Raw genomic sequence first — 44,065 nt, forward strand, 5'->3', positions numbered from 1 at the left:
TGGTGGTGTGGGCTTCTCGTGTGGGGGGGGCGGGGGGGGCGGGGTCTTTGCGTGAGTGTTTGTGTTAGATCGCTCCCCCTCCCCACCCCCCCCCCCCCGGGGCCCCCGCCCCGCCCCCCGGCCACTTCGTGACCGGCCCCTCCCTAAGGGTCGGGGGTGTGGGCTGGGAGTGCGGGATGTTGCTGACTAGGCGTCTACGGTGACCGTTGCGTCGGACGCGGTGGCTTCCGCGGGCTTGCGGCGGCGCCTGCGGCGGGCGGGCTTGGCTGCGTCGTCGCCCTCGGCCGGAGCCGATTCGGACGCGTCGGTGGCTTCGCTGGTGCTCGACTCGACGGTCCCCGGTTCGCCTGCCTCGGCGGGCTTGCGGCGGCGGCGCCTGCGGCGGGCGGGCTTGTCGCCGTCGGTGGTGTCGTCCGGGGAATCGGAGCTCGACTCGGCGGTCGTGGTCGACTCCGTGCCCTCGGCGTCGGCCTTGCCACCGCGGGTGCGGCGACGGCTGCGCGAGGACTTGGGGCGCTCGGTGCGCTCCTCGACTACGGCGTCGTCGTCACGGGCGGGGGCCGCGGGCTTGCGGATCACGCCGGTGATGCCCTCGGGGATGCCGAGGTCGCTGTAGAGGTGCGGCGAACGGGAGTACGTCTCGGCGGGGTCGGCCATGTTCAGGCCGAGCGCCTTGTTGATCGACTCCCAGCGGTGCAGCTCGTCCCAGTCGATGAGGGTGATCGCGACACCGGTGCGCCCGGCGCGGCCGGTGCGGCCGATCCGGTGCACGTAGGTCTTCTCGTCCTCGGGGCACTGGTAGTTGATGACGTGGGTGACATCGTCGATGTCGATACCGCGCGCGGCGACATCGGTGGCGACGAGCACGTCGATGGTGCCCTTGCGGAACTTGGTCAGCGCCTTCTCACGGGCGATCTGACCGAGGTCGCCGTGCACGGCGCCGACATTGAAACCACGCTCGGCGAGATCGTCGGCCACCTTCTGCGCGGTGCGCTTGGTGCGGGTGAAGATCATCGTCGCGCCGCGCGATTCCGCCTGCAGCACGCGCGCGACCAGCTCGGCCTTGTCCATCGCGTGAGCCCGGTAGACGAACTGCGCGGTGCGATCGTGCACCGCGGAATCGTTGGCCAGCTCGGCGCGGATGTGCGTCGGCCTGGTCAGGAAGGTGCGGGCGAGGGTGATGATCGGGCCCGGCATGGTGGCCGAGAACAGCATCGTCTGACGCTTGTCGGGCACCATCGACAGGATGCGCTCGATATCGGGCAGGAAGCCCAGGTCGAGCATCTCGTCGGCCTCGTCGAGGACGAGCACGCCGATCTTGCCGAGGATCAGGTGGTTCTGGTTCGCCAGGTCGAGCAGCCGGCCGGGGGTACCGACGACCACGTCGACGCCGTCGCGCAGTGCGGCGATCTGGGTGTCGTAGGGGCGGCCACCGTAGATGGCGGCGACCTTCAGCGAACCCTGGTGGTTGGTCAGGTACTTGCCCGCGTTCTCCAGGTCCTTGGTGACCTGGATGCACAGCTCGCGCGTCGGCACGATGACCAGCGCGCGCGGGGTGCCGTCGAGCGGGGTGGTGCCGGTGTCGGCGGTGGCGATGCGGTGCAGCAGCGGCACGCCGAAACCGAAGGTCTTGCCCATGCCGGTGCGGGCCTGGCCGATGAGATCCTCGCCGGACAGTGCCAGCGGCAGGGTCAGTTCCTGAATCGCGAAAGTGCGCTCGATCCCGATCTCACCGAGTGCGCGCACGATTTCTTCGCGCACGCCCAATTCGGCAAAACTCGGCGGGATGTGGGTGTTGTCCAGTTCGGCCGTCAGGAGTGTGTCGGCCAAACCGGGTTCCTGTTCGACAGTGATCTTGCTCAGTGTTCGTGCCTTCCTCGTCATTGCATCTCGCACGCACGAGGTGGGGCGGGCCGGTCGGCCCGCGACGACCACATACCCGCCTGTGATATTCACCGGGCCGCCGCCGGATAACCATCGCCGACCAGGCATTATGCGTGGCCGTCGAGACGGTGTCATCGGCGCGGCGCTGCGGTGATGCGGATTCGTTGCGCGCACATTTTCTCGACATTGCTGTCTGTGGACATCGCCGCTGTCCGCCCGCGCTGTGCGCCGGTGGAGTGCCGCGCCGCGGAGTGTGTCCGGGCGTCGAAACTAGCGTTGTCCACGGAGATTGTAGCGTGATATTCTGCGCAATCCGAATTTCGACGTGGTTGAATGCCGCGCGAATACGGGCTCGCCACCGGATTGCCTCGGCACGGGTGGTGTGTCGCAGCGCAATTCATGCGCGCGGGATTTCGCGCGTGTCCACGGGTGTAATCGAGCTCACTGGTACCGGCGGTACCGTGTGTGAGACATTTCTAGTCGTGAGTATCACCGACATCGTCACCACTGCCGCGCGCAACGCGTGGGCGCTGAGCTTCGGCGCAGGAATCGAGCCCGTCGACCCGGCGCCCTCGACCGTGCTGTGGGACGAGCCGCACCGCCTGCTGCGTCGCTACGATACCGAATTCCAGTCTGCGGCAAGCGATTCCGCGGTGCTGCTGGTGCCGCCACTGGCCGCGCCCGCCACCTGCTTCGACCTGCGCCGCGATCAGAGCCTCGCCCGCTACCTGGTGGAGACCGGCCGCGCGCCCTACCTGGTCGACTACGGCGACATCTCCTTCGCCGATCGCCGGATGGGCTTCGAGGACTGGGTCACCGACATCCTGCCCGAGGCGATCCTGCGCGTGAGCGCCGATCGCGGCGGTGCGCCTGTCGACCTGATCGGCTGGTCCGTCGGTGGCATGTTCTCGCTGCTCACCGCGGCCGCGAACCCGGAACTGCCGATCCGCTCGGTCACCGGAGTCGGCCCGCCGCTCGACTACGACAAGATGCTCGGTATTCCGCAGCTGCGTGCTGTCGCCGGCCTCACCGGCGGCTGGGGGACCACCGCGTTCGTCCGGGCCGCGGGCGGCATTCCGGCACCGCTGACCAAACTGGGCTACCGGCTCGCCGCCTACGACCGTGAACTGGCGCGTCCGAGATTCATCGCCAGCAATATCGCGAACACCGAGACCCTGGCCAAGATGGAATCCATCGACCGTTTCCAGGCCGCCATGCCCGGCTACCCCGGCCGCTTCTACAACCAGCTGTGGGGCCGGATGATGCTGGCCAACGACATCGGCAACGGCAAGCTCGAATTGCGCGACCGGACCATCGAACTCGCCGACGTGCGCGTGCCCGTGCTGCTGATCGGCGGCAAGTCCGACGTGATCACCCCCAAGGCCGCCGTCGAGGCCGGTTTGCGCACCCTGTCGGGTTCGCCGTCGGTCACCTACGAGGTCGTGCCGGGCAGCCATCTCGGCATTCTCACCGGACCGGAAGCCCGCGAAACCACCTGGGCTCACCTGGACAAATTCCTGGCCGAACGCGACTGACCACCGATCGGGACTATTGTTGATTGCCATGGGAGCCCAGACCTCTGCCGCGCCGGAATTCTTCTCGACCGAACCGCTCGCCGCGGACCACGCGGGGGTGACCGAACTGTTCGCGGTCCTCGCCTACGGTGAGCTCTCCGCGTTCTATCGCCTCGCCGAAGAGGCGAAGCAGGCGCCGTCGCTGCGGGGCCGGATCGGCGTCGCCAAGATGGCGGCCGCCGAACTCGCGCACTTCGAGACCCTGGAGGCGGCGCTCACCGGGCGCGGTGCCGACGCCGAAGCCGCGATGGCGCAGTACCAGGGCGCGCTGGACTCCTACCACGCCTCCACGGACCCGTCGACCTGGCTCGAGTCGATGGTGAAGTTCTACGTCGCCGACGGCCTGGCCGCCGACTTCTACACCGAGATCGCGGGCGCGCTGCCCGTCGAGGTCGCCGATGTGGTGCGCGATGTACTCGCCGAGACCGGACACTCGCAGTTCGTGGTCGACGAGGTCCGCAGCGCGGTAGCGGCCAGCCGCTCCGAGCGCGACCGCCTCACCCTGTGGGGCCGCAGGCTCCTCGGCGAGGCGATCACCCAGGCGCAGTTCGTGATGGCCCAGCGCGACGAACTTGCCGAACTGGTCCTTGCCGCGACGGGCGACCTCAACGGCATCGCGACGTTGTTCGACCGCATGCAGCAGCGGCACGCCGCCCGCATGGCCGAACTCGGCTTGTAGGTAGTTATCCGCCGACCGCGTGGCCCGGCACCAAGCGCAATTCCGGTGCGCGGGCGGCTGTTTCGCGAGGAAGCCAGATGACTACCTGTTGATCTTTATCGGCGGACAGCGTCTGCACCGTGTAGGTGAGGGTGCCTCGGGTCGGGTGTTCGAAGCCGAGGAGGGTGGGGATGTCTTCGGCCAGGCGGTGGGGTTGCCAGCGGCGGGCGAATTCGGGTTCCTCGCACAGGGTGGCGATGACGCCCGCTATGCGTTCGTCGTCGGGGCGGCGCAGGCGTGTTCTGGCGAGCTGGTCGGCGAGCAGATCGGCGAACTGGGGCCAATCGGTGACCGTGGTGCGGGCCAGGGGATGACGGAAGGTCCAGACGGCGAGGTTGACCATGTCCGGGTTGTCGAGCAGGCCGAGGGGTGCGGCGAGGTCGGCCCACGCGCTGTTCCAGGCGAGCACGTTGGCGCGGGGGCCGAGGGCGAAGGCCGGGGTGGGGGCGAGCGCGTCGAGCACGCTGCGCAGCGCGGCGGGCACCTGATCGAGGGCCGGGTCGAAAGCAGTACTGGGGCAGCGGGATTCGCTGCCTGTGGTGAGCGCGAGCCAGCCGAAATGGGCCCGCTCGGTGTCGTTGAACCGCAGCGCGGTGGCGAGCGCGTCGACCACGGCCATCGACGGGTTGGTATCGCGGCCCTGTTCGAGCCGGGCCAGATAATCCGCGCTCACACCGGCCAGCACCGCGACTTCCTCGCGGCGCAGGCCGGGGGTGCGGCGCCTGCCGCCGCCGGAAAGGCCGACGTCTTCCGGGCGCAATTCGGCTCGACGCGCGATGAGAAGCTCCGCGAACGCCGACCGAGCGCCCGGATGATCCCTGATACCCGCGCCAACCATGTCTCGATCCTCCCTGGTCATGGAATTTTCAGCCACGCCCTGCGGGGACCAGGATAACCGCGGTCTGGTTAACGGACCGCAGTCCGGTCACTGTGGAGACATGACCTCCTCGACACAGACCCAGCAGCTGAAGACCGGATCCTGGGCCCTCGACACCGCCCACTCCTCGGTCGCGTTCACCATTCGCCACCTCGGGATCGCCAAGGTACGCGGCGGCTTCACCCGCTTCGAGACCGAGTTCGCCGTCGACGAAAACGGCGCGGCCACCCTCGGCGCCACCATCGAACTCGACTCCTTCGACACCGGCAACGCCGACCGCGACGCCCACATCCGCCAGGCCGACTTCCTCGACGTCGCCAACCGCCCGACCCTGAGCTTCCGCGCCAGCCAGCCGGTTCAGGTCGCCGAAACCTTCACCGTCACCGGCGAGGCCACCCTCGGCGCGATCACCCAGCCGCTCACCCTCGACGTCGAATGGGGCGGCATCGCCGACTTCCCCGACGGCACCCGCCACGCGGGCTTCTCCGCCACCGGCGCCATCAAGCGCACCGACTTCGGCGTCGGCGTCGCCATGCCGGGCATGCTCTCCGACACCGTGAAGATCGAACTCGAGATCGAACTGATCGAACCCGCCTGATCCGTTCGCTCAGAGCGCAGGCGGCTGTGACACCACTGTCGGTCGCCTGCATTAGCCTGGAGTCGACAACACAGGACTCTTACGTTCGGAGGTTGGCCGTGGAGGTCAAGATCGGTATTTCGGATAGCCCGCGAGAGCTCGTCATCAACAGTGCGCAGAGCCCTGACGAGATCGAGGCGCTGGTGTCCGATGCGCTGAGCGGCTCCGCAGGCGTCGTGTCGCTCACCGACGAGAAGGGCCGCAAGTTCCTGATCCAGGCCGCGAAGGTCGCCTACGTGGAAATCGGTTCCCCCGCCGCGGGCCGGGTCGGCTTCGCGACGGTCTGATCCGCGAGCACAAAAATGCCCCGTCATCTTAGAGATGGCGGGGCATTCTTTGTCGAATCGGGCTTACAGGTCCGGCGAGTACGCGCGCTGGGCGGCGGTCAGCGGGACGTGCTTGAGGCCACCCCAGGCCAGTGACACCGTGGTGTCGACGGCTTCGTCCTTGGGGACCGGGCGATCGGCTTCGAGCCAGTAGCGCGCCGAGAACTGGCTCGCACCGACGAGGCCGACGGCCAGGATCCGGGCACGGTACGGGTCGAGACCCGAGTCGTGGGCGACCAGATCGAACACCGCGTCGACACACGCCTCGGTGGCCTGCTCGACCCGGCGCTGCACCTGCGGTTCGCTGGTGAGGTCGGATTCGAAGACCAGGCGGAAGCCCTGCATCTCGTTGTCGACGAAATCGAAGTACGCGGCGACCGCGGCCCGCACGCGCTGTTTGTTGTCGGTGGTGGAGCGCAGCGCCTGGCGCACGCTCGACACCAGGATGTCGACGTAGTTCTGCAGCACCGCCAGGTACAGCTCGAGCTTGCTGGCGAAGTGCTGGTACAGCACCGGCTTGCTGACCCCGGCCACCTGGGAGATCTCGTCCATGCCCGCCGCGTGATAGCCGCGCTGGACGAAGACCTCGCTGGCGGCGAGCAGCAACTGCTGGCGGCGCTCGTCACGAGGCAGGCGGGTGCCGCGCTTGGCCGGGACCGTCTCCGGCACCGATCGGCGCGAGGGCATGCGGTCCACGAGGTCAGTCATCTCGGCTCTCTATAGTCGATTCCCCTGACCATCGGGTGTGCGGTCCGGGTATCCCACGAACGATACTCGCACGGTGTTCGCCCTGCGTCTCGCCCTGGAAATGTAGTACCAGTCCACAGCGTTCGCCGGGCCGTAACCGTGCGATCTCCTCCGGGCGCCCGCACGGCGGATTTGCCCACTGTGAGAATCTGATGGGGTGACCGACCGGATGGATGACCATGCCGACGGCGGGCGCGATGTCGCTCGCTCCACGCAACCCTCCGAGTCCGGTGCTGTCACGTCGGCGTCAGAGGGGCGGGAACTGCAGGTCTACGACCCGCTCGGGCTCAGTCAGCCCGCCGATCGATCCCGGCAGCCGCTGCGGGCCCGCTGGGATCCCACCGACCACGACAACGGCCGCCCCCGCAGCCCGCAGCGCGAGGCGAAGAAGCAGAGCGCGCTCGGCCGATTCGTCTCCGCCTACGGGTGGCGTGCCTACGCGTTGCCGGTGCTGCTCGCCATCACCGTGCTGGTTGTCGTCGACGCGGTGCGCACCGGCCCGATCCCGCCGCCGAGCGACCCCGGCTTCGGTGCGCTGAGTCCCAAGGTGGCGCAGTCCGGCATCATCGGCGCACCTCCCGGCGACGGCAAGTTCCCCGCCGATCTACCACTCGGTGCGCTGCCGGAGGGCGGCGAATACGTCGACCGCGCGGCGGGCACCTGGCATATCGTGCCGGGCACCAGCGCCCAGGTCGGCGTCGGCACCGAGCGCGTGTTCCGCTACACCGTCGAAGTCGAGGACGGCATCGATACCTCACCGTTCGGTGGCGACGCCGCCGTGGCGAAAATGGTGGAGACCACCCTGGCCAACCCGAAGAGCTGGACCAACGACCCCAAGTTCGGCTTCCAGCGCATCGACGCGGGCCCGGCCGATTTCCGCCTCTCGCTCACCTCGCGCGAGAGCACCCGCGCCGCGTGCGGTTTCGAGATCCCGATCGACTCGTCGTGCTACAACGCCGACCTCGACCGCGTCGTGCTGTCGGAGGTCCGCTGGGTGCGCGGCGCCCTTGCCTTCGACGGCGATATCGGGTCCTACCGTCAGTACCAGATCAACCACGAGGTCGGCCACGCCATCGGCTACCACGGCCATCAGCCGTGCGAGACCGACGGCGGCCTCGCGCCGATCATGATGCAGCAGACCTTCGGCACCAAGAACAACGACATCGCCCTACTCGACCCCCACGGCGTCGTCCCCGCCGACGGCAAAACCTGCCGGTTCAACCCCTGGCCGTACCCGCGCGGATAGTGGTCCCGCCCATGCGGGAACATGAACAGGGAAGAACAGCGCGGCAGGTCTTGTTGTAGTCAGCAGAGCGGCCACCGGTAAACGGGCCGCGCCCGCCGCCATAGATACAGGAGTTCTCACGTGTCTCTCAATGGGACGTTGCCGCCGCTCGTCGAGTCGGCCGCGGAACTGACCAAGGACGAAATCGCTCGCTACAGCAGGCACCTGATCATCCCCGATCTCGGTGTCGACGGGCAGAAGCGGTTGAAGAACGCCAAGGTCCTCGTGATCGGCGCGGGCGGCCTCGGCTCGCCCGCCCTGCTGTACCTGGCCGCCGCCGGTGTCGGCACCCTCGGCATCGTCGAGTTCGACGAGGTCGACGCGTCCAACCTGCAGCGCCAGATCATCCACGGCGAATCCGATATCGGCCGCCCCAAGGCCGACAGCGCCCGCGATTCCATCCTGGAGATCAACTCCGGGATCGACGTGCGGCTGCACAAGATCCGCCTCGAGCCCGAGAACGCGGTCGAACTGTTCGCCGAGTACGACCTGATCGTCGACGGCACCGACAACTTCGCCACCCGCTACCTCGTCAACGACGCCGCCGTCCTCGCGGGCAAGCCCTACGTGTGGGGCTCGATCTACCGCTTCGAGGGCCAGGTCTCGGTGTTCTGGGAAGACGCCCCCGACGGCCGCGGCATCAACTACCGCGACCTGTACCCGGAGGCCCCGCCGCCGGGAATGGTCCCGTCCTGCGCCGAGGGTGGCGTGCTCGGCGTGCTGTGCGCGTCGATCGGATCGGTGATGGTGACCGAGGCGATCAAGCTGATCACCGGCATCGGTGAGACGCTGCTCGGGCGCCTGATGGTCTACGACGCACTGGACATGAACTACCGCACCATCAAGCTGCGCCGCGATCCGCAGCGTGAGCCGATCACCGAACTGATCGACTACGACGCGTTCTGCGGTGTGGTGTCGGAGGAAGGCACCGCGGCCGCGGCCGGGTCGACCATCACCGCCGCCGAGCTCAAGGATCTGCTCGACGCCGACAAGGTCGAGCTGATCGATGTGCGCGAGCCGGTGGAATGGGACATCGTCCACATCGCGGGCGCGACCCTGATCCCCAAGGACCGCATCCTGTCCGGCGAGGCACTGTCCGAGCTGCCACAGAACAAGCCGATCGTGCTGCACTGCAAGACCGGTATCCGTTCCGCGGAGGCGCTGGCGGCATTGAAGCGCGCCGGTTTCGCCGACGCGACACATCTGCAGGGCGGCGTGGTGGCGTGGGCCAAGCAGGTCGATCCGTCGCTGCCGGTCTACTGATTCGATAGCTGCCGGTTTGCGACCTCGCCGCTTGTTGCGGTGAGGTCGCGAAGTGGAGTATCACAGCGTGCCTTGGGACGACTCCGGTGATTGCGGGGTTACGGTACGGCCGTGACCTCAGTCGAACCTCCCGAGCATGTGCGAGCCACATTCGGGCTTCGCGAAGTGACACCGGTTGCCCTAGGGGACTGGGACGGTGGCTGGCGGATGGGTGAGGTGGTGCTCAGCCCCGTCGCCGATCACGCGCGGGCCGCCTGGTCGGCGAAAGTACGCGAACATCTCGCGGTCGACGGACTGCGGGTGGCCCGCCCCGTCCGTGCCACCGACGGTCGCTATGTGGTCTCGGGTTGGCGCGCCGACACCTACGTCGACGGTGCCCCCGAGCCCCGCCATGACGAGGTCGTCTCGGTCTCGCTGCGCTTGCACAAGGCGACAGCGGAATTGGAACGCCCCCGCTTCCTGGTCCAGCCGCCCGTCGCGCCCTGGGTCGACGTGGACGTGTTCGTCGCCGCCGACCGCGCCGCCTGGGAATCGATCCCGCTGCGCACCCTGCGCGCGGGCGGTGTCCCCATCGCCGCCACCCCCGACGGCCAGCGTTCCCTCGAACTGATCGGCCAGCTCTCCACCCTGCGCAAACCCGTCCGCAGCCCCGACCAGCTCGTCCACGGCGACCTCTTCGGCACCGTCCTGTTCACCGGCGCCCACACCCCCGGCCTCACCGACATCACCCCCTACTGGCGCCCCGCCACCTGGGCCGCCGGCGTCGTAGTCGTCGACGCACTGGCCTGGGGTGGTGGCGACGACGGCCTACTCGACCGCTGGGCAACCCTGCCCGAATGGCCCCAAATGCTGTTACGGGCGTTGATGTTCCGCCTGGCAGTCCATGCTCTGCACCCGCGTTCTACCCCAGAAGCCTTCCCCGGGCTCGCCCGCACCGCGGACATGGTCCGTTTGGCGCTGTAAGGGCGAATTGCGCGCATCGTGACCGATGGGTCGGATGTGATCTCAAATCCGTTGAGACCCAACGTTTCCTGCGGCCCCGCATGCTATCTTCATCGAGCATCGCCGCCATGTGTCCTGCCCTGGACCCGGGGGACTCACCGCGGCCCGTCACGAGCGGTGAGGATTGCTGCGGGTGAGAATCCAGCCCAGACAACAGATTCTGGACATTTGGAGCGCCATGCTCTCGGCCTGCTATCGGGACGAGAAATGGCATTGGGACGGCGTCCTCGACGCCAATTCGATCAGCGATTCCGAACAGCTACTGTGCCTGCTCTACCCGGCGACGGAGATCGAGAGTTTCGCGCTGGATCGGCCGGATGCGATGTCCGACGACGTCAAAGTGGCGTTGGAGGCATTCGGCGGGCAGGCCAGAATCGGCATCACGGTGCTCGGGCTCGCCGAGGAGTACCTGGCCCGCAACACTGATGAAGACGGGCTACCCCGCTTCGATGCGGGTAGTTATCTCCGCGCGTCCGAAGACGGCGAACCGACGCAGGCGCAGCACACACTGGAAGTGGTGGACGGATACTCGTTGTCGGTCACCGTGTGTATCGCGGCGCTCGGCTTCGCGCGCGTCTTCGATCGATGGGCGCGCACCGAGCGGCGCAAGGACATCAGCACTCGGCTCACCGAGCTGAGCGCGGGTTTGAGCACGCGGCTGACCGCGGCGATGACCGGCCTTGTGCGTAGCTTCGTGGTCAACACCGCCTCACCCCGCTCGCCTTCGGGCAAAGCGATGCTCGGGATGCTCAATCAGTCGGGACAGCCCGAGAAGGCGGTGATCGATGCCGTCGCCCGCAGCCTCGAGCGCGTGCGTGCCCGTCTGCGCAGCGATGTCACGCTCGGCCGGGCGCCGGAATCGGAACTCGATGACGAGGATCTGCTCTTCGAATGTGGCTGGAGCTGGGGCATTGTGCAGGGTGCCGACCCCGTCGATTTCGTGCCGACAGCGATCGGCTCCGGCGTGGGATTCGCCGATCCCCGGCCCTATCTCTACTTCACCATCACCGCCCTCGACGGTATCAACGACGTGCTGTCGCAACGAACCAGAGAGCTCGACCTGCTCGACGAAACCCAGTACCGCCTGGCCGAGGCGCTGCGACTGCGCTGGGATATCACCCAGCGCTACTGGTCGACCGTCGCCCGTTTCGGCACCGGTACCTGGCCGCTGGAAGACATTCCGTGGCGCACCTCCGACGGCGAGGAATCGGACTATTTCAGTCTCATCGTTTCGGCGGTGCTGATCCAGGAACTGGTGGCCCGCACCGCCTCCGATGACGATCTGACCAGAGCGATCGGCATTTTCGACGAGTTGGCCAGGCGCGGCCGAATCATCCGCAGACCGACCCAAGCCGATCCGTCTGTCGCCCTGCACTATCCGGGCGTCCGGATGAAGCTGCGCGGGAGCGAACTCGTCGAAGGCGGTGGGCCACGGCTGGAATGGATCGCCTCGGATTTCGCGCCGGTGCTGCTCAAGCGCTCGCTGCAGGCGGCTCGCCTGTCCGGCAACATCACCGCGCGCGACCGGTTGATGGAATTGGCGAAGCAGGTGATGGATCACCTCGATCTGCGAATGATCTCCGACGGTGACGCGGCGGGCCTGTGGGACGACCCCGGCGCGGCATTCGGTGCGGTGGCCCGATCGGGTCAGACCCTGCCCTCGTGGTACATGACCGAGCGCGTCATCGAATGCTTGGTGGCCGCCGACCGTACCTACCGGGAGGCGCCGTTGCGATCGCCCGCGATGGTGGTCCGGGCGGTCGAGCTGCTCAACGAGGCCGAGCACCTGCTGAATCAGGAAATGCTCAATGTCAGCGTCGAGGACACCTCGGCCAATCGCATCGCGCTCGACGGTGTCGAGCAGCAGTTGGCCAGGGCGAGAGATGTAGTGAATCTGCAACCGGGAACGGCGTTCACGCTCGCCTCGGCAGCGCTGATCGAACTCGATCGGCTCGCCTACGCACGCCTCGACGCGATGAGGAGCACCTGATCAGATGATCGTCTTCGCCACCTCCGACAAGGGCGGAACGGGCCGGTCTGTGACCAGTTGCAACCTGGCCTACCGGCTCAGTCTGCGCGGAATCAGTACGGCCTATCTCGACTTCGACTTCGGCTCACCCACCGCGGGCGCCCTCTTCGAGATCGGCTCGGTCGAACGCGGCACGCAGACAGGCAACGGACTGCACTCGTATCTGCGCGGCCACAACAGCCTGCACCAGCGCATCGACGTGCGGACGAGCACCAATCGGGATGCGTTGCGCAGCCAGCGCTCCCGCGGTGGCAAGTTGGTCCTGCTGCCGGGTGACGAGGGCGGCGGCGAAGCCATGTCGGCCAATGATTCCAAGGTGGTACGGCGCTGCCGCGAGCTGCTGCTCGACCTGGACAGCACCTTCAAAGTGGTGATCGTCGACCTCAGCGCGGGCCGATCGGTGGCGATGCAGATCGCGCTGGAGGCCACACGGCCACTGGACATGCCGGACAAAGAAGTGTGCTGGCTCGTCTATCACCGTTGGACCCGGCAGCACTTGATGGCCGCGCAGGGTTTGGTGCACGGGCCGAAGGGCTTGCTGAAGACGGGGGTCGAGCTCGGTTACGTGCCAGACGACCTGTTGGCCCGAATCCGTTTCGTGCGCACCGCTGTTCCCCGGGTCACCGATGAGCATGCCGCCAGCGGTGGTCCCCAAGCGGCGTGGTTGCTCAAACAGAACGACGCGCTGCGTTCCCTCGCTGCGGAGTATCGGCTCGGTGCGGGCGCGCTGCTGGGGGAGACACCGGTGGAACCGGTACTGCAATGGCGCGAACAGATCGTGCTCGATGCCGATGTCAATGCGGGTATCGCCAATCGGGCGACGGTGGAAGCTTTCGAAGAGCTGGCGCGCAGATTGTGGGATAGGGCGACCTGGGTTCGGGTGTAGTCGAGTCACCGCAAGCGTCGATCAGGGGCAAATGGACAAAAGTTGCGAAAGGGACTGGGGGAGGCGAAAATTCGTATGCACGACATGTACAGCCAGGGCTGGCGTGGCGTGTTGAAATCGAATTCGCCGCCATCCCGTGGCTAGAATCACACGCGGTTCTGTCCGGGAATGGTTGACAAAGGGGCTGTTGTTGTGGGTGGCGCCGTCTACGCCGAGTCGACGGCGTCTGTGCGTGTCGAAGCTGTTCCGCTGGCGCATGTATCCATCGAAGTCGGTCATTTCTACATGTCCGACCTGATCAACGGTGAAGCGGCGATCACGGCTCAATTCCGCCGGGTAGCGCCCTTGATAGAGATGTTCACCGAGGTCGCGAGGCAGGAGTTCGCGGCCGCCGCCGGTGGACCCTCCCGTGTTCGGGTGAGTACCTGCTTCCTGCTCGACGACTACTTTCAGACCGACGCCGACCCGCGGGTGATCGTGCCGAACCTTTTGCGCATCGCCGCGGAATCCGGGGTACGGATCGACTACCTGGGCAGCGAAGCGGGCTGCAACAAGTACTTACGTCGGCAGAACGAGGAATCCCGGATTCCGTTGGCGCAGATGGTCGCTGACTCGATCATCGCCGAACCCGCACCGGACAGCGCCGGTCGGCGGCCGCCGACCGCGGAGTCCGGATGGCTCTGCAATGGTCAGCGATCCAGTGACCGCGAGCTGGAGCAGGCGATGGAAGTGACCTACCGGCCGTCGGCGGAATTCGCCGCGCGCAATCATTCGCTCTTCCTCGATGTCGAGATGTGGCGCGACCGTGGCGGGACACAGGAGGTGCTGTGGTCATGCCCCTTCTTGGCGTCGGTCTGGCAGCTCCTGCGACTCGGCATGCTTCGCTATGAGGGAAAAGCCGTGGTGGATGCCGAACAGTGGGATCAGGACCGAGAGTGGCCTGCGCGCTGGGAGGAATTCCCGAGTGTGATCAAGCTGCAGGAACACGCGCCGCCGTTCGCGGCGTTCAGGTCGTTGTCGATCCTGCCGCAGCGTTATGTGGGCATCGAGCATGCGGTGCGGATGATTCTCGGCCACGTCGAGCCCGATCCCGCTGTCGTTCAACTGCTCAACCGGCGGGCCCGCGAGCAGCACATCGAGCTGACCGGCGACGTCACCGACCGGCTCTCCCACTTCTTTCTGAGCACCGTCTGATCCCATGCCACCGTCCACCGATACCGGTTACGCTGCGGCGATGCATCTCAGCGACGGTGCGCTGGCCCTTCTGGGTGAAGTGCGCACGGGCCTGCTTCCCGAGTCGAGAGCGCTGAGCCGGGCATCGGCGGCAGACCTGCTCACCCTGGTCCGTGGTCGCCGCGTGCAATCGCGGGAGCGGCCGGTCACCTGGGCGCAATCGCCGATCATCCACGAAGGTGTCGACTGCAGGCTGGCGACGCCGAACCGAAGTAAGGTGCGCGCGGTCGGCACCGTCGCCACGCACGCGACAGTGCGCGGCGGTCGTATCCTGCAGAGTTCGGCGATGGCGACTGTGGTCGCCGGTGTAGGCACGCACCGCCGCAGCTGGGGCCACTACCTCGGACGGATCGGCACCGTCGAAACCCTCACGCGGCTCGCGCCCGGGATCAGCGGTCAACTGGTCGACGGATTTCTCGGCCCGGCCGATCCGGTGACGGCGACGCTCGACCCAGGTGCCATCGCGGCCCGGCTGTTCACGCGGGTGCGTACCGACCTGATGCTGAACCAGAAGCCGCCCATTCAGACCAGCGCAGCCCGGCTGCGATGGGCGGCCCATGTCCGGCCGGGCGAAGCGCCGAGTCTGTCGTTCGTCCTGCTCGACGACGAGACGCGGCTCGTCTCGGTCGTCGTCGGCGACGGCGCGGAACTCGCTGCGGTGCAGCGCTTTTGCGAAGATCTGGCAGTGCACGACTGGCTGTTGACGGTGCTCACCGAGGTTATCGACGAGGCCGAGATGGCCGAATTGTCGGGCAGTTCGCCGGCTCAGGTTCTCGCTCCGCTGCTGGAACACCTCGTCCACCTTTGGCTTCCCGGCGCGCTCACGCCCGGACCGCTGCGTGGGTTGTGGACCGCTGTCGAGGTCGATCCCGGGTTCACCGTCCAGTGGAATTCGAGGATCGGCCAGCTGCGCGACCGCGTCGCGGTGGCCACGCTGGGGGCGCTGAGTCGATCCCAGTCCCGGTGGTGATCACAGCCGGAACAATTGCCGGACGAGCAGCGCGAAGAACACCGACGTCGACACGATGCCCGCGTACGACTCGACGATCAATGTCGCTTTCGCGAGCAAGCTGTGCACGCCGACGCTCTCGGGGTCGACCGGATTGAGGAAGTTGACCAATCCGATCCGTACCGCGGTGGGGAACTCGATGTCAGGGGCGGTCAAGTAGAAGGCTGTGACGAAGACCGCGATCTCCGCGGCGATCCACCCCAGCAGGAGAAACGGTCGATAACCGTAGCCACACAGCAGGTCCGAGACCGCGCCGGGTAATCGCCGTATGCGTCGACGACGCGCTTTCGTACGGGCACGCGCCATCTTCAGGCCACAACGATCCTGTCCGCGTGGATTCTCGGTGATGGTGTGCAGGCGGTAGGCCTGTCGGTAGGCGAGTGCGGCATGCGCGGGCAAGCGGTGCGCCGAAAGTTGTGCGCCGAGTTCCTCGTAGACATCGGCGAGCAGCGTGGACTGCGTGCGACTCAGGCGCAATGGTCCGCGGAACTCGATCTCGGCGGCGAACAGGGCGGTCAACACCGTTTCGCAGGAATGCTCGCGGCCGGTGGATTCGAGAGTGACGGGGTCGGCATCGCGATAGAGGTGCGCGAAGACGAGGCTGTCGCCGACCCTGCGGGTCGATGGTGGAACGTAATCGGCGAGGAACTGTTCGACCCGATGATTGAGGTCGTCGAGCAGCGCGTACTCATCGGGTCTGTGCACGGATCGGAGGAAGTCGGCGACGACGTCGGTGAAAGCGCTGGCATGTCTGCGGATGAGTGTGGTCTTGGATGCGACGAAATCGCCGGGCCGATCGAATCCGATGTGCTCGGTCATCGGTCGTCTACTGGTCCGCGGTCTTTGAACCACCGTCGGTCGGTGGGGTCGGCGGTGGTCCAGTCGTAGACGAGACGGTGTACCAACAGATCTCGCGGTTCGCCGACGCCGAAGTATTGGTCTTCGTAATCGGCCCACGTGAAGCCGGAATCCTTGTACAGATTCGAGGCGGGCACATTCGACGGACGCACGGTGATGAAGACCGCATCGACCTCCGATGACCGGCAGTGCGCCATCGCCCGCTCGAGCAACAACCGGCCGAGCCCTCGGCCCTGATGCCCGGACGACACCGCCAGACCGAGCAGCCACGCGCTGTGCGGGCCGATCGCCACCATCGCGTACCCGCACAGCGAACCAGCCAGATCCACTACCACCCAATGGGATCCGTGTATGTCGAACAGTTGGCGCAGGGCGAAGTAGGGGTAGGCGAGCGGCATGAACTCGTTGGATTCGAGCTCGGCTATCGCGACCAGATCATCGACGGAGGCGGCTCGAAACCGTGGCTCTGCCACCTCGTTCGAGATGTCCAACAGCACTCACCTCTGCCCGCCCCGGTGCCAGTCTGAACTCCAGAGTAAGGGCAATTCGGGCGCGGCGGCCACAACACGGTTCGAAATGTGTTGTCACACAGCAGAAAGCCACGTTCGGGAGGGGGACCGAACGTGGCTTTCCGTGGTGCGGGGTGGGTGGATCAGACGCTGGCGTGGGCCAGGGAGGGGGCCTTGTCGGTGGCGAAGGAGGTGCGCAGGTAGCACCACCAGGTGACGGCGGCCATGACGAGGAAGACGGCGGCGTAGGCCCAGAAGGCGGGGGCCATGGTCTTCAGGTGGACGTTGGACAGGCGAAGGGCCTGCTGGACGACGAAGCCGCCCGCGGCACCGACCGCGCCGATGACACCGATCGCGGCACCGGCTTGACGCTTGGCGGAGGTGGCCGCCTCGGTCAGGTCCATGCCGTGCTCGGAGGCGTACTTCTTGGCGGTGGCGTTGAAGATCGACGGGATCATCCGGTAGGTGGAGCCGTTACCGATACCGGCCATGATGAACAGGCCGAGGAAGGCGGTCAGGTAGAGCGGGAAGCTCTTCAGGTCGACAGCGGCCACGATGCACGCCACCGCGATCGACATACCACCGAAGACGAACACAGTGATCTTGGCGCCGCCGCCGATCTTGTCGGAGACCCAACCACCGAACGGGCGGCTGAACGAACCGACCAGGGCGCCGAGGAAGGCCAGGTTACCGACCATGCTGATCCAGCCGATCGAGGCCAGATGCGGGAAGTTGGCCTTGATCAGGGTCGGGAACGCGAACGAGAAGCCGATGAACGAACCGAACGTGCCGATGTAGAGGAACGACATGATCCAGGTGTGTGGGTTGGTCAGCGCCAGCTTGTAGGACTTGCCGTCGGCCTTGGCGGAGACGACCGAGTCCATGTAGCGGAGCGCACCGAACGCGGCGATCAGGATGAACGGCACCCACACCAGGATCGCGAGGGTGATGCCGAACCGGTAGCCCGCGGCGTCCTTGGCCAGCAGATGCGTGCCGAAGGTGATCAGCAGCGGCGCGACCAGCTGGGTCTGCGCCACACCGAGGTTGCCACCGGCGGCGTTGATGCCGAGCGCGGCACCCTTCTTGCCCTCGGGGAAGAAGAACGAGATGTTGGCCATCGAGGAGGAGAAGTTGCCACCACCGACGCCGGCGAGCGCGGCCAACAGCAGGAAGACCCACATCGGGGTACCAGGCTGGTTGATGAAGTACGCCAGACCGAGGGTGGGGATCAGCAGCATTGCCGCACTGAAGGCGGTGAAGGCTCGCCCGCCGAACTTGGGGACTGCGAAGGTGTAGGGGATGCGCAGTGTGGCGCCGACCAGAGTGGGGACCGAGGTCAGCAGCAGCGCGTTGGCGACGGCAGTGGGGTTACCTTTGCCGAGGCCTTCCAGGAAGGTGAAGCCTGCGGCGCCCATGGCGGTGACGATAGAGCCGAAAAGGACCCAGACGCTGAAGCCCAGATTCTCGGCGAACACGGAGAACCACAGGTTCTTCTTGGCGGTCTTCTCGCCGCCCGATTCCCAGAATTTCTGATTGTCGGGTTCCCACTGGGAGAGCCAGCGACCCTTCTTCTCATATTCGAACGACGGAGATTCCGTCGCCTGGCCGGTGGCGGCGATTGCGGTCATCGGCTTCCTCTCGATCGAGCGCTTGTGCGGTGTCGAGATAAAGGTAGGAGCCGGTTGTTGCGTGACAATGGCCTCAGGTGACGTTCCCGGCAACTCGGGCTCACCGCGTGAATTCGCTGGTGGTGACAGCCCGGTTACCTGGATTCAGTAATCGGTTCTCCGCGCTGCTCAGCGATCCGGGTATTCGGCGATGAGTGACCCGAGGAAGCAGTTGGCGGCCTGCACGGCTCGCTCGGAGTCACCGTCGATGACGGCCTGCACGAGCTCGGCGTGCTCGGTGTCGTAGGCGTCGTCGGATTTCGCGGTCCGCGCGTGGATCACCTGTTCGATGATCGGCAGCAGCGAATCGTAGAACTCCAGATATACCGCGTTGTGGCTGGCGACGACGATCGCGCGGTGCAATTCGACGTCGGCGGCGATGGCCACCGGGTCGGCTTCGGCCCAGTTCCGGTTGCTGCGTTCGGCGAGCAGGCGCTGCAGGTTCGCGATATCGGCGTCGTCGCGGCGGCGCGCGGCCAGGCCTGCCGCGGTGGTGTCGAGGGCTTGGCGCAGCTCGAGGATGTCGCGTTCGTGCGCGTCGGCGAAGTACTTGCCAAGGGTGCCGCCGACCTCGGAGGTGGCGATCACATAGGTGCCCGAGCCCTGGCGGCGTTCGAGCATGCCCGCGTGCACGAGCGCCTGGACGGCTTCGCGGACGGTATTACGGCCGGTCCCGGTGAGCTCGGTGAGCTCCGGTTCGGTGGGGATCCGCTGGCCTACCGGCCAACGGCCGGAACGGATCTCGGCCCGAAGCTGTTCGGTTACCTGGGCGATGAGGCTGGTTCGCCGGACGGGTTGCACGTTGGTAAGGGTACTGGTCCGCCGGGAGATCGCTCACAATCGCTTGTAGGAGTCATCGGGTCATCCTATGATTCTTGGGTGCCGCCGCTCCGTGATTTCCAGCCAGCTTCCGGCGCCGGGTCGACCCATGTGGACGACCGGCGTGGTCGCGTCGACCCGTCTCCCGAGATCACCGAGCGGTCGCTGATCGAAGGTCGACTGCTCGTTCTGGCGGCCATCATCATGTCGGCGCTGACCTTGCGCGCCGCTGTCACGGCATTCAGTCCGCTTGCCGAGCGGATCGGGGCCGAGGTGGGGTACGGGGCGGGGATCATCGGGGTGTTCGGCATGTTGCCGACCGCCATGTTCGGGCTCGCGGGGCTCATCGCGCCGCTGGTCGTGCGCCGATTCGGGCTCGAACGGACCGTGTTGGTGGCGATGCTGCTGGCCGGTGCGGGGTCGCTGGTTCGGGTGTTCTCCACCGGGACCGTCGAACTGCTGGGGTTCTCCGGGGTCGCGCTGCTCGGCATGGGCATCGGCAATGTGGTGATTCCGCCGCTGGTGAAGCGGTATTTCGGTGATCACCTGGCGGTGATCAGTTCGCTCTACATCGTGATGGTGCAGCTCAGTACTGTTGTTCCGGCGTTCATCGCGGTGCCGGTGGCCGAGGCGCACGGCTGGCGGATTTCGATGGGTGTGTGGGCGCTGATCGGCTTCGCGGCCGCGATCCCGTGGTTGGTGGTGCTGCGCGATCGGCGTGGTCGCGACACGGTCGACACCACCGCGCTGCCCGCCGAAGCGCCCGAGACCGGCAAGGTCTGGCGTTCGCCGGTGGCATGGGGGATGGCCGGCATGTTCGGTATGACCTCGCTGACCACCTACGCGATGTTCGCTTGGCTGCCCAAGATCCTGTCCGACGCGGGCGCGAGCGCCGGTTTCGGCGGCAGCATGGTCGGCTTGTTCGCGCTGATCGGGCTGGTCCCGGCACTGGGCGCGCCCACCGTTGTCTCGCGGATGCGCAACCCGTTCCCTGTTGTCGTCGGCTGCATGGTGCTGTTCGCGACCGCTTTCGTCGGCCTGCTGGTGGCGCCGATGCACGCACCCTTGCTGTGGGTCGTGCTGCTGGGTCTCGGCCCATCCACCTTCCCGATGGCGCTGACGCTGATCAACCTGCGCACCCGCACACCCCAGGGCTCCGCGGCGCTGTCGGGCTTCACACAGGGCGTCGGCTACGCGATCGCCTGCCTCGGCCCGCTGCTGTTCGGCCTACTGCACACCTGGACCAGCGGCTGGCTGGTCCCCTTCGCGATGCTGTTCCTCGCCCTCGGTGTGCTCCTCGCGGGCGCCTGGCAGGCCTGCAAACCGCGCATGCTCGAAGATTCTTGGTAGCTGCCGACTGATTTCGCTGATACATCGGTAACTCGCCGGGAACGGGCTAACTCGATGAACTTCTCACCGCCGGCCGCCCGCCGAAGTGCGGTGCGCGTGAATCTGGCCTAAAGTCGCTGAGAGGAGGCGCAGCTCACACCCTCACGGGTGATTGTGCCGATTTCTTGCCGCTTCCTTACGTGCGGAAATCGTTGCGTCACATGCACGAAACAAAAGGGCTGATCTCACCTCCCTGATCGGGCGATGGTGAGAAACCGTTGATTCGCGCGACATTTCCCGCAGCATTTCGGCAATACCCATTTCCTACCGTTGGGCCATCGCACTTTTGGGAGGCCCAATCTTGAGCACGCTGAAGCGGAACCACGACATCGACAACTGGGATGCCGAGGACGTCGCGGCCTGGGAAGCCGGTGGCAAGGACGTCGCCAAGCGCAACCTGATCTGGTCGGTGATCGCCGAGCACATCGGATTCTCGGTGTGGTCGATCTGGTCGGTGATGGTGCTGTTCATGCCCACCGACAAGTACGGCATCGACGCGGCGGGCAAGTTCTTCCTGGTCGCCATGCCCACCCTGGTCGGCGCGTTCCTGCGCATTCCCTACACCGTCGCCACCGCCCGCTTCGGCGGTCGCAACTGGACGATCTTCTCCGCGTTCATGCTGCTCATCCCGCTGGCGCTGACCGCGTACTTCGTCAACCAGCCCGGCACGTCCTACACCACGTTCCTGATCGTGGCCGCGTTCGCCGGCTTCGGTGGCGGCAACTTCGCGTCGTCGATGACCAACATCAACGCCTTCTACCCGCAGCGCCTCAAGGGCTGGGCGCTGGGCATGAACGCCGGTGGCGGCAACATCGGTGTCCCGGTGATCCAGCTGCTCGGCCTGCTGGTGCTGGTCACCCTCGGCGGCGACTACGCCACGGTGATCTGTGCCGTCTACCTCGTCCTGGTCGGTGTCACCGCAGTGGGCGCCGCGTTCTACATGGACAACCTGACCAACCAGAAGGCCGACCTTTCCTACATGGTCAAGGCCCTCCGGGTGCCGCAGTCCTGGGCGATCGCCTTCCTCTACATCGGCACCTTCGGTTCGTTCATCGGCTACAGCTTCGCCTTCGCCCAGATCCTGCAGATCAGCTTCAAGGCCGGTGGCGACACCGCCGCCCAGGCCGCCATCCACGCCGCGTCGATCGCCTTCATCGGCCCGCTGCTCGGTTCGCTGGCCCGCCCCTACGGCGGCAAGATGGCCGACCGGATCGGTGGCAGCAAGGTCACCATCGCCACCTTCAGCGCCATGATGCTCGCGGCGCTGCTCGTGATCACCGCCTCGACGATGGCCGACGGCAACAAGGGCGTTGCCACCGGTGCCACCATGACCATGCTGGTCGCGGGCTTCATCGCCCTGTTCGTCCTTTCCGGTTTCGGCAACGGTGCCGTCACCAAGATCATCCCGTCGGTGTTCGAGGCCAAGTCCAAGAGCCTGCCGGTCTCGCGGGTCGAGCAGGCTGCCTGGTCGCAGAACACCTCCGGCGCCCTGATCGGCTTCGTCGGCGCCATCGGTGCCCTCGGCGGCGTCGGCATCAACATGGTGCTGCGCAGCTCCTACGCCAGCACCGCCTCGGCCACCACCGCGTTCTGGGTGTTCCTCGCCTTCTACGTGGTCTGCGCCGCCGTTACCTGGACGGTGTTCCTGCGCCGTCCCCGTCTCACCTCCGACTCCGCAGTCGTGGTCGAGGCCGAGCACATGGTCCTCGAGGCCGAAACCAACGCTTCGTCGTCCAATTCGTCGGCACGCTGACAACCGACCACTACCAAGGAGGTCACTCTCATGAACAGCAGCACTCGCAAGACAGTGGTCGTGGTCGGCCACGGCATGGTCGGACACCGCTTCGTCGAAGCCCTTCGCTCGCGCGACGAGGCAGGCCAGTGGCAGGTCATCATCCTCTCGGAGGAGAAGCTGCCCGCGTACGACCGCGTCGGCCTGTCCTACTACGTCGGCAACTGGAACGCCGATGACCTGGCCCTGCCCGGCAACATGTACGACGGCGACGCACTGGTCGACCTGCGACTCGGCCAGCGTGGCGAGTCCATCGACCTCGAAGCCAAGACCGTCACCAGCACCAGCGGCGACGTCATCGCCTACGACGCCCTGGTCATGGCGACCGGCTCCTACCCGTTCGTGCCGCCGGTGCCCGGCCACGATCTGCCCGAGTGCTTCGTCTACCGCACCATCGACGACCTCGACGGCATCCGCGCCGCTGCCGAAGCGGCCGGTCCCGGCGCGCACGGTGTGGTCGTCGGCGGCGGTCTGCTCGGGCTGGAGGCGGCCAACGCGCTGCGTCTGCTCGGGATGACCCCGCACGTCATCGAGTACAACGGCCGCCTGATGCCCGCCCAGGTCGACGCCGGTGGTGGCGCGATCCTGGAGAAGCTCGTCTCCGATATCGGCCTCAATGTGCACACCGGGGTCGGCACCGCCAAGATCGTCTCGATCGAGGAGGAAGGCGCCGACAACGTCACCGTGCACCTGTCCGACGACGCCGAGATCAAGGCCTCGCTGGTGGTGTTCTCCGCCGGTGTTCGCCCGCAGGACGCCCTCGCCAAGGCTTCGGGCCTCGAGATCGGCGCCCGCGGTGGCATCCAGACCGACCTCACCCTGCAGACCTCGGACCCGAACGTCTACGCGATCGGTGAATGCGCCGCGATCGAGGGTGTCTGCTACGGCCTGGTCGCCCCCGGTTACACCACCGCCGAGATCGTCGCCGACCGCCTGCTGGGCGGCGCGGGCGAGTTCCCCGGTGCCGATATGTCCACCAAGCTGAAGCTGATGGGCGTCGACGTGGCGTCCTTCGGTGACGCGCACGGCACCACCGAGGGCGCCCTCGAGGTCGTGCTGCACGACGCGGCCAAGGGCACCTACGCCAAGCTGGTCGTCTCCGACGACGCCCAGACCCTGCTCGGCGGCATCCTGGTCGGTGACGCCAGCCAGTACGCGGCCCTTCGCCCGCTGGTCGGGCGCCCGCTGCCCGCCGACGCCGCCGCGCTGATCTCCCCGGCCGGCGCCGAGCTCGGTGCCGACGCGCTGCCCGACGACGCCCAGATCTGCTCCTGCAACAACGTCAGCAAGGGCGATATCTGCGGCGCGATCGCCGAGGGCGCCTGCGACATCCCTGCCGTCAAGAGCTGCACCAACGCGGGTACCTCCTGCGGTGGCTGTGTGCCGATGATCAAGAAGCTGCTCGAGCAGTCCGGCGTCGCGGTGTCGAAGTCGCTGTGTGAGCACTTCTCGCAGTCGCGCGCCGAGCTGTACGACGTGGTCGCCGTCACCGGCATCCGCACCTTCTCCGAGCTCATCGCCAAGCACGGCAAGGGCTCGGGCTGCGATATCTGCAAGCCGACCGTCGCCTCGATCCTGGCCTCGACCTCGAGCGAGCACATCCTCGACGGCGAGATGGCGGCGCTGCAGGACACCAACGACCACTTCCTGGCCAACCTGCAGAAGAACGGCACCTACTCGGTCGTCCCGCGGATGCCCGGTGGTGAGGTGACCGCCGACCAGCTGATCGTGATCGGCGAGGTCGCCAAGGAGTTCGACCTCTACGTCAAGGTCACCGGTGGTCAGCGCATCGACCTGTTCGGCGCCACCGTGGATCAGCTGCCGCTGATCTGGAAGCGACTGGTCGACGTCGGCATGGAGTCCGGCCACGCCTACGGCAAGTCGCTGCGCACCGTGAAGAGCTGCGTCGGTTCCACCTGGTGCCGCTACGGCCAGCAGGACTCGGTCGGCATGGCCGTGCTGCTGGAGAAGCGCTACCGCGGTCTCCGTTCGCCGCACAAGATCAAGCTGGCCGTCTCGGGTTGCGCGCGTGAGTGCGCCGAGGCCCGCGGCAAGGACGTCGGCGTGATCGCCACCGAGAACGGCTGGAACCTCTACGTCGGCGGCAACGGCGGCCTGACCCCCAAGCACGCGGTGCTGCTGGCGGGCGAGCTCGATGACGAGACGCTGATCAGCTACATCGACCGCTACCTGATGTTCTACATCCGCACCGCCGACCGCCTGCAGCGCACCGCGCCGTGGCAGGAGGCCCTCGAAGGCGGCTTCGACTACCTCAAGGCCGTCGTCTGTGACGACAGCCTCGGCATCGCCGGCGACCTCGAGGCCGCCATGGCCAAGCACGTCGAGGGCTACAAGGACGAGTGGGCGGCCGTGCTCGAGGACGAGAACAAGCTCTCGCGCTTCGTCTCCTTCGTCAATGCCCCTGACGAAGCCGACCCGACGATTTCGTTCGACGACAGCGGCGAACGCAAGGTACCAGTGCTCCTCGGTCTTCCCGGCATGCCCGTCGGTGTTGGTTCGGACACAGCACCAACCGGGAAATAAGCACTTAACGCTGCGGAAACAGGGCGCCTGTACCAATAGGTAAGGCGTTCGGAGGAGGAACCGATGACCGTGATCGACACACCCACCATCACCAATGAGACCGCGACCTGGACCCAGGCTTGCCGGCTCGATTTCCTGATCCCGGGGCGCGGCGTTGCTGTCCTGCTGAAGGGCGGCCGTCAGGCGGCTCTGTTCCTACTCACAGACGGCACGCTCGCCGCCGTCGGCAATATCGACCCGTTCGGCCGGGCCGCGGTGATGTCGCGCGGCATCATCGGTGATCGCGGCGGTGTTCCCGTCGTCGCGTCGCCGCTGCTCAAGCAGGCTTTCTCGTTGATCGACGGCCGCTGTCTCGACGACGAGTCCCAGTCCCTGCCGGTGTACGCGGTCCAGCTCGACGGCGGCGTCGTCGCCGTCTCGAACGAGCCGGTGCAGACCCCATGACCTCTCCCACCGACACCGGCCCTTGCCTTGCCGGCTTCACCATCGGCGTCACCGCGGCTCGCCGCGCGGAGGAATTCAGTACTCTGCTCACCCGCAAGGGCGCGACCGTCACGTCCGCCCCTGCCATCCGCATCATTCCGCTGGCCGATGACACCGAGCTCGAACGTGTCACCGAACTGCTGATCGCCGATCCGCCGCAGATCACCGTCGCCACCACCGGCATCGGTTTCCGCGGCTGGATGGAAGCGGCCGAGGGCTGGGGTCTGGCCGAGGTCCTGCGCGACACTCTCGCCTCGACCCGGATGCTGGCCCGTGGCCCCAAGGCCAAGGGCGCGATCCGCGCCGCCGAACTGCGTGAGGAATGGTCGCCCGCCTCGGAGTCGTCGGCCGAGGTCCTCGATCACCTGCTCGCCGAGGGCGTCGAAGGCGTCCGCATCGCGGTGCAGCTGCACGGCGCGACCACCGAATGGGAGCCGGTTCCCGACTTCTGCGAGGTGCTGCGCTGCGCGGGTGCCGACGTGGTTCCGGTGCCGGTGTACCGGTGGGAACCGCCGGCCGATCGTGGGCCGATGGACACGATGATCGATTCGATCATCTCCGGCAGCCTGGACTGCGTCACCTTCACCAGCGCGCCCGCCGTGGCGTCGCTGTTGATGCGCGCCAAGGAAACCGGGCTCCTGGAGTCGGTGCTGCACGCGTTCCGTGGCCGGGTGCTCGCCGCCTGTGTCGGGCCGATCACCGCGGCTCCGCTGGAAGAACTCGGTGTGTCGACGACGATGCCGGGCCGGGCCCGGTTGGGTGCGCTGGCTCGCCATGTGGCAGAAGAACTTCCGCGCCGCGCCAGCCGGATCTACGCGGCCGGTCATCTGATCAGCGTGCGTGGTGGCTGTGTGGTCGTCGACGGTGAGGTGCGTCAGCTGGCGCCCGCTCCGATGGCGTTGATGCGGTCGCTGGCTCGCCAGCCCGGTCGGGTTGTGTCGCGTGAGGACCTGCTGGCCGCGCTGCCGGGTGGCGGCGACGACACCCATGCGGTGGAGACCGCGATCGCGCGCTTGCGGGCTGGTCTCGGTACTCCCAAGGCGATTCAGACCGTGGTGAAGCGTGGGTACCGGCTGGCATTGGACGCGGCCGACTGCTCCGATACTCCGCCCGCGCGGGCGGCTGTCCAGCCACCGCACGCCGCGGGGATCGGGACGCCCGCTCGGTCGACCCGGCCCGCCCAAGCGATCGGGGTGTGGTGAGCGCCGCGCAGCCGGGTGATCCGGCTCTGGTGCTTGTCGCGCACGGGACTCGTAGCGCGCGCGGGGTGGAAATGATCGCCGCGCTCGCCGATGCGGTGGCCGCCGAACTCGGCGTCGCGGTGTCCTCGGCGCCGAATACCGCGCTGCGGACCGCTTTCGTCGACGTGCTCGGACCCTCGCCTTCGGAGGTTCTGCGCGATCTCGACGGGCCCGCCGTGGTGGTTCCGGCGTTTCTCGCCTCGGGTTATCACGTGTATCAAGACGTTCCGCGTGAGGTCGCCGAGAGCGGACATTCCGCGGTCGCGGTGACGGCGGCGATGGGGCCGGATCCGGCGTTGACCAGGATCATGGCGGTGCGGTTGCGCGCTGCCGGGTGGCAGCCCGGTGACGCGGTCGTCTTCGCGGCGGCCGGTTCCTCGGATTCGCGTGCGCGACAGGATGTTCGGCGGGCCGCGGGGATGCTCGCCGAGCAGCTGGGCGCGCCGGTGAAGATCGCCTACGTGGCGACTGGGACGCCCCGGGTGCCCGAAGTTGTTGCCTCGCTTCGCGCGTCGGGTGCCGAGCGGGTGTTCATCGCGTCCTATCTGTTGGCGCACGGTCTTTTTCACCAGCGGTTGCACGATGCGGGCGCTGATGGGGTGGCCGAGCCGATCGGTGTGCACCCGGCTGTGGTGCGGCTGATCGCTGACCGGTATCGCAGTGCGGCGCGGGAGCTCGTCGGCGTTCGCTGAGCCGATCGCGCACGGGCAGCCGGTGTCGGCGGCTGCGGCTAGAGTTGGCCCGACTGCACAACAAGGGGGCACAGCTCGATGTCAGATTCGTCCGCAGGTCAGGGTTATCCATCGCAGGATGACGGGCTGACGGCGTATCCGGATGAGTCGGCAGCGCGAGTGCCCGCGTATCCGCAGGCGCCGAGCCAGGCCGTGCCGCGGCCGCCGTTCGGTCCGGTGCCGGGTGTGATGGGATCGCCGCCGCCCTATGGGCCGGGCGTTCCGTATCCCGTGCCGGGCGGTGCGTACCCGCCGGTGGATGCCGGGCCGCGGATTGTGCCGCAGAGTGTGCAGATCGCGTTCTACGTGATGCTGGCAGGAGCCGTGGTCACCCTGCTCGGCATGGCCTACTCCCTCACCATGCTCGACGAAGCCCGCAGCGATGCGCTCGACGCCTCGGGTGGGGTATTGCGAGGCAACGACCTCGACCTTCTCGTGTACGCGAGCGTCGGTGGGGCCGTCGTGAGTGCGCTGGTGACGGCGGGGCTGTGGGTGTGGATGGCGTTCGTCTGCCGGGCGGGCAAGAACTGGGGGCGGATCACGGGCACGGTGTTCTTCGGGCTCAACGCGCTGTTCTATGTCGTCGGCACGGTGATGGCGTTCGTCACCTCCACGGTCGGTATCACGCTGGTGTTCAGCACGGTCACGCTGGCTATCGGGCTGGCCGCGGTGATCCTGTTGTGGAACGGCCTGTCCGGTCCCTACTTCGCGCCGCGGACGCCACCGGGCTACCAGCCCTACCCCGGCTATCCGCCGATCGCGCCGTAGTTGAAGTTCGCGCGGTAGACACTCGGGGAAACGCCGAGCTGGCGAACCATGTGCTGGCGCAACGACTCCGCCGACCCGATCCCGCTGTGCCGGGCGACCTGCTCGACCGGTAGCGATGTCGATTCCAGCAGCTCTCGGGCTCGGTGGAGGCGCTGACTGAGTAACCACTTCTGCGGACTGAGTCCGGTTTCGTCGTGGAATCGGCGAGTCAGGGTGCGCACGCTGGTTCGCGCGTGTTCGGCCAGTTCGCGCAGCGACAGGGGAGTGTCGAGGCGCTCGAGTGCCCAGGCTCGGGTGGCCGAGAGCGAGAGGTCGTCGTCGGCGGGCAGTGGAGTGTCGACGAACTGGGCTTGGCCGCCGGGCCGCACGGGTGTCACCACCGCGGCCCGCGCGGCGGCGTTGGCCACGGTGGCGCCGTAGTCGGCTCGAATCAGGTGCAGGCACAGGTCGATTCCGGCCGCCGCGCCTGCCGCGGTGGTCACCGGTCCGTCCTCGATGAACAGTGCGTCGGTACGCACCTGGATGAGGGGATGGTCGCGGGCCAGTTCGTCGGCCAGGCCCCAGTGCGTGGTCGCGGTGCGGCCGTCGAGCAGTCCGGCCTGGGCGAGCACGAACGCGCCACTACAGATCGAGGTGACCAGGATGCCGCGGTCGACGGCCGCGCGCAGTGCCTTCAAGGTCACCGGATCCGCGTCCGTGCGGCTGCCCGTACTCGGCACGATCACCGCGTCGGCGGAGTCGAGGACGTCGAGCCCGTGCCGGATCACGACATCGAATCCGCCTGGTGTCGATGGCAATACCCCCGGCTCGGCCGTGCAGACCACCACCCGATAGCCGGGCTCGCCGTCGATCGTGACCGAGCCCATCAGTGTTTCCGGCATCGACAGGTCGAAGGACTTCACCGGCGGGACGGCAACCACGGCAATGGTCTTCATGGCCTGATCCTTGGGATAGCTGGCATTGTGGCCACTAGTCTAACCATCGCGTGGACGGCATCGTTGAGTGTGCGGGCGCGACCTCGTCGCCCATCGAAAGCTGTTGTTGCGAAAGGTGATTCACATGTCCACTCATGTAGTGATCGGCCGGGGTGGTACCGCCACCGCTACCGCGTTGTTGCTCGCCGAAGCCGGGGACAACGTACGAATGGTGAGCCGGAGCGGGCTCGGCCCCCGTCATCCCGACGTGGAACTGATCGCTCTCGACGCACTCGACACCACCGCCCTGACCGAGGTCGCGACGGGCGCGGGCACTGTCTTCAACCTCGCGATGCCCGCCTATCACACTTGGCCGCAGACGGTTCCGCCCCTGTTCGACTCGATCCTGTCGGCGACCGAAACCGTCGGCGCCGACCTCGTCATGCTGGGAAATCTGTACGGCTACGGCCCGGTCGACGGTGTCGTCAGCGAACACACCCCACTCGCCGCCACGGGTAGCAAGGGCGCGGTCAGGGCCAGGATGTGGACCGAGGCGCTCGCCGCGCACGAGGCGGGCCGGTTGCGCGTCACCGAACTGCGCGCGGGTCAATTCCTCGGCGCGGGCGCGATTTCGATCTTCTCCCTGCTCGTTCAGTCCGCCGTCCTGGCGAACGCCCCGGCCCGGGTGCCGCAGGAACTCGACCTGCGGCATTCGTACACCGCGATCGGTGATGCCGCGGCCGCACTGGTCACCCTCGCGCGAGACGACCGGTCGTGGGGGAGGGCCTGGCACGCCCCGGTGATCACCACGACCGTACGCGAGGCCGCGAACCGCCTCGCCGCGCTGGCCGACGCCGCGACACCCGAACTGACGGTGCTCACCGACGAGGAGATCACCGAACTCGCCCAGGAGGATCCGTTCTGGGCCGAGCTGTTCGAGACGAAACACATGTCCCATCGCGAGTTCATCGTCGACGATTCGGCGATGCGCTCCACCTTCGGCCGCACCGCGTCGACGCTGGACGAGGTGCTCGCCGAGGTGGTCGCGGCCGCACGCGCAACCGTGCCCGACGCCGGGTAGATGTGGCGCACACTGATTCGATGGCATACGACGAGGAACTCGCCGAGCGGATCCGGGAGATCGTCTACCCACGGTCCGACCTCGCCGAGCGGAAGATGTTCGGCGGACTCGCCTTCCTGATCGGCGGCAACATGGCCGTGGCCGCCAGCGGCAAGGGCGGGCTGCTGGTGCGGGTCGCTCCGGCCGAAGGCGATGCCCTGCTCGATGGATCGGCGATCACGCCGATGGTGATGGGCGGGCGCGAACTACACGGCTGGCTGCGAGTGGCCCCCGAAACGGTCGACGACGACGCCGCACTGCGGGAATGGGTCGAACGCGGCGTGCGGTTCGCCGAGACCTTGCCGCGAAAATAAAAGTTCGTGGATGTGTCGAAGCGTGGTGGTCGGCTCCGACCAGTGGGTGAAGCAAGCCACTCACTCGAAGGAGCACATCATGTCCGTCAACACGTTCCTCTGGTTCGATGCCGACGCCGAAGCGGCGGCCGAACTCTATGCCGCGACCGTCCCGAACTCGCGCATCGTCGAGGTCACCCGCCAGGGTGACGGCTCGGCGTTCATCATCACCCTCGACCTCGACGGTCAGGCCGTCACCTTGATGAACGGCGGCCCCGGCCACCCGCACAGCGATGCCGCGTCACTGCAGGTGATCGTGGATACCCAGGACGAGATCGACAGCCTCTGGGACGCGCTGTCACAGGGCGGCGGAACCCCCGGCCCGTGCGGCTGGCTCACCGACCGGTTCGGGGTGTCCTGGCAAGTCGTCCCGGCCGTGCTGCCCAAGCTCATGGGCGGCGAGGTCGACCGTGTCATCGCCGTCGGCACGGCGCTGCGCTCGATGTCCAAGCTCGACATCGCCGCCCTGCAACAGGCCTACGACCAGGCCTGAACGCGGAACGGGGGGGCCGGGGGGGGGTGTGGGGGGGGGGGGGCGGGCGGGGGGGGGGGAGGGCGGCCCCCCCCCCGTCCGGGCGGGTGGGCTAGCCGGCCGAGCCCGACAGCAGCCCACCCAGATCGGCGGAACCGGTACTCGTCCCACCACCGGGCGTGGTCGGCTTCGGGGCGACGGTGATGGTGACGGTCTTGGAGCTGATCAGCTCCTGCACCGCCTTGATCTCGTGCGCGCCGGTGGTCTTCGGCGTCCAGGTGATGGTGGCCTTGCCGTTCGACACCGAGACGGGCTCACCGATCTTGGTGCCGTTGTCGGTGAAGGTCACCTTGAACAGGAACGAGGTGGACGTGACATCGGCGGTGACGGTGTAGGCGGTATCCACGTAGTGGGTGCTGCCGCTCACCGCGATCCCCTGCACGAGCGCGGATGCCTGCGGTGCTGCCAGCACGGCCGCCGCGGCCACCGCGGTGAAGGCCGTAAGTCCGAAACCGGCACGCCGCGCCTGGTAGATCTTCATGATGTTCTCCTGTTCGCGCTGATGATGAGCGCGACATTAGCCAGCGGATCCGGCCCGCGTCCCGGAAACTGAAATAACAATGTTTAAAATTATGGGACCGGTTGCGTCGCAGGTGACAAGCGAATTCACCCGGAGCGGATGAGGCAGCCGCGGCGACCGGCCGCGACACTGGAATCATGTCGACGTCCGGTCCGCTGCGCTATCAGTTCGTCATCGAGGGCGAGCTGTCCGAGCGTGTTCTCGCGGCTTTTCCCGAGCTGCGCCCCAGCTCGCATTCGCCCACCGGGACGACCACCCTCTTCGGCCTCGTCGCGGACAGCACGGCCATGCGCGGGGTGATGGCCCGCATCGACACCCTCGGCCTCACGCTGCTGAGTATGTCCCAGTTGCCCGACTGAGCGTTCGCCGACGAGTCGAACTCGATCTGATAACGAGCGCCCCTACTTCACCTCGCCAGCAACCGAACAGCCGCCGTTTCGCCTACCGTCGATCTCGGCGGAGGTTGGTCGCCGCGCGGTAAATGTCGTGTTCAGGAGGGTGAAGATGGCTTCGTCGTCGGGTTCTCTGGACTTTCGCGGTGGCGGCTCGGTGATAGCTGTGGCCGGTCCGTGCGCCGGTCTGCCCGAGCTGTCGTTCGCGCCGGTTCGCTGCAACGAGGCATTCGCGCGCTTGGATCGGGCACAGGCCGCCACCGGGCACACAGTGCTGCTGTGCGGACCGGCGGGCAGCGGTAAGACCGTCGTGCTGGTCGACTGGGTGCGCCGCAGGTGCTCGGCACGCGTCGCGTGGCTGACCGTCGCCGAACAACGCGGCACCGACCTGCTGGCCGAGATCGCCCGCACCCTCGATCCCACTCCGGACTTCGTGCCGACCGGCGTGCTGCACACCCCGATGGACCGCGCCGCGGACCTCATCGCCGCCCTGGCCGATATCGAGCCGACAGTGCTGGTGATCGACAACGCCCACCTGCTCACCGACCCACTGCAACTCGCCGGCCTCGAATACCTGCTCACCCACCTGCCCGACCAGGTCACCGCGTTGATCGCGAGCCGCTTCGACCCGCCGCTGCGCTGGCACGTCCTCGACCTGGCGGGCAGACTCACCCGGATCGGCGCGCCCGAACTCGCCCTCTCCCCGGACCGGGTCGCCCAACTGCTCGCCCAGCACGGTTGCCGGCTCGACGACGCCGAGCTCGCCGTGGTCGGGAACCTGACCCGTGGCTGGGCCGCGCTGGTCCGCATCGCGGCGATCTGCCTGTCGGCCAACGGCACCGACCGCGACACCGCCCTCACCGCACTGGCCCGCCCCTCGCACGCGGTCGCCGACTTCCTGGTCGCCGAACTGCTCGCCTCGCTACCGGCCCCCACGCTCGAATTCTTGCTCGCCACAGCGGTTCCCACACGATTCTGCCTGCCGATGGCCGAAGATCTGGTCGGTGACGACGCCGCCCGCATCCTCGACGAACTGCTGCGCGCCAACTTCCCCTTGCACACCGTCGCCCACGCGGGCGAGCTCTGGCACACCTACCACCCGCTCCTGCGGGCCTACCTGCTCGCCGAGGCCGCGTACACAAGGCCCGATCGCCTGCCCGGCTGTCATCGCCGGGTGGCGGCCTGGTTCACCGCGGCCGCGATGCCGGGACCAGCGCTCGAGCACATCGCGGCCGAGCCGGGCGCGCCCGGTCTGGTGCCCTTCCTGCGCGACTGGGGACTGCGCATGGTTCTGGAAGGAACGGGCCACACCCTCCTCGCCGCCGTCGAGAACTTCGCCGAGCACGACACTTTCGTTCGCCTGCTGCGCGCGGCCGTCGCGGTGGAGTCGGGCGATATCGCCGCCGCCGAGGTCTATCTCGAGGCCGCCCACGTCGGCCCGGAATCGGCGGCGCCGGTGGTGCCCGCCCAGTGGGTGGCCGCCCTCGATCATGCCGTGAGTGCGGGAGTCGCTGTCCTGGTGGGTGATTCGTCCTCGATGCGCTGGCCGCTGCCGCCGGTGACCGGACAGTCCGACCTCGACTGCTACACCGCGCTGCACTGCGGGATCGCCGAGATCTACGGCGGCGAAATCGACAGTGGCGCGGCATCTGTGCGCTACGCGATCGTGCACTCCGAGCAGGCTGGGCTGGGTCGCGTCGCGGTCCGTGCCAGAACCGCGACCGCCGTGGCGGCCGGGATCGCCGGCCGGATCGGCGAGCTACGCGCGCTGGCGGACCAGGCGATCGAGTGCGCGCATCGCTACGACCTGGCCGGTTCGGCCGATGCCGCCGCGGCCAGGGTGCTCGCTGCCTACGGCGCCTACCAGCAGGGCGTGGATTTCGAGCGGCCGTTGCCGAGCTTGCCCTTTGTCGCGGCCGACGAGACCGTGGTGCCCGCGCCGGTGCGCCAGGCGGCGATCATGACCGGCGTGCTGATGTTCGCCGACGCCCCGGATCGCTCGGCGGCGGCGGTCACGCTGAGCAAGCAACTCCATCGCCTGCTCGACGAATCTCCGACGGTGCACGGCACCGGCGAACTGGTCACCGATGTGCTCTGGCTGCTGCTGCGCGTCCAAGCCAGGGCAGACGCGCAGCAGTTGATCGACCACGCGACCCGGGTACTCGGCCGCACCCCGGACATGGCTGTCGCCGAAGCGGGACTGGCTCTCTACGCCCATCGCCCCGCAGTAGTGCTGGCATTGCTGGAACCGCTGCTCGCGACCGCGCGGTTGTCGTCGCGATCGCTGGTCGCGGCGTGGCTGCTGGTCGCGGTCGCCGCCGACAGCCTCGAACGTCCCCGCAAGGTCGACGACGCCTGCGAACAGGCCCTCGCGCACGCGGCCACCGAACAGCTGATCCGTCCGTTCCTCGACGTGCCCGCGGCCGCCGAACTGCTCGCCCGGATCGGCGCGCGCTTCGGTCAGCACGCGGTGCTCGTCGACCGGATCCGCGCCTACCGGGGCGCCACCGCGGGCGCCCCACAACTCACCCACACCGAACTGGTTGTGCTCCGCCAGCTTCCCTCCGGCATGACGGCAGGCAATATCGCCGCCGACCTGGGCGTCTCGGTGAACACCGTCAAGACGCACCTGCGCGGCATCTACCAGAAACTCGCCGTCAACGCCCGCGCCGAAGCGATCGCCCAGGCCCGCGTGCTCGGTCTGCTCTGAGCTCAGTCCGGCGCCTGCAACGCGGGGAACCAGACATCGGTGAGGACGGTGGCGGCCTTCTCGGCGGTGACCTCGATGGTGCCCTGCATGGCCCACCGGGTGAAGAACCGTTCGAGCTGGGCGACCAGCAGTTCGATCCGCAGCCTGGCCTCGTCGCGGCGCTGTTCGGGCCAGCGCGCGAGGTAGGCGGGCATGCTGTCGGCCAGCGTCATGATCCCCTCGCGCGCCAGCGCGCGGAACTCCGGCTCGAGCGCGGTGGCTTCGTCCCAGGCCGGGAGCATGTCCCGGTTGGTGAGGAACCAGTAGATCGCGCGGGTCATCCACTCCTGCAACGCGGCCCGAGAACCGGTGGTGAGCACCCGGTCCAGATCGGCGTAGAACTCCCGGACGCTGGTCAGTGTGCCTTCCTGGGCGATCGCCCGCAGCACCTCGCTCTTGCTCGTGAAGTGCAGGTAGAAGGTCGCCCGGCTACAGCCGACGGCGGCGACGATGTCGTCGACACGGACATCGGAGTAGCCCTGCGTCTCGAACAGGCTCCGCGCGGTCTCGACGATCCTGGCCTTCGTCAGGCGCTTCTGTTCCTCGCGCAACGATCCACGACGGGCGGGTTCGGTCGTCATCGGCCTAGCTTAGACGATCCGCCCATTCACTAGACATTATGTCCAGCGAGACGCTATCCTGTGGTCCACGTCACTCGGCATGGTCAAAGGTGACCGAGGCCGCTCAGGAGTTGTGCATGGATTCACGTCAATTACCCAAGGTTTGCGTCGTCGGCGCCGGACCTTCGGGTATCACCGCCGCCAAAAGGCTGGCCGAGAACGGAATTCCGTTCGACTGCTACGAGGCATCCGACGAGGTCGGTGGCAACTGGTACTTCAAGAACCCCAATGGCATGTCGGCTTGCTATCAGAGCCTGCATATCGACACCTCGAAGTACCGCCTGCAATTCGAGGACTTTCCGGCGCCGGCGGATTGGCCGCACTTCCCGCACCATTCCCAGTTGCTGCAGTACTTCAAGGATTATGTCGACCACTTCGGGCTGCGCGATCGGATCCGGTTCAACAGCCTGGTCGCCGCCGCCGAGCGTGACGACGCGGGTCTGTGGCGGGTAACGACGGCGACGGGCGAGACCGAGGTCTACGACGCGTTGATCGTCTGCAACGGCCACCACTGGAATCCCCGATTCCCCGACTATCCAGGCGAATTCGACGGCGTGCTCATGCACAGCCACGCCTACAACGACCCGTTCGACCCGGTCGACATGCGCGGCAAGCGGATCGTGGTGGTCGGCATGGGTAACTCGGGCCTCGACATCGCCTCGGAACTGTCCCAGCGCTTCCTCGCCTCGAAGCTGTTCGTGTCCGCCCGCCGGGGCGTGTGGGTGCTCCCCAAATACGTGAACGGGCAAGTGGGCGATCGGGCTTCGATGCCCGCGTGGATTCCCGACAAGATCGCGCTCAAGCTCAAGCAGCGCTTCGTTCGCAAGAATCGCGGCGAGATGTCGACCTACGGTCTGCCGACACCCGATCACGAGCCCTTCGAGGCGCATCCTTCGGCGAGTGAGGAATTCCTGCACCGGGCCGGCTGCGGCGACGTGGAGTGCAAGCCCGCGATCACCCGATTGGCAGGTGACACTGTGCATTTCGCCGACGGCAGCAGCGAGCAGGTCGACGTGATCGTCTGCGCGACCGGCTACCACATCAGCTTCCCGTTCTTCACCGACGCCGAGCTGGTGCCCGACGCGGCCAACCGGTTCCCGTTGTTCCAGATGATGATGAAGCCCGGTGTGGACAACCTGTTCTATCTCGGTCTCGCCCAGCCGATGCCGACGCTGGTGAACTTCGCCGAGCAGCAGAGCAAGCTGGTCGCCGCCTATCTGACCGGCCGCTATCACCTGCCCCCGCGCGCGCAGATCGACGAGGTGCTCGGGGCACAGGAAGCCAAACGCAGTGGGCGCTACTATGATTCGCCCCGGCACACCATCCAGACCGAGTTCGAGCCGTACGTGCGCTCGATGACCAAGGAGATGGAGCGCGGGGCGAAACGTGCCGCTGCCGCGGGCAATGCACTGCCGGTGCCCGCTCGAGTGACGGTCGAGGTGGCGCGATGAGCACCTCTTCGGGCTTCTGCCGCGACGAATTCGCCGGGGTGCGTGCGGCATTCGACGAACACCTCACCTCCGGCGCCGAACTCGGTGCCGCCCTGTGCGTCACCGTCGACGGCGATCCGGTGCTCGACCTCTGGGGTGGCTACGCCGATCCTGAGCACGAGACCCCGTGGGGCGCCGACACCCTGGTCAACGTCTTCTCGGTCACCAAGACGATGACCGCGCTGTGCGCGCTGCTGCTGGTCGACCGGGGCGAACTCGACGTCGACCAGCGCGTCGCCCACTACTGGCCCGAATTCGCGGCGAACGGCAAGGCCGACATCGAAGTCCGCCACCTGCTCTCGCACACCTCGGGCGTCTCGGGCTGGGACAAGCCGATCGAGCTGTCCGACATCTACGACACCGATGCCGCCGCCGCCCGGCTGGCCGCGCAGGCGCCGTGGTGGGAGCCGGGCACCGCCTCGGGCTATCACGCCATCAACTACGGCCATCTCATCGGGGAACTGGTGCGCCGCATCACCGGTCGCTCGCTCGGCCGGTTCTTCGCCGACGAGCTGGCCGGGCCCCTTGGCGCGGATTTCCACATCGGCACCGGCCCCGAGCACGCCGACCGGATCGCCACCCTGATCCCGCCGGAGATGCCGGATTTCGACCTGTCGACCCTCGACCAGGACAGCGTGCTGATCAAGACGCTCACCAGTCCCTGGCTGGAGGTCGCCGAAACCGCGACACCGGCCTGGCGTGCGGCCGAGATCGGCGGCACCAACGGGCACGGCAACGCGCGCTCGGTGGCGCGCGTCCAGTCGCTGATCGCCAACGGCGGCGAGCTGAGCGGCAGGCGGTTCCTCTCACCCGCGACGATCGAGCTGATCTTCCGCGAGCAGGCCGACGGCATCGACCTGGCATTGCTCGCCCCGCTGCGCTTCGGTATCGGCTACGGGCTGCCACGGCCGCAGACCTTCCCGCATATTCCGGACGGGCGGGTGTGCTGGTGGGCCGGGTACGGCGGCTCGATGGTGGTCAACGACCTGGATCGCCGAATCACCTTCGCCTACACCATGAATCGGATGGCCACCGGTTTGATCGGTTCCAATCGGTGTGACAGCTATCTGAAGGCCACGTTCGACGCGGTCGGAGGTGCCCGATGACCATGCGCGCGATGCAGTTGACGGCCCCGGGCACCCTCGAATTGCGCACGGTGCCCGTGCCCGAGCTCGGACCCGATGATCTGCTGCTGCGGGTCGGTGCGGCCGGGATCTGCCATTCGGATTCGTTCGTACTCGGCTTGCCGTTTCCGATGAGCGAGAAGCCACTCACATTGGGCCACGAGATCGCGGGCACGATCGAGGCGGTCGGCTCGGCGGTGGCGGGCCGACGGGCCGGCGAGCGGGGCATCGTGTACCTGTGCTGGTCGTGCGGTGAATGCCGGGAGTGCCTGCGCGGCAACGAGAATGTCTGCCTGGCCGCCGGTCGCACCGCGATGCCGCCGTGCCCCGGTCTCGGGCCCGACGGTGGCATGGCCGAGTTCGTCCGCATCCCGATGCGCTCGTTCGTGCCGATCGCCGACGAACTGGACTTCGCCCACGCCGCACCCCTGGCGGACGCGGCACTGACGCCGATGCACGCCATCCGCGGCGCCATGGACCAGCTGTGGCCCGGCGCCACCGCGGTCGCCATCGGCATCGGCGGACTCGGCCACGTCGCGGTCCAGCTGTTGAAGACCCTCACCCAGACCACGGTGATCGCGGTCGACGTGGACCCCGACAAGCTCGCCCTCGCCACCGAATGCGGCGCCGATATCGCGCTGAAGGCCGACGAGAACACCGCGGCCACCATCTTGGAGCTCACCGGTGGACGTGGCGCCGAGGCGGTGTTCGACTTCGTCGGTTCCGATCCCACCGCGAAACTGGCCGTCGAAACAGTCGCCCCGAACGGCGCCTACCGGATGGTCGGCCTCGGCGGCGGTATCCCCGGCATCGACTCGGGACCGGCGGGCGGACCCGGGCTGCCGTGGGGTGCCACCGTTCGAAAGTCCTACGGCGGCACCAGAACCGACCTCATCGATGTGGTGGCGCTCGCCGCCGCCGGCAAGGTGCGCGCCGAGGTCGAGCGGTTCGACCTGGCCGATGCGCGCACCGCCTTCGACCGACTCGACTCCGGCGCGATCCGTGGACGCGCCGTCCTCATTCCCTGATGGAGAAGAAGAACATGACCAACGCTGTAGACCCGCAGGAATTCGTCGCCAAGGTCGCCGCGGGCCTCACCGCCCCCGGCGCGCCGTTCGAGATGACCGTCGAACCCGTTCTCGGCGTGCCGATTCCGGTTTTCGCCAAGCGCTATGCCAGCTTGCGTGAACTGCTGGAGCACTCGCTGAAATGGGGCGAGCGCGACTACCTCGTCACCGAAGACCGCCGGATCTCCTTCGCCGAGCACGCCGCGGCCGCGGGCGCGCTGGCTACCGCGCTCGCCGCCAGGTACGGCATCGGCAAGGGCGATCGCGTCGGCATCCTGGCCGCCAACGGCCCGGACTGGGTGATCGCGTTCTGGGCGGCGCAGTGCCTCGGCGCGATCCCGGTCGGCTACAACGCCTGGTGGGCACCTCGGGAGATCGCCTACGGGCTGGAGCACACCACGCCGACCGTGGTCATCGCGGACGCGAAAAGGGCCGCACTGCTGGCCGAGGCGGGGACCGAGCTGCCCATCTTGACCATGGACGAGGATCTGCCCGCCCTCATCGCCGAGTTCGGTGGCGGCGAGATCCCCAGCACGCCTGTCGGCGAAGACGATCCGGCCGTCATCCTCTACACCAGCGGTACCAGCGGCAGGCCGAAGGGCGTTGTCCATTCGCAGCGAAACATGGTGGCGATCAGCGACTACCACCGTTTCACCGACGCCATGCTCGCCGCGTTCATGGGTCAGGAGCCCGGCGACGGACCGAGCGAGCGCCGGTACCTGGTCACCGCGCCGCTGTTCCACATCGCCAGCCTGCACAACCTCGTCATCCCGCGGCTGCGGACCGGTGCGGCCGCGGTGTTCCCGCACGGCGGCTTCGAAGTCGGCCGGGTACTGAGCCTGGTCGAGCGCGAGAAGGTCACCAACTGGGCCGCGGTGCCGACCATGGCCTCGCGCCTGCTGGAACATGATGTGGCCCAGCACGATCTGTCCTCGCTCACCGCGCTCTCGCTGAACTCCGCGCCGTCCTCGCCCGCGTTGCTCGCCAGCCTGCGTGCGAAGATCCCGGCCCTGCAATTCGCGCTGACCACCAGCTACGGGCTCACCGAGAGCGGCACCGCGGCGACGGTCGCCACCCCGCTCGACCTGGCCGCGGACGACGCCTCGGTCGGCAGGGCGATCATCGGCGTCGCGATGGAGATCCGCGACGCGCAGGGTAACGCCGTCGGCGACGGTGAAGAGGGTGAGATCTGCATCCGTAGCCCCTATGTGATGCTCGGCTACTGGAACGACGACGCGGCGACCGAGGCCTCGATCGACGACCAAAGGTGGCTGCGCTCGGGCGATTTCGGCACGCTGAACCAGGGCAGGCTGACCGTGTCCGGCCGCCGAACCGACCTGATCCTGCGCGGTGGCGAGAATGTGTACCCCACCGAGATCGAGAACGTGCTCGTCGAACACCCGGCCGTCCTCGATTGCGCGGTCTTCGGCGTGAGCCATCCCGATCTCGGCCAGGAAGTGGCGGCCATCGTCGTCGCCGAACCGGGCACGGTGGACCCGGAGGAACTGCGCGCCTTCGTCGCCGAACGCCTCGCTTATTTCAAGGTGCCCGTCCGCTGGCGCATCACTTCGGACGCGCTGCCGCGCAACGCGACCGGTAAAGTCACCAGGCGCGAGCTCGCGATCTAAAAGGGGTCAGAAATGTTCGACAGCATCATCAAAGGTGGCCGGTTCTTCGACGGCACCGGCGCCCCCTCCGCGGTTCGCCACCTCGGCATCACCGACGGCAAGGTCGCCGAGATCTCGGAGACCCCACTCGACGAAACCGGCTGCGCCCGGGTCGTCGACGCGACCGGCAAATGGGTCATGCCCGGCATGATCGACATCCACACCCACTACGACGTGGAGGTGCTGCTCGACCCGTCGCTGTCGGAGTCGGTGCGCCACGGCGTCACCACCGTGCTGCTCGGTTCGTGCTCGCTCTCGACCGTGCACGTCGACGGTGAGACCGCGGGCGACCTGTTCGGCCGGGTCGAGGCCATCCCGCGTCAATACGTGGTCGGCGCGATGAACGAAGTCCAGACCTGGAGTACCGCAAGCGAATACATCGACGCGCTCGAGCAGTTGCCGCTCGGCCCGAACCTGGCCGGCTTCATCGGCCACTCCGACATCCGTGCGGCGGTGATGGGGCTCGACCGCTCCACCCGCAAGGAAGTGCGGCCGTCCAAGGAGGAGCTGGCGGAGATCGAGCGCATGCTCGTCGACGCGCTCGACGCCGGATTCGTCGGAATGTCCTCGCAGCAGCTGCTTTTCGACAAGCTCGATGGGGAGACCTGCCGTTCGCGGACGCTGCCGTCGACGTATGCCAAGGGCAAGGAACGCCACAAGCTCAACACGATCCTGCGCAAGCGTGGTCGCGCGTTGCAGGGCGGGCCCGACATCACCAACCCCAAGAGCCTGGTGTCGATGGCGGTGTCGAGCATCGGCCTCTGGCGCGATCCGCTCAAGGTGAGCCTGCTGTCGGCGGCCGATGTGAAGGCGGTGCCCGGCGCGTCCAAGATGTTCCCCGCCGTCGGCAAGATCATCAACGGGCTCGACGGCAACTTCCGCTGGCAGCATCTGCCGGTGCCGTTCGAGGTGTACTCCGACGGCATCTCGCTGCCGGTGTTCGAGGAATTCGGTTCCGGCGCCGCCGCTCTGCACCTGTCCGATCACATCGACGAGCAGCGTCACCTCATGCAGGACGAGGAATACCGCCGTTCGTTCCGCAAGGACTACGACAACAAGTACGGCCCCCGCGCGTGGCACCGTGACTTCTTCGACGCCGATATCGTGGACTGCCCCGACGAGACCGTCATCGGCAAGACCTTCGGTGAGGTCGGTGTCGACCGCGGCGGCCTGCACCCGGTCGACGCGTTCCTCGATCTCGTCGTCGAGCACGGTGACAAATTGCGCTGGCGCACAACCATTTCCAACCACCGCCCCGAGGTGGCCGACGTGCTGTCCGCCGACCCGTCGGTCCAGCTGGGCTTCTCCGACGCGGGCGCGCACCTGCGCAACATGGCCTTCTACAACTTCGGCCTGCGCCTGCTGCGCCGGGTCAACGACGCCGTGGACCGTGAAAAGCCTTTCATGACAGTCGAACACGCGGTGCACCGCCTCACCGGCGAGCTCGCCGACTGGTACGGCCTCGATGCCGGTCACCTTCGGGTGGGTGATCGCGCCGATGCCGTCGTCATCGACCCCGCCCACCTCGACGAAACCCTCGACGCCTACGCCGAGGATCCGATCGCTGTCTTCGGCAACCTCTCGCGCATGGTCAACCGCAACGACGAGACCGTCACCGCGGTCTTCGTCAACGGGCGCTATGTCTTCGGCGAGGGCGAAGCCGACCCCGCACTCGGCACCGAACGGGTGGGTGCCTTCCTGCGCGCCGAGTAGGACGAGCACAGTCCGTCGACCCGGCCGCGAGGCAGTCGAACCCGCGCGCGGGCCGGGCCGCGGGAACCACCAGTCGCCCCCCCGCGGCCCCGGGGGCGCCGGGCGGCGCGCCGACTGAGACCCTCACCTGATGGCCGAGTGGTGTTCGACCTGAATCCGGTCGCCGCCGCCCGAACACCCGCACATCAGCGAGAGGACTCGACATGTCGGACGCGAAACGGATCACCTGGGGCAAACCCCGCCACCCCACCGACGACGACCGCGACGCCCTACGCGAAGAACTCCTCGCCATGGCTCGCGCGGTCCGCGCCGACGGTTGGGCGGACTACCGCACCGAGTGGTCGGCCGGTCAGGTCGCCGTCGTCGCCTATGTCCTCGGCGATGCCGACGTGCTGGCCGAATTCGACGAGAACGAGGGCACGGTCCTGAGCCGCTACGCCGCCGATCTGTTCGGATTCCTCAAGGGACGCAAGGACATCGAGGCCGGACTCGTCGGTACACAGGCATGGTTCGACACGGTGCGCGCGGCATTGGGTGGAAGCGCCGACTAGTCCGCGCGGGGCCTCACCCAGCGAGGCCGGTAGTCATCGAGCGTCGCCGCGATCGTGGGCGATGACGCGGGTGCGCAGAGTGGGAGCGCCCGGTCCGGTGAGGTCATCGCAGTAGGCGGCGCGTCCGGCCATCGCCATGGTCAGCGCGATCGTGGTCCCGCTGACCAGTGGCCCGGTGCCGGTGGTGAACGGGCCGTCGGTGGCTTCGAGGCGCACACCATGGATGAGGGTGCGGCTGGGGACGGTGAAGTCGCGGCCGGCGAAGAACTCGGCGACGGCGGTGGTGGCTTCGATCGACGGGGTGTAGGTGAGCCCGAGTGGGCGGCGGATGTCCTGGGCGTGGACGACGACCTCGCCGAGCCAGGCCACCGTGGGTCCTGGTGCCGAGGTGGTGCTGGGGATGATCGCCCTGAACTGTCGCAGGGTCTCGGCCGGCGTGCTGCCTCGGTGCTCGGCCTTGCGTCGTTCGTTGTGCTCGTCGAAGTCGAAGCGGGCGGCGAGGACGCTGGTCACCCAGCGCACCCGGCCGACGCTCGCCACGGCCGTGAGATGGGCGAGCGCATCCTCGACCGTCCAGGATCCGCACAGCGACGGGCGGCCCCACTGCTCGGCGTCCAGGTCGGCGAGGTCGTCGGCGAGGGCAGCACGTTCGGCGTGCGCCATCGCCCACAGCGCGTCGCGGGAGTAGCCACGGCCGGGGCGGGCGGAGCCTGCTGGCTGGTCAGGCACGGAAAACCTCGATTCGGGCACCAGCGGGCGCTGGAACGCGACGGTGCCGAGGCCGCGTTCCGAAATAGTGACGGTGCGGACTCCTCGAAATCATCGGTACCGGGTCAGCGTGTCCGCTCAGGTCGTTCGCAGGACACCGCGGGTCTTCCGTACACCGTGAACGACGACGGGGCCGCGGATGGGCGGAGATCGCGGGGCCCGGACATCGGGCCGCGGACACAAACGGGGGGGGGGGGGGGGGGGAGGCCCCCCA

Annotated in this window: 40 protein-coding genes; 29 read left to right on the forward strand and 11 right to left on the reverse strand. The window is 67.5% G+C overall.

What is annotated here, in order from left to right; all coding sequences use genetic code 11:
- Positions 1-186: 186 nt before the first annotated feature.
- Positions 187-1,884 carry a DEAD/DEAH box helicase gene (locus tag ACFWPX_RS33975; RefSeq protein ID WP_378932387.1) on the reverse strand — a complete coding sequence of 566 codons (1,698 nt, stop codon included), beginning with the start codon at positions 1,882-1,884 and terminating at the stop codon, positions 187-189.
- A gap of 482 nt (positions 1,885-2,366) precedes the next feature.
- Here ACFWPX_RS33975 and ACFWPX_RS33980 point away from each other — a divergent pair, with 482 nt between their 5' ends.
- Together ACFWPX_RS33980 and ACFWPX_RS33985 are read left to right on the forward strand one after the other, a co-directional pair.
- The gene (locus ACFWPX_RS33980; RefSeq protein WP_378932389.1) at positions 2,367-3,419 is read left to right on the forward strand and encodes an alpha/beta fold hydrolase; all 1,053 of its coding nucleotides are present in this window, start codon (positions 2,367-2,369) and stop codon (positions 3,417-3,419) included.
- 28 nt (positions 3,420-3,447) lie between these two features.
- Positions 3,448-4,137 (forward strand): ferritin-like fold-containing protein, encoded by a 690-nt coding sequence (locus ACFWPX_RS33985; protein ID WP_378932391.1) that lies wholly within the window; start codon positions 3,448-3,450, stop codon positions 4,135-4,137.
- A 4-nt stretch (positions 4,138-4,141) separates the two neighbouring features.
- Here the strand turns inward: ACFWPX_RS33985 and ACFWPX_RS33990 are convergent, their stop codons facing one another.
- The gene (locus ACFWPX_RS33990; protein ID WP_378932393.1) at positions 4,142-5,014 is read right to left on the reverse strand and encodes a helix-turn-helix transcriptional regulator; all 873 of its coding nucleotides are present in this window, start codon (positions 5,012-5,014) and stop codon (positions 4,142-4,144) included.
- A 100-nt stretch (positions 5,015-5,114) separates the two neighbouring features.
- Between ACFWPX_RS33990 and ACFWPX_RS33995 the strand changes: the two genes are divergently transcribed.
- Both ACFWPX_RS33995 and ACFWPX_RS34000 read left to right on the forward strand, forming a co-directional pair.
- The gene (locus ACFWPX_RS33995) at positions 5,115-5,651 is read left to right on the forward strand and encodes a YceI family protein (RefSeq protein ID WP_378932395.1); all 537 of its coding nucleotides are present in this window, start codon (positions 5,115-5,117) and stop codon (positions 5,649-5,651) included.
- A 98-nt stretch (positions 5,652-5,749) separates the two neighbouring features.
- Positions 5,750-5,977, forward strand: coding sequence for a DUF3107 domain-containing protein (locus ACFWPX_RS34000; RefSeq protein ID WP_194826377.1), 228 nt, complete (start codon positions 5,750-5,752; stop codon positions 5,975-5,977).
- 63 nt (positions 5,978-6,040) lie between these two features.
- On the opposite strand, the gene ACFWPX_RS34005 is transcribed toward ACFWPX_RS34000, so the two are convergent.
- A complete protein-coding gene (locus ACFWPX_RS34005; protein ID WP_378632708.1) occupies positions 6,041-6,724 on the reverse strand; it encodes a TetR/AcrR family transcriptional regulator in 684 nt (227 codons plus the stop codon).
- 208 nt (positions 6,725-6,932) lie between these two features.
- Between ACFWPX_RS34005 and ACFWPX_RS34010 the strand changes: the two genes are divergently transcribed.
- The 7 genes from ACFWPX_RS34010 to ACFWPX_RS34040 all read left to right on the forward strand — a co-directional run bounded on the left by ACFWPX_RS34010 (position 6,933) and on the right by ACFWPX_RS34040 (position 15,431).
- On the forward strand, positions 6,933-8,009 hold the full coding sequence (locus tag ACFWPX_RS34010; protein ID WP_378932454.1) for a DUF3152 domain-containing protein: 1,077 nt from the start codon (positions 6,933-6,935) through the stop codon (positions 8,007-8,009).
- Between the two features lie 120 nt (positions 8,010-8,129).
- Positions 8,130-9,311 carry an adenylyltransferase/sulfurtransferase MoeZ gene (gene moeZ, locus ACFWPX_RS34015; protein WP_378932397.1) on the forward strand — a complete coding sequence of 394 codons (1,182 nt, stop codon included), beginning with the start codon at positions 8,130-8,132 and terminating at the stop codon, positions 9,309-9,311.
- A 111-nt stretch (positions 9,312-9,422) separates the two neighbouring features.
- Entirely contained in the window at positions 9,423-10,274 is an 852-nt protein-coding gene (locus ACFWPX_RS34020) for a TIGR02569 family protein (RefSeq protein WP_378920570.1), read from the forward strand.
- Between the two features lie 172 nt (positions 10,275-10,446).
- Complete coding sequence (locus ACFWPX_RS34025) at positions 10,447-12,303, forward strand: SCO2524 family protein (RefSeq protein ID WP_378920569.1); 1,857 nt, start codon at positions 10,447-10,449, stop codon at positions 12,301-12,303.
- A gap of 4 nt (positions 12,304-12,307) precedes the next feature.
- Positions 12,308-13,228, forward strand: coding sequence for an SCO2523 family variant P-loop protein (locus tag ACFWPX_RS34030; protein ID WP_378932400.1), 921 nt, complete (start codon positions 12,308-12,310; stop codon positions 13,226-13,228).
- 168 nt (positions 13,229-13,396) lie between these two features.
- Positions 13,397-14,422, forward strand: a complete 1,026-nt coding sequence (locus ACFWPX_RS34035; RefSeq protein ID WP_378920565.1) for an SCO2522 family protein — start codon at positions 13,397-13,399, stop codon at positions 14,420-14,422.
- Between the two features lie 40 nt (positions 14,423-14,462).
- A complete protein-coding gene (locus ACFWPX_RS34040) occupies positions 14,463-15,431 on the forward strand; it encodes an SCO2521 family protein (protein WP_378920563.1) in 969 nt (322 codons plus the stop codon).
- Here the strand turns inward: ACFWPX_RS34040 and ACFWPX_RS34045 are convergent, their stop codons facing one another.
- The 4 genes from ACFWPX_RS34045 to ACFWPX_RS34060 form a co-directional block, all read right to left on the reverse strand.
- On the reverse strand, positions 15,432-16,289 hold the full coding sequence (locus ACFWPX_RS34045) for a hypothetical protein (protein WP_378920561.1): 858 nt from the start codon (positions 16,287-16,289) through the stop codon (positions 15,432-15,434).
- Positions 16,286-16,819: a GNAT family N-acetyltransferase gene (locus tag ACFWPX_RS34050; RefSeq protein ID WP_378932402.1), complete on the reverse strand. Its 534-nt coding sequence runs from the start codon at positions 16,817-16,819 to the stop codon at positions 16,286-16,288. Before ACFWPX_RS34050 ends, ACFWPX_RS34045 begins: the two co-directional genes overlap by 4 nt.
- 161 nt (positions 16,820-16,980) lie before the next feature.
- Entirely contained in the window at positions 16,981-18,465 is a 1,485-nt protein-coding gene (locus ACFWPX_RS34055; RefSeq protein ID WP_378920557.1) for an MFS transporter, read from the reverse strand.
- A 168-nt stretch (positions 18,466-18,633) separates the two neighbouring features.
- The gene (locus ACFWPX_RS34060; protein WP_378920555.1) at positions 18,634-19,305 is read right to left on the reverse strand and encodes a FadR/GntR family transcriptional regulator; all 672 of its coding nucleotides are present in this window, start codon (positions 19,303-19,305) and stop codon (positions 18,634-18,636) included.
- A 222-nt stretch (positions 19,306-19,527) separates the two neighbouring features.
- Here ACFWPX_RS34060 and ACFWPX_RS34065 point away from each other — a divergent pair, with 222 nt between their 5' ends.
- The 7 genes from ACFWPX_RS34065 to ACFWPX_RS34095 all read left to right on the forward strand — a co-directional run bounded on the left by ACFWPX_RS34065 (position 19,528) and on the right by ACFWPX_RS34095 (position 28,271).
- Positions 19,528-20,673 (forward strand): MFS transporter, encoded by a 1,146-nt coding sequence (locus ACFWPX_RS34065; RefSeq protein ID WP_378932456.1) that lies wholly within the window; start codon positions 19,528-19,530, stop codon positions 20,671-20,673.
- Positions 20,674-21,010: 337 nt separating this feature from the next.
- Positions 21,011-22,465, forward strand: a complete 1,455-nt coding sequence (locus ACFWPX_RS34070) for a nitrate/nitrite transporter (protein WP_378920593.1) — start codon at positions 21,011-21,013, stop codon at positions 22,463-22,465.
- 30 nt (positions 22,466-22,495) lie between these two features.
- On the forward strand, positions 22,496-25,048 hold the full coding sequence (gene nirB / locus ACFWPX_RS34075) for a nitrite reductase large subunit NirB (protein ID WP_378920553.1): 2,553 nt from the start codon (positions 22,496-22,498) through the stop codon (positions 25,046-25,048).
- Positions 25,049-25,111: 63 nt separating this feature from the next.
- Positions 25,112-25,492, forward strand: a complete 381-nt coding sequence (nirD, locus tag ACFWPX_RS34080; protein ID WP_378920551.1) for a nitrite reductase small subunit NirD — start codon at positions 25,112-25,114, stop codon at positions 25,490-25,492.
- The gene (locus ACFWPX_RS34085; RefSeq protein WP_378932405.1) at positions 25,489-26,733 is read left to right on the forward strand and encodes a uroporphyrinogen-III synthase; all 1,245 of its coding nucleotides are present in this window, start codon (positions 25,489-25,491) and stop codon (positions 26,731-26,733) included. The genes nirD and ACFWPX_RS34085 overlap by 4 nt, the downstream gene beginning before the upstream one ends.
- A 71-nt stretch (positions 26,734-26,804) precedes the next feature.
- Positions 26,805-27,464, forward strand: coding sequence for a sirohydrochlorin chelatase (locus ACFWPX_RS34090; RefSeq protein ID WP_378920591.1), 660 nt, complete (start codon positions 26,805-26,807; stop codon positions 27,462-27,464).
- Positions 27,465-27,542: 78 nt separating this feature from the next.
- Positions 27,543-28,271 carry a hypothetical protein gene (locus tag ACFWPX_RS34095; protein WP_378932407.1) on the forward strand — a complete coding sequence of 243 codons (729 nt, stop codon included), beginning with the start codon at positions 27,543-27,545 and terminating at the stop codon, positions 28,269-28,271.
- Here ACFWPX_RS34095 and ACFWPX_RS34100 read toward each other — a convergent pair.
- Complete coding sequence (locus tag ACFWPX_RS34100) at positions 28,250-29,206, reverse strand: GlxA family transcriptional regulator (protein ID WP_378932409.1); 957 nt, start codon at positions 29,204-29,206, stop codon at positions 28,250-28,252. The two genes, ACFWPX_RS34095 and ACFWPX_RS34100, sit on opposite strands and share 22 nt — an antisense overlap.
- 124 nt (positions 29,207-29,330) lie before the next feature.
- On the opposite strand from ACFWPX_RS34100, the gene ACFWPX_RS34105 reads away from it, so the two are divergent.
- The 3 genes from ACFWPX_RS34105 (at position 29,331) to ACFWPX_RS34115 (ending at position 31,151) form a co-directional block, all read left to right on the forward strand.
- Positions 29,331-30,266, forward strand: a complete 936-nt coding sequence (locus tag ACFWPX_RS34105) for an NAD-dependent epimerase (RefSeq protein ID WP_378932411.1) — start codon at positions 29,331-29,333, stop codon at positions 30,264-30,266.
- A 20-nt stretch (positions 30,267-30,286) separates the two neighbouring features.
- Positions 30,287-30,619 (forward strand): TfoX/Sxy family protein, encoded by a 333-nt coding sequence (locus tag ACFWPX_RS34110; RefSeq protein WP_378932413.1) that lies wholly within the window; start codon positions 30,287-30,289, stop codon positions 30,617-30,619.
- A gap of 79 nt (positions 30,620-30,698) precedes the next feature.
- Positions 30,699-31,151: a VOC family protein gene (locus tag ACFWPX_RS34115; protein ID WP_378932415.1), complete on the forward strand. Its 453-nt coding sequence runs from the start codon at positions 30,699-30,701 to the stop codon at positions 31,149-31,151.
- Positions 31,152-31,242: 91 nt separating this feature from the next.
- On the opposite strand, the gene ACFWPX_RS34120 is transcribed toward ACFWPX_RS34115, so the two are convergent.
- The gene (locus tag ACFWPX_RS34120) at positions 31,243-31,671 is read right to left on the reverse strand and encodes an Ig-like domain-containing protein (RefSeq protein WP_378920537.1); all 429 of its coding nucleotides are present in this window, start codon (positions 31,669-31,671) and stop codon (positions 31,243-31,245) included.
- A 176-nt stretch (positions 31,672-31,847) separates the two neighbouring features.
- Between ACFWPX_RS34120 and ACFWPX_RS34125 the strand changes: the two genes are divergently transcribed.
- Together ACFWPX_RS34125 and ACFWPX_RS34130 are read left to right on the forward strand one after the other, a co-directional pair.
- Complete coding sequence (locus tag ACFWPX_RS34125) at positions 31,848-32,069, forward strand: hypothetical protein (protein WP_378632772.1); 222 nt, start codon at positions 31,848-31,850, stop codon at positions 32,067-32,069.
- A gap of 145 nt (positions 32,070-32,214) precedes the next feature.
- Complete coding sequence (locus tag ACFWPX_RS34130; protein WP_378932417.1) at positions 32,215-34,812, forward strand: LuxR C-terminal-related transcriptional regulator; 2,598 nt, start codon at positions 32,215-32,217, stop codon at positions 34,810-34,812.
- A 2-nt stretch (positions 34,813-34,814) separates the two neighbouring features.
- On the opposite strand, the gene ACFWPX_RS34135 is transcribed toward ACFWPX_RS34130, so the two are convergent.
- On the reverse strand, positions 34,815-35,432 hold the full coding sequence (locus ACFWPX_RS34135) for a TetR/AcrR family transcriptional regulator (RefSeq protein ID WP_378920534.1): 618 nt from the start codon (positions 35,430-35,432) through the stop codon (positions 34,815-34,817).
- 116 nt (positions 35,433-35,548) lie between these two features.
- Here ACFWPX_RS34135 and ACFWPX_RS34140 point away from each other — a divergent pair, with 116 nt between their 5' ends.
- From ACFWPX_RS34140 to ACFWPX_RS34165, 6 genes are all read left to right on the forward strand, one after another.
- Positions 35,549-36,922, forward strand: a complete 1,374-nt coding sequence (locus ACFWPX_RS34140; protein WP_378932419.1) for a flavin-containing monooxygenase — start codon at positions 35,549-35,551, stop codon at positions 36,920-36,922.
- Complete coding sequence (locus ACFWPX_RS34145; protein ID WP_378932421.1) at positions 36,919-38,067, forward strand: serine hydrolase domain-containing protein; 1,149 nt, start codon at positions 36,919-36,921, stop codon at positions 38,065-38,067. Before ACFWPX_RS34140 ends, ACFWPX_RS34145 begins: the two co-directional genes overlap by 4 nt.
- A gap of 2 nt (positions 38,068-38,069) precedes the next feature.
- Positions 38,070-39,113 (forward strand): NAD(P)-dependent alcohol dehydrogenase, encoded by a 1,044-nt coding sequence (locus ACFWPX_RS34150; protein ID WP_378932458.1) that lies wholly within the window; start codon positions 38,070-38,072, stop codon positions 39,111-39,113.
- A 14-nt stretch (positions 39,114-39,127) separates the two neighbouring features.
- Positions 39,128-40,780 carry a class I adenylate-forming enzyme family protein gene (locus ACFWPX_RS34155; protein WP_378932423.1) on the forward strand — a complete coding sequence of 551 codons (1,653 nt, stop codon included), beginning with the start codon at positions 39,128-39,130 and terminating at the stop codon, positions 40,778-40,780.
- Between the two features lie 12 nt (positions 40,781-40,792).
- Positions 40,793-42,532, forward strand: a complete 1,740-nt coding sequence (locus tag ACFWPX_RS34160; protein ID WP_378932425.1) for an amidohydrolase family protein — start codon at positions 40,793-40,795, stop codon at positions 42,530-42,532.
- Between the two features lie 203 nt (positions 42,533-42,735).
- Complete coding sequence (locus ACFWPX_RS34165) at positions 42,736-43,083, forward strand: hypothetical protein (protein ID WP_378932426.1); 348 nt, start codon at positions 42,736-42,738, stop codon at positions 43,081-43,083.
- A 33-nt stretch (positions 43,084-43,116) separates the two neighbouring features.
- Here ACFWPX_RS34165 and ACFWPX_RS34170 read toward each other — a convergent pair whose 3' ends face one another.
- Positions 43,117-43,812 (reverse strand): maleylpyruvate isomerase family mycothiol-dependent enzyme, encoded by a 696-nt coding sequence (locus tag ACFWPX_RS34170; RefSeq protein WP_378932428.1) that lies wholly within the window; start codon positions 43,810-43,812, stop codon positions 43,117-43,119.
- Between the last annotated feature and the right edge of the window lie 253 nt (positions 43,813-44,065).

The organism is Nocardia sp. NPDC058518 (assembly GCF_042719655.1).
Lineage (GTDB): Bacteria > Actinomycetota > Actinomycetes > Mycobacteriales > Mycobacteriaceae > Nocardia.

What these genes read in the sequence shown, in the direction of transcription:
- ACFWPX_RS33975 (WP_378932387.1), bottom strand. Translation starts at nt 1,884, where the DNA reads ATGACGAGGAAGGCACGAACACTGAGCAAGATCACTGTCGAACAGGAA.
- ACFWPX_RS33985 (WP_378932391.1), top strand. Translation starts at nt 3,448, where the DNA reads ATGGGAGCCCAGACCTCTGCCGCGCCGGAATTCTTCTCGACCGAACCG.
- ACFWPX_RS33990 (WP_378932393.1), bottom strand. Translation starts at nt 5,014, where the DNA reads ATGGTTGGCGCGGGTATCAGGGATCATCCGGGCGCTCGGTCGGCGTTC.
- ACFWPX_RS33995 (WP_378932395.1), top strand. Translation starts at nt 5,115, where the DNA reads ATGACCTCCTCGACACAGACCCAGCAGCTGAAGACCGGATCCTGGGCC.
- ACFWPX_RS34005 (WP_378632708.1), bottom strand. Translation starts at nt 6,724, where the DNA reads ATGACTGACCTCGTGGACCGCATGCCCTCGCGCCGATCGGTGCCGGAG.
- ACFWPX_RS34010 (WP_378932454.1), top strand. Translation starts at nt 6,933, where the DNA reads ATGGATGACCATGCCGACGGCGGGCGCGATGTCGCTCGCTCCACGCAA.
- ACFWPX_RS34030 (WP_378932400.1), top strand. Translation starts at nt 12,308, where the DNA reads ATGATCGTCTTCGCCACCTCCGACAAGGGCGGAACGGGCCGGTCTGTG.
- ACFWPX_RS34035 (WP_378920565.1), top strand. Translation starts at nt 13,397, where the DNA reads ATGGTTGACAAAGGGGCTGTTGTTGTGGGTGGCGCCGTCTACGCCGAG.
- ACFWPX_RS34040 (WP_378920563.1), top strand. Translation starts at nt 14,463, where the DNA reads ATGCATCTCAGCGACGGTGCGCTGGCCCTTCTGGGTGAAGTGCGCACG.
- ACFWPX_RS34045 (WP_378920561.1), bottom strand. Translation starts at nt 16,289, where the DNA reads ATGACCGAGCACATCGGATTCGATCGGCCCGGCGATTTCGTCGCATCC.
- ACFWPX_RS34055 (WP_378920557.1), bottom strand. Translation starts at nt 18,465, where the DNA reads ATGACCGCAATCGCCGCCACCGGCCAGGCGACGGAATCTCCGTCGTTC.
- ACFWPX_RS34065 (WP_378932456.1), top strand. Translation starts at nt 19,528, where the DNA reads ATGTCGGCGCTGACCTTGCGCGCCGCTGTCACGGCATTCAGTCCGCTT.
- nirB (WP_378920553.1), top strand. Translation starts at nt 22,496, where the DNA reads ATGAACAGCAGCACTCGCAAGACAGTGGTCGTGGTCGGCCACGGCATG.
- nirD (WP_378920551.1), top strand. Translation starts at nt 25,112, where the DNA reads ATGACCGTGATCGACACACCCACCATCACCAATGAGACCGCGACCTGG.
- ACFWPX_RS34085 (WP_378932405.1), top strand. Translation starts at nt 25,489, where the DNA reads ATGACCTCTCCCACCGACACCGGCCCTTGCCTTGCCGGCTTCACCATC.
- ACFWPX_RS34090 (WP_378920591.1), top strand. Translation starts at nt 26,805, where the DNA reads ATGATCGCCGCGCTCGCCGATGCGGTGGCCGCCGAACTCGGCGTCGCG.
- ACFWPX_RS34095 (WP_378932407.1), top strand. Translation starts at nt 27,543, where the DNA reads ATGTCAGATTCGTCCGCAGGTCAGGGTTATCCATCGCAGGATGACGGG.
- ACFWPX_RS34100 (WP_378932409.1), bottom strand. Translation starts at nt 29,206, where the DNA reads ATGAAGACCATTGCCGTGGTTGCCGTCCCGCCGGTGAAGTCCTTCGAC.
- ACFWPX_RS34105 (WP_378932411.1), top strand. Translation starts at nt 29,331, where the DNA reads ATGTCCACTCATGTAGTGATCGGCCGGGGTGGTACCGCCACCGCTACC.
- ACFWPX_RS34110 (WP_378932413.1), top strand. Translation starts at nt 30,287, where the DNA reads ATGGCATACGACGAGGAACTCGCCGAGCGGATCCGGGAGATCGTCTAC.
- ACFWPX_RS34115 (WP_378932415.1), top strand. Translation starts at nt 30,699, where the DNA reads ATGTCCGTCAACACGTTCCTCTGGTTCGATGCCGACGCCGAAGCGGCG.
- ACFWPX_RS34120 (WP_378920537.1), bottom strand. Translation starts at nt 31,671, where the DNA reads ATGAAGATCTACCAGGCGCGGCGTGCCGGTTTCGGACTTACGGCCTTC.
- ACFWPX_RS34125 (WP_378632772.1), top strand. Translation starts at nt 31,848, where the DNA reads ATGTCGACGTCCGGTCCGCTGCGCTATCAGTTCGTCATCGAGGGCGAG.
- ACFWPX_RS34130 (WP_378932417.1), top strand. Translation starts at nt 32,215, where the DNA reads ATGGCTTCGTCGTCGGGTTCTCTGGACTTTCGCGGTGGCGGCTCGGTG.
- ACFWPX_RS34135 (WP_378920534.1), bottom strand. Translation starts at nt 35,432, where the DNA reads ATGACGACCGAACCCGCCCGTCGTGGATCGTTGCGCGAGGAACAGAAG.
- ACFWPX_RS34140 (WP_378932419.1), top strand. Translation starts at nt 35,549, where the DNA reads ATGGATTCACGTCAATTACCCAAGGTTTGCGTCGTCGGCGCCGGACCT.
- ACFWPX_RS34145 (WP_378932421.1), top strand. Translation starts at nt 36,919, where the DNA reads ATGAGCACCTCTTCGGGCTTCTGCCGCGACGAATTCGCCGGGGTGCGT.
- ACFWPX_RS34150 (WP_378932458.1), top strand. Translation starts at nt 38,070, where the DNA reads ATGCGCGCGATGCAGTTGACGGCCCCGGGCACCCTCGAATTGCGCACG.
- ACFWPX_RS34155 (WP_378932423.1), top strand. Translation starts at nt 39,128, where the DNA reads ATGACCAACGCTGTAGACCCGCAGGAATTCGTCGCCAAGGTCGCCGCG.
- ACFWPX_RS34160 (WP_378932425.1), top strand. Translation starts at nt 40,793, where the DNA reads ATGTTCGACAGCATCATCAAAGGTGGCCGGTTCTTCGACGGCACCGGC.
- ACFWPX_RS34165 (WP_378932426.1), top strand. Translation starts at nt 42,736, where the DNA reads ATGTCGGACGCGAAACGGATCACCTGGGGCAAACCCCGCCACCCCACC.